This is a genomic window from Saccharopolyspora aridisoli (genome assembly GCF_004348445.1).
GTDB lineage: Bacteria > Actinomycetota > Actinomycetes > Mycobacteriales > Pseudonocardiaceae > Saccharopolyspora > Saccharopolyspora aridisoli.
In genome coordinates this window covers 227,089-282,212 of record NZ_SMKV01000003.1, presented here as the reverse complement: position 1 = coordinate 282,212, position 55,124 = coordinate 227,089, and the positions used below count along the sequence as shown (strand labels likewise).

53 protein-coding genes are annotated in these 55,124 nt (G+C 70.1%); 21 read left to right on the top strand and 32 right to left on the bottom strand.

Going from position 1 to position 55,124, the window contains the following annotated elements; all coding sequences use genetic code 11:
* Positions 1-161: 161 nt before the first annotated feature.
* A complete protein-coding gene (locus E1161_RS27015) occupies positions 162-335 on the bottom strand; it encodes a hypothetical protein (protein WP_165939674.1) in 174 nt (57 codons plus the stop codon).
* A 147-nt stretch (positions 336-482) separates the two neighbouring features.
* Here E1161_RS27015 and E1161_RS28290 point away from each other — a divergent pair, with 147 nt between their 5' ends.
* Positions 483-605, top strand: coding sequence for a hypothetical protein (locus E1161_RS28290; protein ID WP_268951363.1), 123 nt, complete (start codon positions 483-485; stop codon positions 603-605).
* Positions 606-668: 63 nt separating this feature from the next.
* Here the strand turns inward: E1161_RS28290 and E1161_RS04090 are convergent, their stop codons facing one another.
* Both E1161_RS04090 and E1161_RS04085 read right to left on the bottom strand, forming a co-directional pair.
* Positions 669-2,201, bottom strand: a complete 1,533-nt coding sequence (locus tag E1161_RS04090) for a leucyl aminopeptidase family protein (protein WP_408011938.1) — start codon at positions 2,199-2,201, stop codon at positions 669-671.
* Between the two features lie 244 nt (positions 2,202-2,445).
* Positions 2,446-2,613, bottom strand: coding sequence for a DUF3117 domain-containing protein (locus tag E1161_RS04085; RefSeq protein ID WP_009949794.1), 168 nt, complete (start codon positions 2,611-2,613; stop codon positions 2,446-2,448).
* Between the two features lie 375 nt (positions 2,614-2,988).
* Between E1161_RS04085 and E1161_RS04080 the strand changes: the two genes are divergently transcribed.
* Positions 2,989-3,771, top strand: a complete 783-nt coding sequence (locus tag E1161_RS04080) for an enoyl-CoA hydratase-related protein (RefSeq protein ID WP_132619669.1) — start codon at positions 2,989-2,991, stop codon at positions 3,769-3,771.
* Positions 3,772-3,898: 127 nt separating this feature from the next.
* Here E1161_RS04080 and E1161_RS04075 read toward each other — a convergent pair whose 3' ends face one another.
* Genes E1161_RS04075 through E1161_RS04065 form a run of 3 tightly spaced genes read right to left on the bottom strand, consistent with a single transcriptional unit; the run spans position 3,899 to position 5,211 of the window.
* Positions 3,899-4,477 (bottom strand): DNA-3-methyladenine glycosylase I, encoded by a 579-nt coding sequence (locus E1161_RS04075; protein ID WP_132619667.1) that lies wholly within the window; start codon positions 4,475-4,477, stop codon positions 3,899-3,901.
* Complete coding sequence (locus E1161_RS04070) at positions 4,470-4,826, bottom strand: DivIVA domain-containing protein (protein ID WP_132619665.1); 357 nt, start codon at positions 4,824-4,826, stop codon at positions 4,470-4,472. Before E1161_RS04070 ends, E1161_RS04075 begins: the two co-directional genes overlap by 8 nt.
* Before the next feature lie 55 nt (positions 4,827-4,881).
* Positions 4,882-5,211, bottom strand: coding sequence for a PadR family transcriptional regulator (locus E1161_RS04065; protein ID WP_132619663.1), 330 nt, complete (start codon positions 5,209-5,211; stop codon positions 4,882-4,884).
* Positions 5,212-5,440: 229 nt separating this feature from the next.
* Between E1161_RS04065 and E1161_RS04060 the strand changes: the two genes are divergently transcribed.
* Positions 5,441-5,794 (top strand): hypothetical protein, encoded by a 354-nt coding sequence (locus E1161_RS04060; protein WP_132619661.1) that lies wholly within the window; start codon positions 5,441-5,443, stop codon positions 5,792-5,794.
* Between the two features lie 6 nt (positions 5,795-5,800).
* Here the strand turns inward: E1161_RS04060 and E1161_RS04055 are convergent, their stop codons facing one another.
* Together E1161_RS04055 and E1161_RS04050 are read right to left on the bottom strand one after the other, a co-directional pair.
* On the bottom strand, positions 5,801-6,343 hold the full coding sequence (locus tag E1161_RS04055) for an LOG family protein (RefSeq protein WP_132619659.1): 543 nt from the start codon (positions 6,341-6,343) through the stop codon (positions 5,801-5,803).
* Positions 6,340-7,125: an LOG family protein gene (locus tag E1161_RS04050; protein WP_132619657.1), complete on the bottom strand. Its 786-nt coding sequence runs from the start codon at positions 7,123-7,125 to the stop codon at positions 6,340-6,342. Before E1161_RS04050 ends, E1161_RS04055 begins: the two co-directional genes overlap by 4 nt.
* A 234-nt stretch (positions 7,126-7,359) precedes the next feature.
* Between E1161_RS04050 and E1161_RS04045 the strand changes: the two genes are divergently transcribed.
* Complete coding sequence (locus E1161_RS04045) at positions 7,360-8,289, top strand: slipin family protein (RefSeq protein ID WP_132619655.1); 930 nt, start codon at positions 7,360-7,362, stop codon at positions 8,287-8,289.
* Positions 8,290-8,342: 53 nt separating this feature from the next.
* Here E1161_RS04045 and dapE read toward each other — a convergent pair whose 3' ends face one another.
* Positions 8,343-9,419: a succinyl-diaminopimelate desuccinylase gene (gene dapE, locus E1161_RS04040; protein WP_132619653.1), complete on the bottom strand. Its 1,077-nt coding sequence runs from the start codon at positions 9,417-9,419 to the stop codon at positions 8,343-8,345.
* Between the two features lie 128 nt (positions 9,420-9,547).
* On the opposite strand from dapE, the gene E1161_RS04035 reads away from it, so the two are divergent.
* The 7 genes from E1161_RS04035 (at position 9,548) to E1161_RS04005 (ending at position 15,243) form a co-directional block, all read left to right on the top strand.
* Positions 9,548-9,841 carry a hypothetical protein gene (locus E1161_RS04035; RefSeq protein ID WP_132619651.1) on the top strand — a complete coding sequence of 98 codons (294 nt, stop codon included), beginning with the start codon at positions 9,548-9,550 and terminating at the stop codon, positions 9,839-9,841.
* 5 nt (positions 9,842-9,846) lie between these two features.
* Positions 9,847-11,583: an alpha/beta hydrolase gene (locus E1161_RS04030; RefSeq protein WP_132619649.1), complete on the top strand. Its 1,737-nt coding sequence runs from the start codon at positions 9,847-9,849 to the stop codon at positions 11,581-11,583.
* Complete coding sequence (locus E1161_RS04025; RefSeq protein WP_132619647.1) at positions 11,580-12,092, top strand: LppA family lipoprotein; 513 nt, start codon at positions 11,580-11,582, stop codon at positions 12,090-12,092. The genes E1161_RS04030 and E1161_RS04025 overlap by 4 nt, the downstream gene beginning before the upstream one ends.
* Positions 12,093-12,096: 4 nt before the next feature.
* Positions 12,097-12,432, top strand: a complete 336-nt coding sequence (locus E1161_RS04020) for a hypothetical protein (RefSeq protein WP_132619645.1) — start codon at positions 12,097-12,099, stop codon at positions 12,430-12,432.
* A 94-nt stretch (positions 12,433-12,526) separates the two neighbouring features.
* A complete protein-coding gene (locus E1161_RS04015; protein WP_235874763.1) occupies positions 12,527-12,976 on the top strand; it encodes an LppA family lipoprotein in 450 nt (149 codons plus the stop codon).
* 53 nt (positions 12,977-13,029) lie between these two features.
* A complete protein-coding gene (dapD, locus tag E1161_RS04010) occupies positions 13,030-14,016 on the top strand; it encodes a 2,3,4,5-tetrahydropyridine-2,6-dicarboxylate N-succinyltransferase (protein WP_132619643.1) in 987 nt (328 codons plus the stop codon).
* A gap of 303 nt (positions 14,017-14,319) precedes the next feature.
* Positions 14,320-15,243, top strand: coding sequence for a CHAD domain-containing protein (locus E1161_RS04005; RefSeq protein WP_132619641.1), 924 nt, complete (start codon positions 14,320-14,322; stop codon positions 15,241-15,243).
* 48 nt (positions 15,244-15,291) lie between these two features.
* Here the strand turns inward: E1161_RS04005 and dapC are convergent, their stop codons facing one another.
* The 7 genes from dapC to typA all read right to left on the bottom strand — a co-directional run bounded on the left by dapC (position 15,292) and on the right by typA (position 23,274).
* On the bottom strand, positions 15,292-16,437 hold the full coding sequence (gene dapC, locus E1161_RS04000) for a succinyldiaminopimelate transaminase (protein WP_132619639.1): 1,146 nt from the start codon (positions 16,435-16,437) through the stop codon (positions 15,292-15,294).
* Entirely contained in the window at positions 16,434-16,754 is a 321-nt protein-coding gene (gene fdxA / locus E1161_RS03995) for a ferredoxin (RefSeq protein ID WP_132619637.1), read from the bottom strand. The genes dapC and fdxA overlap by 4 nt, the downstream gene beginning before the upstream one ends.
* Before the next feature lie 140 nt (positions 16,755-16,894).
* Entirely contained in the window at positions 16,895-17,653 is a 759-nt protein-coding gene (locus tag E1161_RS03990) for a hypothetical protein (protein WP_132619635.1), read from the bottom strand.
* A gap of 123 nt (positions 17,654-17,776) precedes the next feature.
* Entirely contained in the window at positions 17,777-18,124 is a 348-nt protein-coding gene (locus E1161_RS03985; protein WP_132619735.1) for a hypothetical protein, read from the bottom strand.
* 11 nt (positions 18,125-18,135) lie between these two features.
* Positions 18,136-19,047, bottom strand: a complete 912-nt coding sequence (gene mshB / locus E1161_RS03980; protein WP_132619633.1) for an N-acetyl-1-D-myo-inositol-2-amino-2-deoxy-alpha-D-glucopyranoside deacetylase — start codon at positions 19,045-19,047, stop codon at positions 18,136-18,138.
* Positions 19,048-19,300: 253 nt separating this feature from the next.
* Positions 19,301-21,052 carry an ABC transporter family substrate-binding protein gene (locus E1161_RS03975; RefSeq protein WP_165939673.1) on the bottom strand — a complete coding sequence of 584 codons (1,752 nt, stop codon included), beginning with the start codon at positions 21,050-21,052 and terminating at the stop codon, positions 19,301-19,303.
* Positions 21,053-21,360: 308 nt separating this feature from the next.
* A complete protein-coding gene (gene typA, locus E1161_RS03970; protein WP_132619631.1) occupies positions 21,361-23,274 on the bottom strand; it encodes a translational GTPase TypA in 1,914 nt (637 codons plus the stop codon).
* 354 nt (positions 23,275-23,628) lie between these two features.
* On the opposite strand from typA, the gene E1161_RS27010 reads away from it, so the two are divergent.
* Positions 23,629-23,784: a hypothetical protein gene (locus E1161_RS27010; RefSeq protein WP_165939672.1), complete on the top strand. Its 156-nt coding sequence runs from the start codon at positions 23,629-23,631 to the stop codon at positions 23,782-23,784.
* A gap of 43 nt (positions 23,785-23,827) precedes the next feature.
* Here E1161_RS27010 and E1161_RS03965 read toward each other — a convergent pair whose 3' ends face one another.
* Positions 23,828-24,139: a YciI family protein gene (locus E1161_RS03965; RefSeq protein ID WP_132619629.1), complete on the bottom strand. Its 312-nt coding sequence runs from the start codon at positions 24,137-24,139 to the stop codon at positions 23,828-23,830.
* A gap of 301 nt (positions 24,140-24,440) precedes the next feature.
* Between E1161_RS03965 and E1161_RS03960 the strand changes: the two genes are divergently transcribed.
* Entirely contained in the window at positions 24,441-24,704 is a 264-nt protein-coding gene (locus tag E1161_RS03960) for a hypothetical protein (protein ID WP_132619627.1), read from the top strand.
* Here E1161_RS03960 and E1161_RS03955 read toward each other — a convergent pair.
* Genes E1161_RS03955 through E1161_RS03945 form a run of 3 tightly spaced genes read right to left on the bottom strand, consistent with a single transcriptional unit; the run spans position 24,701 to position 27,552 of the window.
* On the bottom strand, positions 24,701-25,531 hold the full coding sequence (locus E1161_RS03955; protein WP_235874762.1) for an NUDIX domain-containing protein: 831 nt from the start codon (positions 25,529-25,531) through the stop codon (positions 24,701-24,703). The genes E1161_RS03960 and E1161_RS03955 overlap by 4 nt on opposite strands.
* Before the next feature lie 21 nt (positions 25,532-25,552).
* Entirely contained in the window at positions 25,553-26,872 is a 1,320-nt protein-coding gene (locus tag E1161_RS03950) for a sensor histidine kinase (RefSeq protein WP_132619625.1), read from the bottom strand.
* On the bottom strand, positions 26,869-27,552 hold the full coding sequence (locus E1161_RS03945; RefSeq protein ID WP_132619623.1) for a response regulator transcription factor: 684 nt from the start codon (positions 27,550-27,552) through the stop codon (positions 26,869-26,871). The genes E1161_RS03950 and E1161_RS03945 overlap by 4 nt, the downstream gene beginning before the upstream one ends.
* Positions 27,553-27,695: 143 nt before the next feature.
* Here E1161_RS03945 and E1161_RS03940 point away from each other — a divergent pair, with 143 nt between their 5' ends.
* On the top strand, positions 27,696-27,989 hold the full coding sequence (locus tag E1161_RS03940) for a 4a-hydroxytetrahydrobiopterin dehydratase (RefSeq protein WP_132619621.1): 294 nt from the start codon (positions 27,696-27,698) through the stop codon (positions 27,987-27,989).
* A 193-nt stretch (positions 27,990-28,182) separates the two neighbouring features.
* On the opposite strand, the gene E1161_RS03935 is transcribed toward E1161_RS03940, so the two are convergent.
* Complete coding sequence (locus E1161_RS03935; protein ID WP_132619619.1) at positions 28,183-29,130, bottom strand: FAD-dependent oxidoreductase; 948 nt, start codon at positions 29,128-29,130, stop codon at positions 28,183-28,185.
* A gap of 321 nt (positions 29,131-29,451) precedes the next feature.
* On the opposite strand from E1161_RS03935, the gene E1161_RS03930 reads away from it, so the two are divergent.
* Positions 29,452-30,087 carry a CHASE3 domain-containing protein gene (locus E1161_RS03930; protein WP_132619617.1) on the top strand — a complete coding sequence of 212 codons (636 nt, stop codon included), beginning with the start codon at positions 29,452-29,454 and terminating at the stop codon, positions 30,085-30,087.
* A gap of 1,420 nt (positions 30,088-31,507) precedes the next feature.
* Here the strand turns inward: E1161_RS03930 and ychF are convergent.
* Complete coding sequence (gene ychF, locus E1161_RS03925) at positions 31,508-32,587, bottom strand: redox-regulated ATPase YchF (RefSeq protein WP_132619615.1); 1,080 nt, start codon at positions 32,585-32,587, stop codon at positions 31,508-31,510.
* 139 nt (positions 32,588-32,726) lie between these two features.
* On the opposite strand from ychF, the gene E1161_RS03920 reads away from it, so the two are divergent.
* Both E1161_RS03920 and E1161_RS03915 read left to right on the top strand, forming a co-directional pair.
* Positions 32,727-34,142: an AlkA N-terminal domain-containing protein gene (locus tag E1161_RS03920; protein ID WP_328591207.1), complete on the top strand. Its 1,416-nt coding sequence runs from the start codon at positions 32,727-32,729 to the stop codon at positions 34,140-34,142.
* 31 nt (positions 34,143-34,173) lie between these two features.
* Positions 34,174-34,701: a methylated-DNA--[protein]-cysteine S-methyltransferase gene (locus E1161_RS03915; RefSeq protein WP_132619611.1), complete on the top strand. Its 528-nt coding sequence runs from the start codon at positions 34,174-34,176 to the stop codon at positions 34,699-34,701.
* Positions 34,702-34,864: 163 nt separating this feature from the next.
* Here the strand turns inward: E1161_RS03915 and E1161_RS03910 are convergent, their stop codons facing one another.
* Together E1161_RS03910 and E1161_RS03905 are read right to left on the bottom strand one after the other, a co-directional pair.
* Positions 34,865-37,822, bottom strand: coding sequence for an AAA family ATPase (locus tag E1161_RS03910; RefSeq protein WP_132619609.1), 2,958 nt, complete (start codon positions 37,820-37,822; stop codon positions 34,865-34,867).
* Positions 37,819-39,003, bottom strand: a complete 1,185-nt coding sequence (locus E1161_RS03905; protein ID WP_132619607.1) for an exonuclease SbcCD subunit D — start codon at positions 39,001-39,003, stop codon at positions 37,819-37,821. Before E1161_RS03905 ends, E1161_RS03910 begins: the two co-directional genes overlap by 4 nt.
* 207 nt (positions 39,004-39,210) lie before the next feature.
* Between E1161_RS03905 and E1161_RS03900 the strand changes: the two genes are divergently transcribed.
* Positions 39,211-40,146, top strand: a complete 936-nt coding sequence (locus E1161_RS03900; RefSeq protein WP_132619605.1) for a DNA recombination protein RmuC — start codon at positions 39,211-39,213, stop codon at positions 40,144-40,146.
* Between the two features lie 79 nt (positions 40,147-40,225).
* Here the strand turns inward: E1161_RS03900 and E1161_RS03895 are convergent, their stop codons facing one another.
* The 3 genes from E1161_RS03895 to E1161_RS03885 all read right to left on the bottom strand — a co-directional run bounded on the left by E1161_RS03895 (position 40,226) and on the right by E1161_RS03885 (position 44,365).
* Entirely contained in the window at positions 40,226-41,149 is a 924-nt protein-coding gene (locus E1161_RS03895) for an alpha/beta hydrolase (RefSeq protein ID WP_132619603.1), read from the bottom strand.
* A 262-nt stretch (positions 41,150-41,411) separates the two neighbouring features.
* Positions 41,412-42,944, bottom strand: a complete 1,533-nt coding sequence (locus E1161_RS03890) for an FGGY-family carbohydrate kinase (protein WP_132619601.1) — start codon at positions 42,942-42,944, stop codon at positions 41,412-41,414.
* A complete protein-coding gene (locus E1161_RS03885) occupies positions 42,941-44,365 on the bottom strand; it encodes an L-fucose/L-arabinose isomerase family protein (RefSeq protein ID WP_132619599.1) in 1,425 nt (474 codons plus the stop codon). Before E1161_RS03885 ends, E1161_RS03890 begins: the two co-directional genes overlap by 4 nt.
* Positions 44,366-44,558: 193 nt before the next feature.
* Between E1161_RS03885 and E1161_RS03880 the strand changes: the two genes are divergently transcribed.
* Entirely contained in the window at positions 44,559-45,551 is a 993-nt protein-coding gene (locus tag E1161_RS03880) for a LacI family DNA-binding transcriptional regulator (RefSeq protein ID WP_132619597.1), read from the top strand.
* Between the two features lie 154 nt (positions 45,552-45,705).
* Here E1161_RS03880 and E1161_RS28500 read toward each other — a convergent pair whose 3' ends face one another.
* From E1161_RS28500 to E1161_RS03860, 4 genes are all read right to left on the bottom strand, one after another.
* Positions 45,706-48,024: a glycoside hydrolase family 172 protein gene (locus tag E1161_RS28500; RefSeq protein ID WP_132619595.1), complete on the bottom strand. Its 2,319-nt coding sequence runs from the start codon at positions 48,022-48,024 to the stop codon at positions 45,706-45,708.
* Between the two features lie 439 nt (positions 48,025-48,463).
* Positions 48,464-49,471: a substrate-binding domain-containing protein gene (locus E1161_RS03870; RefSeq protein WP_132619593.1), complete on the bottom strand. Its 1,008-nt coding sequence runs from the start codon at positions 49,469-49,471 to the stop codon at positions 48,464-48,466.
* A gap of 24 nt (positions 49,472-49,495) precedes the next feature.
* The gene (locus tag E1161_RS03865; RefSeq protein WP_408011937.1) at positions 49,496-50,536 is read right to left on the bottom strand and encodes an ABC transporter permease; all 1,041 of its coding nucleotides are present in this window, start codon (positions 50,534-50,536) and stop codon (positions 49,496-49,498) included.
* The gene (locus tag E1161_RS03860) at positions 50,533-52,119 is read right to left on the bottom strand and encodes a sugar ABC transporter ATP-binding protein (protein WP_132619727.1); all 1,587 of its coding nucleotides are present in this window, start codon (positions 52,117-52,119) and stop codon (positions 50,533-50,535) included. The genes E1161_RS03865 and E1161_RS03860 overlap by 4 nt, the downstream gene beginning before the upstream one ends.
* A gap of 240 nt (positions 52,120-52,359) precedes the next feature.
* Between E1161_RS03860 and E1161_RS03855 the strand changes: the two genes are divergently transcribed.
* Entirely contained in the window at positions 52,360-53,214 is an 855-nt protein-coding gene (locus E1161_RS03855; RefSeq protein ID WP_132619591.1) for a DUF6542 domain-containing protein, read from the top strand.
* A 64-nt stretch (positions 53,215-53,278) separates the two neighbouring features.
* Here E1161_RS03855 and E1161_RS03850 read toward each other — a convergent pair whose 3' ends face one another.
* Positions 53,279-54,307, bottom strand: a complete 1,029-nt coding sequence (locus tag E1161_RS03850) for a 4-hydroxy-3-methylbut-2-enyl diphosphate reductase (protein ID WP_132619589.1) — start codon at positions 54,305-54,307, stop codon at positions 53,279-53,281.
* A gap of 162 nt (positions 54,308-54,469) precedes the next feature.
* Here E1161_RS03850 and E1161_RS03845 point away from each other — a divergent pair, with 162 nt between their 5' ends.
* Entirely contained in the window at positions 54,470-54,928 is a 459-nt protein-coding gene (locus E1161_RS03845; RefSeq protein WP_132619587.1) for a lipid droplet-associated protein, read from the top strand.
* Positions 54,929-55,124 lie beyond the last annotated feature (196 nt).

Sequence of the window (55,124 nt, the reverse complement as noted above, 5' to 3'; positions counted from 1 at the left end):
CTCCCCAGCAGCCACCCCCAAACCGGCCGAACGCCCCCTCTCCCCGGGAGAACGCCCCCCGTACGACACAGACGCCACCTGATCCCCGGTTCACCACCGGAACGCTGGTGACGGGTGGTCAGCGTCCTGCGGCAGCGCAGCACCCCAGTCACCACCCCGGATCACGGCGGTACTCCGTCCACCGCCCACGTGGCGGCCGACGGTGGTGCCGAGCCGCACGCCGCCGGTCTCTCCACCAGGTAGGCGGTCGTGACGGCGGCGAGCCCGGCGGCGGCCGCGCCCTGCACCAGCCGGAGCTCGACCATCAGCGGCAACGAGCACACCCACGGCAGCACGAGTCCGAGGACTCCGGTGATGGCAGCGTCGTGATCATGGTGTGGCGGCGGCCGATCGCCTCGGGCGGCGTGCCCAGCGGGTTCGCCGAGACCGCCAGTCCGAGCGTCGCCGCCGACACCAGCCGCGGCCGCGCCCGGGGTTAGGCCGTGCTCGTCCGCCAGCTGAGGCAGCACCGGCTGCAGCGCGTGGAGCAGGGCGAACAGGGCCAGCGCGCCGAGCAGCAGCGCGAGACGAGCCTCCGCGAACGTCCAGCCGACACCACGGTGTGAACGTTGAGCACCAGCCGATCACCGACGCCCGCGAGCGTGCCGGTCATCATCGGTGGCGCGCGCTCAGGCCAGCGAAGCGGCCAGCTCGGCGAGGGTGCGGGCGGCGAAGCCGGTACCGCCGACGGTCACCTCGGAGTAGTCCTTGTCCGCCCGCGCGGGACCGGCGATGTCCAGGTGCGCCCAGCGGGCACCACTGGTGAACTCGCGCAGGAACAGCGCGGCGGTGATGCCACCGGGACCCGTCGGGGTCTGCTTGACGTCGGAGAGCGAGCCCTCGACGGCGTCGGCGTGGTCCTCCAACAGCGGCATACGCCACCAGGTCTCGCCGACCCGGGCGCCGGCCTCGGTGATCCGCTCGGCCAGCTCGTCATCGGTGGCCAGCAGGCCGCCGGTGCGCAGCCCGAGCGCGACCTTCATCGCCCCGGTCAGCGTCGCGACGTCCACCAGCAGATCGGGCTGGAGCTTGTCGACGGCGTAGGCCATGGCATCGGCCAGCACCATCCGCCCCTCGGCATCGGTGTTGCCGACCTCGGTGGTCTTCCCGCCGTAGTGCCGCACGACGTCGCCGGGCCGGTACGCGGTCCCGGAGACGTGGTTCTCGGCGGAGGGCACCAGGCCGGTCACCTTCACCGGCAGGCCGAGCCGGGCGATCGCCAGCAGCGCGCCGATGACCGCAGCGCCACCCGACATGTCGGTGCGCATCAGGTGCATGCCTTCGGCGGGCTTGAGCGAGATGCCGCCGGTGTCGAAGGTGATGCCCTTGCCGACCAGCACCAGGTGCGGTCCGGTCGCGTCCTGCGGCCGGTAGTCGAGCTGAAGCAGTCGCGGCGGGCGCGACGAACCACCGCCGACCGCGAGGATGCCGCCGAAACCGTTGTCGGCCAGCCACTTCTCGTCCCGCACGGTCGCGGTCAGGTTCGGGACCGGACCCGCGAGCTCAGCGGCCAGCCCGGTGAACCAGGCGGGGTCCTTGACGTTGGAAGGGGCGTTGGCCAGGTCACGGGCCAACGCGGTGGCCGCCGCCAGTTCACGCGCGTGGCGCACCGATTCGCGCAGCGCAGCGACGTCGGCGCCCGCCGGCGCGACCAGCAGGACCTTGCGCAGGCGCGGCGGCGCGGGATCGGCGGTCACCTTGAACCGGTAACCGCCGAGCGCCAGGCCGAGGGTCAGTTCGCCGACCAGTTCGTCGCCGGTGTCGTCGGGCAGCTGGACCTGCAGGTAGTCGGCATCGGACGCCTCACCGAGATCGCCGGGCTCGGCGTCGGCGTCGACAGCGTTGGAGAGGCGGTCGCGCACCGAGCGGGCCAGCGCCGCACCGGCGGTGCGCCACTTCGCCGGCTCGCCGGAACCCACGCCGACGACCCAGCCGGTGCCGCCGGAGCGCAGCGGGAACGCCTTCGCGTCACCGGCCGACGCGGAAGCGCCGATCGCGGTGAGCACCTCGGCGTCCACAGAGAACGGTTCGGCCGCAGCGGCCAGGTCCGGGCCGGACTCGCCGTCGAAGACCGCCGTCGCGCCAGGAACTCCGTCCCGCCACCGCTGCACCACGTCCACTTCGACCAGAGCGGTCGGGATCACGGGCAGCTCGGGCTCCACCCCGCGGGCGGGCTGGGCGGAACGGAACACGGAGGAACCGGGCACGAGAAGACCTTCCTGCACGGGCCGGGCCGTGCGGACTCGAACTGGTGCCGACGAGAGCCCCGGCACCGCGCTCGGCACCGGGGCCCGACAGCGGCGAAGCGTTCTCGCCACTCGTCGACGTGATCATGAGTTGTCGCCTCGGCCGGGAGGCGCCGTGACCGGGTCCGGCCGGCAGCGCGTCCCGAACCGCTTGGCGGCCTCAGCCGGTGGCCGACTCCAGGGCGTCGCCCAGGTTCTTGGCCTCCTCGACCGACATCTCGACGACGAGCCGCCCACCACCCTCAAGCGGAACGCGCATCACAATGCCGCGTCCCTCCTTAGTCACCTCGAGGGGACCGTCACCGGTCCGGGGCTTCATGGCCGCCATAGCGTGCTCCCTCCGTGAAATCTTCCCCCGCTGGTCGCCACAACCAGTTCGGGTCCACGCCCATTCTCCCCCATCCCGAGGCATGGACGAAACCGAACCGATCAACTCGTGTCGCCCGTGCGCTGGTCGAATATCGCCGACGGCTGGCAGACTCACCGTTCGTGTGGGGTGTTTCGACGCCGTTCGGCACATCGCGGGAAGCCGCCGCGATCACCGTGAGGAGTCGTCTCGCTCCGGCGTGTCACCGATCTCGCGGCGGCCATCCCGCCGACCAGCGGGGACACCGTCCACCCGGGACGGCGCGCCGGCCGCGCGGTCCACAGTGGAAGTGCTCGCGCGACCCGCCACAACGGACGTCAAGGCAAGGAGCTTGGAGTGACCGACGTACTGCTGACCGAGGACACCGCGGGTGTGCGGCTGCTCACGTTGAACCGCCCTGAGTCGTTCAACTCGCTCAACATCGAGCTCAAGCAGGCGCTGCTGACGGCCCTGCGCGAGGCCGCGGCGGACGACTCGGTCCGAGCCCTGGTGATCACCGGCTCGGGCAAGGCGTTCTGCGCGGGCCAGGACCTCAAGGAGCACATCGAGCTCCTCTCCACCGGCGACCCGAGCCCGCTGAAGACCGTCGAAGAGCACTACAACCCGATCACCAAGGCGCTGGCGACCATGCCCAAGCCCGTGATCGCCGCCGTGAACGGCACCGCTGCGGGAGCGGGCGCGTCGCTGGCCTACGCCAGCGACCTGCGGATCGCCGCCACCGGCTCGAAGTTCCTGATGGCCTTCGCCAACGTCGGCCTGTCGACCGACTCCGGCGCGTCCTGGACGCTGCCGCGGCTGATCGGCTACGGCCGGGCGATGGAGATGCTGCTGCTGGCGCAACCGGTGCCCGCCGACGAGGCGCTGCGCATCGGCATGGTCAACCAGGTCGTGGACGACGCGCTGACCGTCGCGATGGAGCTGGCGACCCGGATGGCAGCGGGCCCGACCTTCGCCTACGCGCGCATCAAGGAGGCCGTCCAGGCCGCCTCCGCGGAGGCCCTCGACGAAGCCCTGGCCGTCGAGGCGGGCGCCCAGAACGAAGCCGGCCTCACCGCCGACCACAAGGAAGCGGTCGCCGCCTTCGTCGAGAAGCGGACCCCGAACTTCACCGGCCGCTGACCCGCCGTACCCCGGTGGTGACGCTTTTCCACTGAAGTCCGGGACCTGACTCCCATTGAAATCGGGTTCCAGATTTCCATTGATATCGTTTCCCCGACTTCCATTGAAATCGCGTCACCACCGGGGGTCAGGCCCGCCAGCAGTCCCTGAGGTGATCGTCGACCATGCCCGTGGCCTGCATGAGGGCGTAGCAGGTGGTGGGGCCGACGAAGACGAAGCCGCGGCGCTTGAGCTCCTTGGCCATCGACTGGGACTCGTCGGTGATGCCCGGGACGTCGCCGAGCTTGACCGGGCGCTCGGAGTCCGGACGCGGCGGCGGGGCGGACGACCAGAGGAGGTCGTCCAGCGGCCGGTCGAGCTCCAGGACGGCGCGCGCGTTGTGGATGGCAGCGTCGATCTTGGTCCGGTTGCGGACGATGGAGGCGTCGCCCAGCAGCCGCTGCCGATCGTCCTCGCCGAACCGGGCGACGGCGGCCGGGTCGAAGCCCGCGAACGCCTCCCGGAACGCGGGGCGCTTGCGCAGGATCGTCAGCCAGGACAGGCCGGACTGGAACGACTCCAAGGTGATCCGCTCGTAGAGCTCCGGTTCACCGCGCAGCGGGACGCCCCACTCCTGGTCGTGGTAAGCGGCGTAGTCCGGCTGCCCGGCGCCCCACGGGCACCGCGCGCGGCCGTCCTCGCCGACGACCGCCGCGCCGTCACTCATCACCGTCACCGCCGTCGGTCACCGCGTTGCGGGCCTTGTCCAGCTCCTGCCCGGCGGCGTCGAGCTGACGCTCCAGGACCGCGACCCGGCCGTGCAGCTCGTCGAGCTCGCCGGCCAGGCGTTCCAGCACCCAGTCGACCTCGGCGACCTTGTAGCCCCGCAGGACCTGCTGGAACCGGACCGCGCGCACGTCGGAGCCCTCGACGTCGGCTGCGGGCAGTCGGGTGGGCGTGGAGCCGGGCGGCAATGGCGCGAGCTGCTCACCGCGCCCGAAGACCAGCGAAGCCAGCAGGTACACCACGGCCGCGACCGCCAGCACCACGAACAGGTAGATGAGCGCACTAGCCACGAACCAATCGTGGCACGGCCCACCGACCGTCCGTCAGACAGCCGGGAACCGAGCGTCAGGTCTTGGCCGGAGCGGTCAGGACGCCTTCTATGGCGTGGGTGAACTCCCGCCAGGCGCGACGCTCCGCCTGGAGAGTTTGAGATCCCGCCTGGGTGAGCCGGTACGTGCGCCGCTGGCGTCCGCCGACGGTGCTCCAGGAGCTCTGCACGAATCCGGCTCGCTCGAGCCTGCGCAGCGCCGGGTAGACCGTGCCGGTGGGCAGGTCGAGGGCGCCACCACTGCGATCCTGCAAAGCCTCGATGATCGCGTAACCGTGCAACGCCTTGCCGTCGAGGGTGGCCAGGAGCAGGGCGTCCAAGTGGCCGCGGAGCGCATCAGCCTTCACAGGTAGTGACTCTACGGATATTTCGCTGCACTGTCACCGCCTCCACACAAGAGGACCAAGGTCCTTTCGCGATCAGGACCGGCATGATGTGAATCACAACGAAGTGAGTCGGCCGTTCGGGTGGCATGTACCCGAACGGAGGCTCCGAACGGTGGACCCCGAGCACACTCGGAGATCGAGAAACGGAGACCCGCTCTCCCCCGGCCGATCCGATCAGGAGCCGATACCCGTGGCCGACCGCGAAGCCGAACCGACCAACGGCGCCGGCCTGCTCGCCCGGAGTGCCCCGAACGACCAGGACGATTCCGAGCTCGCAGCCCAGCTGTCCGCCCTGGACCAGGTCCGCGTCTACCTGAACTCGCTCGTCGAAGTCCTCGACGAGCACCCCGAGTCGAGCCTGGACCTGGACGAGGCGAAGTGGCGGCTCGCCGAGCTCGTCGACGAGCTGGCCACCGAGCGGCCCAGCGCTCCCCGCGTCCAGTCGTTCTGGATACGGCTCGCGCCGGTGCTCGGCGAGGTCCGCCCGGACATCCCGCTGCCGGCGCTCACCCACCTGATCCGCACGGCGGTCGGCGCGGCCTGAACGCGCTCAGCCGACCAGGGCGTCCAGCGCCTCGTCGACGTCGGCGGTCACGGTCAGCACGTCCAGCGAGCTCTGCGAGGCGAAACCGGTCCGCACCAGCCCGTGGAGCCAGTCCAGCAGGCCCTGGAAGTGCCCGTCGGGGTCCAGCAGCACCACCGGCTTGCTGTGCATGCCCAGGTAGCGAGCTGTCCAGATCTCGAATAGCTCTTCGCAGGTCCCGATGCCGCCGGGCAGCGTCAGGAACGCGTTCGCGTGGGCGTCCATCAGGCCCTTGCGCTCACGCATGGTGTCCACGACCAGCAGCTCGTCGGAGTCGGTGTCCCCGACCTCGAGGTCGACCAAGGCGCGCGGGATGACGCCGATGGTGCGGCCACCGTCGGCGCGGACCGCGCGGGCGACCTCACCCATCATCGAGACCTTGCCGCCACCGGAGACCAGGGTCCAGCCGCGCTTGGCGATCTTCTGGCCGACCTCGGCGGCCAGGTCCAGGTAGTGCTGCGGCACCGGCCCGGACGCGCAGTAGACGCAGACCGAAACGTCGTTGCTCAATGCGCCGCCTCCCACGCCCCGTACGCCTCCTGCACGATCGACACCGCGTCGTCGATGTCATCGGTGACGTGCAGCAGCGACATGTCCTGCTCGCCGATCTTGCCGCCTTCGAGCATCCGGTCGCGGATCCAGTCGTACAGGCCCTGCCAGTAGTCGCTGCCGAACAGCACCACCGGGAACTTCGTGACCTTCTTGGTCTGCACCAGGGTCAGCGCCTCGAACAGCTCGTCCATGGTGCCGAAACCACCTGGCAGGCAGATGAACGCCTGCGCGTACTTCATGAACATCGTCTTGCGGACGAAGAAGTACCGGAAGTTGACACCCAGGTCGACCCACGGGTTCAGGCCCTGCTCGAAGGGCAGCTCGATGCCCAGGCCGATCGACAGGCCACCGGCCTCCGAGGCGCCGCGGTTGACGGCCTCCATCGTGCCGGGTCCGCCGCCGGTGATGGCCGCGCAGCCGATGCCCGCGAGCGCCCGGCCCAGCTCCACGCCGGCGGCGTACTCGGGGTGCTCCCGCGGTGTGCGGGCGGAACCGAAGACGGTGACCGCGCGCGGAACCTCCGACAGCGCGCCGAAGCCCTCGACGAACTCGGCCTGGATGCGCAGAACCCGCCACGGGTCGGTGTGCACCCAGTCGGAAGGACCTCTGGAGTCCAGCAGGCGCTGGTCGGTGGTGGTCGGCTCGCTCAACCTCGAGCGGCGCAGCACCACGGGGCCGCGTTGCTTCTCGTGCGGACGTTCCGCACCGTTGGGTTCACCCCACTGGCCATCGACTGTCATGGCGTCGAGCCTACGCACGCACCGATCGTTCTCCGAACCGCCCCGCCGCTGCACAGCCCGGGTGAAATGCCTGTTCACGGGGGATTCACAGAGCGGTCTCGCGGCGTACGATCGAAAGAAAAGATCTAGCGGCGCCGGCGACGCGAGCCGGGCGCGACACGCAGATCTGCTCCGCGATCTACGCAGGCGTTCGTGCGCCGTCGGGCCGTTCCTCCGCGAGCCCAGGAGCTGGTCATGCTCATCGAACTGCTCATCGCAATCCTCGTGGTCGGTTTGATCGGCGTCGCCTCGAGCGCCAAGGTGGTCAAGCAGTACGAGCGGGGCGTGGTGTTCCGCTTCGGCAGGTTGCAGGAACGCACTCGCGGCCCCGGGATCACCATGATCGTTCCCGGGGTGGACCGGCTGCAGAAGGTCAACCTGCAGATCGTCACGATGCCCGTGCCCGCGCAGGAGGGCATCACGCGCGACAACGTCACGGTCCGGGTGGACGCGGTGGTCTACTTCCGGGTCGAGGACGCGGCGCGCGCCGTGATCAACGTCGAGGACTACCTGTTCGCGGTGGGCCAGGTCGCGCAGACCTCGCTGCGGTCGATCATCGGCAAGAGCGACCTCGACGACCTGCTGTCCAACCGCGAACGGCTCAACCAGGGCCTGGAGCTGATGATCGACAGCCCGGCGCTGGGATGGGGTGTGCACATCGACCGGGTGGAGATCAAGGACGTCTCGCTGCCGGAGTCGATGAAGCGCTCCATCGCTCGTCAGGCCGAAGCCGAGCGCGAGCGCCGCTCGCGGGTGATCTCCGCGGACGGCGAGTACCAGGCCTCCCGCAAGCTCTCCGACGCCGCGCACGTCATGGCCGACACCCCGGCCGCCCTGCAGCTGCGGCTGCTCGAGACGGTCGTGGAGGTGGCGGCCGAGAAGAACTCGACCCTGGTCCTCCCGTTCCCGGTGGAACTCCTGCAGTTCGTCGACCGCCTCCAGCAGCCGACCGGCGAGAAGCACCAAACCCCCACGGAGGAACCAGGAGAGCCCGAAGCTCCCGAACTCACCGAAGCCGAACGCCGAGCCGCCGAACTCCCGCAAGAACCCGCCCCCGCACCGGCCCTCCCCGAGCAACGCGCGACCGAGGAACCAGCCGACACCGAGGTCCTGGGCACCGCCTGATCCCCTCAGTGACCCGAACACCGCGGTAATCCGTCGCCCCAGGTGGGGTTGGGTCAGGAGAGGAAGCGGTGGAGGGTGGTGGCGCAGTGGCGGATCTCGGTGGTGCGGACGTGTTCTCGTCGGGTGTGGGCGAGGGTCGGGTTGCCGGGGCCGAAGTTGACCGCGGGGAGGCCTCGGGCGGCGAAGCGGGCGACGTCGGTCCAGCCGAGCTTGGCGACCGGCTCGGAGTTCGACGCCTCGACCAGCTCCGCGGCGGCCGGGGACGTGAGACCCGGGAGGGCACCCGCTGACAGGTCGGTGACCACGACCTCGTAGCCGGAGAACAGCTCCCGCAGCTCGGCCTCGGCCTGCTCGGCGGACTTGTCGGGAGCGAACCGGTGGTTGACGGTGACCACGCAGGAGTCCGGAACGACGTTGCCCGCGATCCCGCCGGTGATCTTCACGGCCTGCAGCCCCTCGCGGTACTGGAGCCCGTCGATCACCGGGTTGCGCGGCGTGTGGTCCACCAGCCGCTGCAGGATCGGCTGCGCCGCGTGGATGGCGTTCTCCCCCATCCAGGCGCGGGCGGTGTGCGCACGGGTGCCGGTGGTGCGGACCTCGACGCGGATGGTGCCCTGGCAACCCGCCTCGATCGCAGCGTTGGACGGCTCGCACACCACCGCGAGATCGCCGTCGAGCCACTCCGGCAGCTCGCGCTCGATGCGGCCGAGGCCGTTGCGCTCGGCCTCGATCTCCTCGCAGTCGTAGAACACGAAGGTCAGGTCGTGACGCGGTTCGGTGAGCGTGGCCGCGAGGTGCAGCATCACGGCGTCGCCGCTCTTCATGTCGGTGGTACCGCAACCGTGCAGCAGCTCGTCGTCACCGGACCCGGTGCGCCGGGATGGCAGGTTGTCGTTGATCGGCACGGTGTCGAGGTGCCCGGCCAGCACGACGCGGGCATCCCGGTCGAGGTTGGTGCGCGCGAGCACGGCTTCGCCGTTGCGGACCACCTCCAGGTGCGGGGCCTGCGCGCGCAGCGCCTCCTCCACCGCGTCCGCGATGTTCTTCTCCGACCCGGACACGCTGGGGATGTCCACCAGCGCGGCGGTCAGCTCGACGGGGTCCGACGTGAGGTCCAACGAAGCGGTCACGACCGGCAGGCTACCCCGCTGACCTGCGCTGGCCGCATCGGTGGGAACCGGATCGCCGGAACTCCCATCGAACCGATGATCAGCGGGCTAGGCTCCCGCATCGAACTGGTGGGCTAGCGGAGGCTGACATGGGGTTGAGGGCGGAACCGGAAGCGCTGCACCACGCGGGGCGCAGCGCGGACCTCGCCGGTGAGCAGGCGGCGCGGATCGAGCTCGGCGAACCGGCGGCCGACATCGCCGAAGCTCTTCCCGGTGGGAAGAGCGAGGGCGCGGCCACCCGGGTCGCCCAGAGCTGGCAACGCGCGCTCACGACGTGGAGCGACAAGGCGACCGCGCACGGCGAATCGCTCGCCGCGGCCGCGAAGAACTACGAGGACGACGATTCCGACAACGCCCGCGCCATCGACGCGGCAGGGCGGTGAACGGGATGGTCAGCTACGCCGACGTGCGGCGTTGGAACGCCGACCGCCTCGACGCGGTGCACCGCGATCTCGGCAAGCGCCGGGACGACCTGACCAACCTGCAGGACGAGCTCGACGGCGCCCGCAGCCCCGACGGCTGGACCGGCGAGGCCGCCCAGCGCTCCGCCGAGCAGCACAGGCGGCTGCTGGAGGAGATGCGCTTGCTGGTCGCCGAGGTGGCCACGGTCCGGGCGGCGGTCGCCACCGCCGCCGACGACGTCACCGCGCTCAAGCGCCGCGTCGACACCACCGACCACGAGGCCCGGGCCCACGGCTTCCAGATCACCGAGGACGGCGGCGTCCGCGACGTCGCCCCACCCCAGAACGTCCCGGCCGACCAGCTGGAACAGGTCAAGGCCGAACGCACCCGCGTCCGCGACGACCTGGTCGCCGAGATCGAGGAGGTCCTCGACCAGGCCGAAGCCATCGACGCCGAACTCGCCAAGAGCCTCGCCGCCGCGGACGAGGACCGGATCGAACCCGGGAAGGGCACATCACTGGCCGACGCGGCCAAGACCGACGAGCTGGAGGCGCTCGGCGCCTCCGCCGGAAAACCGCCGCACAACACCGCTCAGGCCAACGCCGACTGGTGGAAGTCGCTGTCCGACGAGCAGCGCTCGGCGCTGCGGGAGAACCCGCCCGCGTGGCTGGGCAACCGCGACGGCATCCCGGCGGTCGTGCGCGACGCGGCGAACCGCGCGAACCTCGACGACACCCGGACGCAGCTGCGCAGCCAGCGGAACCGCCTGGCGCAGGGCGGGATCAGCGAGGACGAGCAGGAGGAGGCCGACCGGATCGACGCGAAGCTCAAGGGCCTGGACGCAGTCGAGGACACCATCGCCCGCGATAACCGGCAGCTCCTGGTCCTCGACGCCGGTGGTGAGCGGCTGAAGACCGCCGTTGCCGTGGGCGACGTGGACACCGCCGACCACGTCTCGGTCTTCACCCCCGGGTACACCACCACCGTCGAGGGCAGCCTCAAGGGCGCCGACGCCGAGACCCAGGAACTGGTCGCCGAATCGCAGCGGGAGATGATGCGATCCGGCAAGGAGGGCGAGGTCGCCGGTGTGTTCTGGCTCGGCTACGAGGCCCCGCAGGAGTCCGAGACCACCGACCTGCTGGGCGATTCCGTGGCCAGCTCGAAGTCGGCCGAGGAGGGCGGGGAGGCGCTCAACGAGTTCTACAGGGGCATCAACAGCTCTCGCGAGACCGATCCGCACCTGACCGCGATCGGCCACTCCTACGGCTCCACCACCACCGGCTACGCGCTGCAGAGCGGCGGGCACGGCGTGGACGACGCGATCATCTACGGCTCCCCCGGTGTCGGCACGAACGACATTGAGGACCTGCACGTCCCGGAGGGCCACACCTACCGGCTGGAGGCCGAGGACGACCCGGTCGCCGACTTCGCCCGCTTCGGCGGCGACCCGTCGCACATGGACGGGTTCACCGATCTGTCGACCGAGAAGTCCGACGAGGGCGGGCAGGTCACCGGGCACAGCGATTACCTCGATCCGGACACCACCAGCCAGCACAACATCGCCTCGGTGGTCGGCGGCGTGCCGGAGAACGTGGTGGAGGGGAAGACCAACGGCGTGGGCGACGGGCTGTCCTACGTCCCGCACCAGGTCCAAGAAGGCGCTTCGGCGGTCGAGGACTGGGGCAGCGACCGGGTTTCCGACATCAAGGACCTGTTCTCATGAGGCGATTCGCCACACTGATCCTCAGCGCCGCGCTCCTCTCCGGGTGCGCCGGCGGACCCGACGGGGGAAGCATGGAAGACCAGCTCAACGCACTGCGGCAGCGCCCCAGCATGGAGGAGGTCGCGGCCGACTACGACCAGATGCAGCAGGAGCTGCGGGAACGGCTGGTCGCCGAGATCGGGCTGCCGGAGTTCACCGACGAGGGCAACACCGGTGAGTCGGCGTGCCCGGACTTCGCCGACGTGCGAGGTGCCGAGCAGCGCACCCTGGCCACGTGGATGCAGGAGGGCGGCATCCCGGACGAGCAGTGGGCGCGAGCTCTGCAGATCGCCACCGAGGTGGGTGCTTCTCGCGGGTTCACCGAGCTGCACGTGGTCACCGACCGGCCGGGCGACCACAAGATCGAGCTGCACAACCCCTACGGCGCCCGGTTGCAGCTCGGTGCGGCTGCCAACACGGTCCTGAGCGTGCGGACCGGGTGTCACCTGCTGCAGTCGGCGAAGGGGTGAGGCCGTGAGCGCACCCGGCACGAGCGGCCGCACGGCGGCGGTGGTCTTCGCCGTGCTGGCCACGCTCGCGGCGCTGCCGATCGCGGCCTTCACCGCGTTCATCGGCATCTGGAGCTCGGCCGTGCCCTGCCACCCGGGTGGGCACGGCGGCTGCACGCCCTCCGGGATCGCCACGGCGGTGTCCGTGCTCGTGCTGCTGGCCGGGCCGGCGTTGCTGTGGTTCCGGGTCCGCCGACCGGGCTCGACGGGCACCGCGGTGGTCGTCGGGCTGGTGGGGCTCGTGGCTGGACCGCTGGTCGCGCTGGTGCTGATGACCTTCGTGCTGGACCTGTTCGGCTGAGTGTCGAGCATCACAGGGAGATCACAGGGATGCCGGGTCCGGCCAAGATCGGCGGTCCGGCATCATTCCTCTACGTCCGGATCTACGTCCGACCGTGACGGGGGTACCCGTGCTGGACCCGCGAAGTGCGCTTCAGCAGCGTCCGAGCATCGAGCAGATCAGCGCGCAGTACGAGCAGATGCAGCAGCGCCTGAGAGACCTGCTGGATCGCCTGGTCGGGCCGTTGCGCTGGACGGTGTCGGCTCCTGAGGCGAAGGTGGACTGCTCGGAGTTCGCCGGTGCCGACGCCGAGAGCCGGGTGCTGCAGTCCTGGCGGGCCGCTCAGCCGGTCGCTGACCTGGACTGGCCGAGCGCGGTGTCCATCGTCCGGTCGATCACCGCGGAGTACGGCTTCGGCGAACCGGAGATCATCGTCAACCGCACGGGCGATCACGAGATCACCGGCAACGACTCCTACGGCGCTGTCTACACCTTCGGCACCTCGCGCGCCACGATCCTGGCGGTCACCACCGGATGCCACCTCCCGGGTGTGCTGAAGGACTGAACGCCCCCACCCCGTGCGGGCCGAGCACCGGGTTGCCGATTACCGTTTTGGGCATGAGCGCGAACATCCCCGACCCGCAGACCACGGGTGCCCACGGCGTGGGCCTGGCGACCGTGACCGACGACGGCACGGTTCTCGACACCTGGTTCCCCACCGTCAAGCTGAGCGAGTCGGGCCAGTCCGGCACGACCAAGCTGACCGCGGGCCAGGCCGCCGAGTCCCTCGGCGAGGCCGGTGTCGCGTTGCTCGGGCGGGATGACGCCCGGGGCGTTGATGTCGTCGCGGTCCGCGTCGACATCGCCAAGCTGGCCGACGCTCCGGCCGACGCGCACGACGTCTACCTGCGACTCCACCTCCTCTCGCACCGCCTGGTGCGCCCGCACGGGGTGAGCCTGGACGGCCAGTTCGGCCTGCTCGCCAACGTCGTGTGGACCAACCACGGGCCGTGCCCGGTGGAGGGCTTCGAAGCGACCCGGCTGCGGCTGCGTGCGCGCGGCCCGGTGACGGTCTACAGCATCGACAAGTTCCCGCGCATGGTCGACTACGTGGTCCCCTCCGGCGTGCGCATCGGTGACGCCGACCGCGTCCGGCTGGGCGCGCACCTGGCCAGCGGCACGACCGTGATGCACGAGGGCTTCGTGAACTTCAACGCCGGGACGCTGGGCGCGTCCATGGTGGAGGGCCGCATCTCGGCCGGTGTCGTGGTCGGAGACGGCTCGGACGTCGGCGGCGGCGCGTCGATCATGGGCACGCTGTCCGGCGGCGGCAAGGAGGTCATCTCCATCGGTGAGCGCTGCCTGATCGGCGCCAACGGCGGCATCGGCATCTCGCTGGGCGACGACTGCGTCGTCGAGGCGGGCCTGTACGTCACGGCCGGCACCAAGATCACGCTGCCGGACGGCACGCTTACCAAGGCCTCCGAGGTCTCCGGGAACGACGGCCTGCTGTTCCGCCGCAACTCCACCACCGGCGCGGTCGAGGTCACCACCCGCACCGGGGGCAAGGTGGAGCTCAACGCAGCGCTGCACATCAACGACTGATCGGGTCTTCACTGCCTGCGGTCGTCTCGCTCCGCCGCGCAGGTAGCGGGACCTGAGACGCCTCCTGGCTCCCGGCGCCACCGCGTGCCGGCCGATGCACGGCGTCGCGGTGCCCTCACGAGGCGACGTCCCAGAGCCCGCGGCGGTGCAGGTCGCGAGAGTGGCTTTCGCTCCTCGCGGCTCCGCCGCTCGCGTCGGATCTCGGGAAGGGCCCCTCCCATCGCAGGTGGGAGGGGCCCTTTCCGCTGAGTTTGGTCCGTTCGGAGCAGGCTGTCGGGTGAGTTGTTCGGTCTAGCATGGGGGATGGCTGTTTCCCGGCTCCTCGAGGACGTGCTCTCCGCTGAGCCCGCGGAGGTGGGGCGCGAGGCGTCAATCGCGGCTCACGTCCGCGCCGGGCTGGACGCCCGGTTGCGGGCGCTGCGGGCGCACGACGCCGGGACGCGCGTCGGGGAGGATCCCGAGGAACTGCACCAGATGAGGGTGTCGGTGCGGCGGATGCGCGCGATGCTGCGCTCCGCGCGGCCGTTCCTGGACCGCGACGAGTCCGAACCGCTGCGCGCCGAGCTGGGCTGGCTGGGCAGGGCTCTCGGCCCGGTCCGGGACCTGGACGTCCTGCTGGAACGGCTCCGCTCGGAGTTCACCGGTCTCCCCGAGGCCGAGCGGAGTGCCGCCGAGCAGCTGGTTTCCGGCCTCGACACCGAGTACCTGCGGGCCAGGGACGACATGCTGGCCGCGCTGGACAGCGACCGCTACCAAGACCTGCTGGACCTGCTGGCCCGGGCCACGCGGGAACTTCGCGGCCGGGGCTCCGATGTGGACGCAACGTCGCAGCTCCGCTGCCTCGTGCGGCGTCAGTTCGGCAAGCTGCGCAAGGCCGTCGAACGGCTTCCGGCCGAGCCCGCCGACGCCGAGCTGCACGCGCTGCGCATCGACGGCAAGAAGGTCCGCTACACCGCCGAGCTCGCCGAACCACTGCTCGGTGCCCCGGTGAAGCGGCTGATCAAGGCCATTAAGGGCTTCCAGGACGTCCTCGGCGAGCACCAGGACGCCTGCGTGGCGGAGGAGCGGATCCGGGCGCTGCTGGACGACTTCGGACCACGTCCGGACGCCGGAATCGCCTTCGTCGCGGGACGTCTCGTGGAACGCGAGGAAGTCCGCAGAGCAGAACGCCGCGCCCGGTGGCCGGAGACCTGGAACGCCCTCAGCGGAACCGCAGCCGAGGTGTGAGTCCGCCCGGCGGTTCTGGTCCGAACCGATCGCGCAGAAGAGACGGGATCACGGGGCAGTTCGGGTCAGAACTGCCCGATCAGCGCCCAAGCGCTTCGCCGCGCTGGCGATCCGCTCGTCGGTGGCCGTCATCGCGATGCGGACGTGGCGGGAGCCGTCGGGTCCGTAGAACGTGCCCGGTGCGGCCAGGATCCCTCGCTGCGAGAGCCATTCCACAGTCGCCCAGGCGTCCTCGCCCCGGGTCGACCACAGGTACAGCCCGGCCTCCGAGTGCTCGATGGTGAACCCGGCCGATTCCAGCGCGGGACGCAGCACGGCGCGGCGGGCGGCGTAGAGCTCGCGCTGAACGGCGACGTGCTCGTCATCGCGCAGCGCGGCGGTGACCGCCTCCTGGACCGGGCGCGCAACGATCATCCCGGCGTGCTTGCGCAGCTCCAGCAACCGCGCGACCAGCACCGGATCACCGGTGACGAGCCCAGCTCGGTAGCCGGCCAGGTTCGACGACTTCGACAGCGAGTGCACGGCCAGCAGGCCGTCGCGCGCCGCGCCCACCGAGGGGTGCAGCACGGAGACCGGCTCGGCGTCCCAGCCCAGCGCCAGGTAGCACTCGTCTGAGGCCACCACGGCGCCCATGTCCTGGGCGGCGCGCACCATCCGGCCGAGCTCGTCGGCGGTGAGCACGCGTCCGGTCGGGTTGGACGGCGAGTTCAGCCACAGCAGCCTGGTCCCGGCGGGCGGCAGCTCACCAGGGGCGAGCCGGACGACCTCGGCACCGGCGATCTTCGCGCCGACCTCGTAGGTCGGGTAGGCCAGGTCCGGGATGGCGACGAGGTCGCCGGGCCCCACGCCCAGCAGAGTCGGCAGCCACGCGACCAGCTCCTTGGAGCCGATGGTCGGCAGCACCGCGTCCGGTTCCAGACCGGTGATGCCGTAGCGCCTGCGCAGCGACTCCACGGCCGCCTCGCGCAGGGCCGGTGTGCCGTGCGTGGCCGGGTAGCCCGGCACCTCTGCCACGGCGGCCAGCGCGTCCTGGAGCTTCGCCGGAACCGGGTCGACCGGGGTGCCCACGGACAGATCGACGATGCCGTCCGGGTGGGCGTTGGCGGTCGCCTTGTGCGGTGCCAGCGAGTCCCAGGGGAAGTCAGGGAGCCGTGGCCCGGACGCGGCTGCGCCCGGGCCGGTCACGGAACTCATTCGCCCTGAGGCGGCAGGCTCGTGACGGGCTCGACGTCCTTGTTGACCTTGCCCACCTTCGCAGCGCCACCCGGCGAGCCGAGCTCGTCGAAGAAGTCCACGTTCGCCTTCGTGTAGGCGGCCCACTCGTCCGGCACGTCGTCTTCGTAGTAGATGGCCTCGACCGGGCAGACCGGCTCGCAGGCACCGCAGTCGACGCACTCATCGGGGTGGATGTAGAGCATCCGCCCGCCCTCGTAGATGCAGTCGACAGGGCACTCTTCGATGCATGCCTTGTCGAGCACGTCCACGCAGGGCTCGGCGATCACGTAGGTCACGGTTGCACTCCTGCTCGAAGCGTTGTCCAACGCACGCTCAGGAATCTCCTGGCGCGACTGCTGACAGTATCTCTCGAACCCCCCTGAGCGCGTAACTGGTCCCACAGCTCGGGAGTCCCGACGACTCTACGCCGCGGGCGTTAACGGCGTAAACCATTCTGGAGCAACCACTCCGCCCCCTTCCGGCCGATCCGCTTGAGGGCCGAGCGTTCCCCCAGGTAACCACCGACGACGCCGACCACGGGAAGGTTCCCCAGGAGCTTGTGGTGCACCCGTCCCTGGGGTCTCTTGTCGAGTTCGGAGTCGAACTCCCACACCGCACGTGCCATGCGCCACACCGTGCGCACGACGGCCTTCACGGTCGCTCTGCCGTGCTTGCGCTTCGAGGCGTCGATGTCCTCGGTGAGCTCCTGCGTGCGCGCGTCGTCCGCGGCGGAACCGGCGGCCAGCTCGCGGCTGATCTTCCGCCCAAGCAGCACCTCGGCGATCAGCTGGACCTTGACCGCGGGATCGGTCACCCCGTGCTCGCCCGCGATCGCGCACAGCACCAGGCTCTGCCCGGTGATGCCCAGGGCGTTGCGCATCGGCAGCCGGGACGTGATCGCCCCGCCGAACCGGGGCAGCCCGGCCGCCAGTGCGAGGAACCGGCCGACGCGCAGCGTCCACCAGTGGCAGCGCTCGTCGACGCTCATCGCGTCCCAAGTGGAGCTGCCGGGCAACTGCATCGAGTCGAGCTGCCGCAGCAGCTTGTGGATCGCCCCGTCGCCCAGGGCGTCGATCTCCCGCCCGCGCAGCCGAACCGGGTCGGCCGCGCGCAGCGCGGCGAGCACGGGCGTCGCGGCCCGCACGAACGGCCGCAGCGCGGCGGCGACGCGTTCATCGGTCATCACTTCGGCCATCGGTCCTCCCGGTGCCCATTCTGCCGAACCGAGGCCGACGACCGGGGGCGAGAACGCGGTGTTCGCCCACACGAAGACTGCGGTACTCCCCCGGTGGTGTCGACGAGGCATCCTCGCCCGAGATCACCGCGCGGGTGCGGCGAGGACGATGCCGAGCATCATGGCGCTGGGCAGGGCGCCTCCGGCGATGAGCAGCAGGGTGCGCCAGTCGCTGCCGAGCAGCACCACGTCACCGCCGGGCCCGAACACGCCGAACACCAGCACCACCGCGAACCACAGCACCAGCGGCGCGCCCGCGACGCGGCGGCTGCGGGAGATCCGGCCGGCCTCGGCGACCAGCAGCGGAGTCGTCACGGCAGCCACGGCGGCGGTGATCGGGAACTGCACCGAGCCGATGTAGAGCGGCAGGTACATCAGCTCGAGGATGGCCAGCAGGACCGCGTCGAGCAGCAGGAAGCCGAACAGGGTCATCTCCCGACCCGTCACCGGACCCCCACCGGTTCGGTGCCGCTCACCCCTAGTCCGCCGAACAGGTCCACCTCGCAACCCTCGGACGGGCCGGTGGCCAGCACGTAGTGCTCGGTGGTCAACACCGGGTGCGCCACGCCGTTGGACAGCGCGTAGGAGGCGACGCCGTCGCCGTTGCGCCACTGCTCGACCCAGACCTTGACCTGCGTGCCGTGGGCCCGCAGCGCGCTGATCTTGGCGGGCAGGTGCTCGGCGACGTCGATGACGGTGGTGATCGTCTCGTCGGCGACGCTGGCCAGCTCGTGCGGTTCGGGCAGGTCGAAGGGCAGGTCGTCGGTACGGGCGAGGTCGGCCAGACCCGCGGCCAGCGCATCGCGCGAGGGCACCGCGTAGAACAACCGGTCAACGTCAGGGACGCTCTCGACCGCCGCGCGCGTGATCTCGTGGGCGCGGACGTGGTCCGGGTGCCCGTAGCCGCCGTCCTCGGCGTAGGTGACGACGACCTGCGGCTTGACCTCATCGAGGACCTCCGCCAACGCGGCGACCTGCGGCTCGCGGTCGCCAACGGCGAAGGCGCGCGGATGGGCGTCGGGGCGGGAAGTCGCCTGGCCGGGCTGCTCCCAGAGCATCCCGGAGTCGCGCCACCGGCCGACACCACCCAGGAACCGCTGGTCGGTGACCCGCAGCGCGGCGCAGGCCGAGCGGAGTTCACCGACCCGGTAGCCGCCGAGCTGATCGGCCTGGTCGGACACCAGCCCCTGCAAGCTCTCCGGGATGACCTCGCCTTCCTCGCCGAGGGTGCAGGTCACCACGTGGACCTGCACGCCGCGGGCGGCGTAGCGGGCGATGGTCCCGCCGGTCCACAGGGTCTCGTCGTCTGGATGCGCGTGTACCAGCAGCAACCGCGGTGGGGCCGTCAGCGTCACCGGTCCAGCCTAATCGCCGCAGAACAACAACAACGAAGGCCCCAGCGGCAGGCAAGCACCGGAGGTGCTTCTTCACGAACCCCACCCGAAGCGACCGGCACCGCCGCGGGTTCCGACACGGCCTCTGGGGGGAGGACACCCGCAGCACCGCGTGTCGCATGCTCAAGTCGCGGGATCTCCCGGAGCCAGCAGGCGTGTCAGGTTCCGCTACCCCGCCCGCTGAGCAACACGACCACGGCACTCCCGAGGAGTGCTAATAGCCGTCGTTCTCAGCTGGTGTTCCGAGCCATTGCGCGGCCGTGGAGAACGGCCCGGCGAACCCGTTGCCCGCCTGGACGCCGGTGGCTTCGTTGCTCAGCGCCAGGACCTGGGCCTGCTGGTAGAGCGGCAAGGCGATCGCGTCCCGCCACAGCACCGACTCGACGTTCGCCGACGCCTGCTGGAACGACATCCGGCCGGACAGGGCCGCGTCGATCGTGGGCTGCAGTAGCTCGTCGCAGAAACCGGCCGCGTTGTAGGGCAGCGGCTGCTCGCTGTCCGGGTCCACACCCGGACAGCCGTAGGACGAGGCCATGGTGGCGGCCGGATCGCCGCCGGCCGGGCGCGGCGCCACCGCCATGTCGACGGTGCCCGAGGTGCCCGCCTCGGCGGAGTGCGGATCGGTGGCGAGCATGTCGCGGAAGAGCTGATCACCGGTGGGCGTCACCACGGTGGCCTGGATGCCGTGTGCGCGGAGCTGCTGGGCGGCGGCTTCGGCGATGCTGATGTAGCCCTCGTGCTCGAAGGGCGCGGCGATCACGAGGTTCAGCGGACGTCCGTCGCGGATCCACGAGCCGCCCGTGCGCTGGTACCCGGCCTCGGCCAGCAGCCGCTCGACCTGCGCCGGATCGGGACGCTTCGGCAACGCCCCCGCGGGTTCGGTCGGCGTGTAGCCGTGCTCCGACGGCGCGAGGACCTGCGCGTGCGCCTGCAACTGCTCGCCCGGCCCGCCGCCGGTTCCCGCCTCGATCAGCGCGGGGCGGTCCAGCGCGGCCAGCACGGCCCGCCGGACCTTGACGTCGGCGAGCGCGCGGCTGTCCTGCCGCAGCAGCACCTCCATGGTCGCCGGGCGCGGAACGGTCATCATCTGCACCTGGTCGCCCAGGTCGCGCAGCGTCCGCACCGTCCCGGCGTCGGCGCTGAACAGCGCGAGGTGGCTGTCTCCGCTGCGCAACGCCTCGACCTGGCGGGCCTTGTCGATGGCGCGCAGCACGATCCGGTCGGACTGCGCGGGCGGACCCCAGTAGCGGTCGTTGCGCTCCAGGATGATCTCGCCGCGGTCCAGGTCGATCTGCCGGATCGCGAACGGCCCGCCCGAAGCCGGGTAGCCGTCGTCGAGGACGGTTCCCCAGCCGCGCGGCGCGGCGCGCAGCAGGTGCGCGGGCAGCAGGTTGTTGAACAGCGTCCGCCACCCCGCGAAGGGCTTGCTGAAGGTGACGTCGACGGTCTTGCCGCCCTGCCTGGAGGCGACGTCGTCGATCAGCCGGTAGCCGGCCGGGTCCGCAACCCCGGGCTGCGACCGGAGCTGCTCCCACAGGTAGACGAAGTCCTCGGCGGCGATCGGGGCGCCGTCCGACCAGCTGGCCTGCTGCTTGATCCGGTACCGGACGGTGAACTTCTCCGCGCCCGGGAGGATTTCGGCGGACTCCATCAGGTTGGTGTCCAGCTGCAACGCACCGTCCTGGCCGGGCCGGAACACCGACGGCAGCATCAGGCTGGCGAGCGCCGAGCTCGTCGGCGACACGTCGGCCAGGGTGTGCGGGTTGAACCCGCCTTCGAGCTCGTCGACACCGACGACGACCTCGATCGGCATCGGCTGCGCGGGAGTGCTCGTGCTGGGTGCGCTGGTCGTCGGGCTCGGCGCCACCAGCTGCGGTGGCGGCGCGTCCGTGCAGCCCGCGACCAGGCTGACGACCGTCACCAGCAGGGGAACCGCGCCCAGTGCGCGGCGTCGACCCTGGGTCAAGCCGAACCTCCCCTCACATCGGCCGCCGGAGGATCACCCCGGGCCACGCGCCTCGGGTTCGGACGGCATCATCCGAACGCAGGACGCGCGAGAGCCCTCCATGGTTCCGCAAGCGGTCCGATGATCGTCACCGGGGTCACACCCTCAGACGATCCACAGCAACGACAGGTTCTCCAGTGGTGCTGTGGCGAGCACGCCTCGACGCCGTGCACTGGAGATGCATCAGTCGAGGCGCGCGCGGTCCACATCGCCGCTGGGGGTTCCCCTGCCCGCAACGCCGAGCAAGAGGACCACCGCAGAGGCCAACATCAGGAGTTGTCGCGGGCCTTCTGGCGGGAGCGCTCGCGACCTCGGGTGGTGCTGTCCAAGGTGATCTTCCGGACGCGGATCGCTTCCGGGCCGACCTCGACGCACTCGTCGCCGGAGCAGAACTCCAGGGCCTCTTCAAGCGAGAGGGTGCGCGGCTTGGCCAGCTTCTCCAGCTCATCGGCGGTCGAGGACCGCATGTTGGTGAGCTTCTTCTCCTTGGTGATGTTCACGTCGAGGTCCTCGGCGCGCGGGTTCTCGCCCACGACCATGCCTTCGTAGACCTCGCTGCCGGGCTGCACGAAGAACGAGCCGCGGTCGGCCAGCTGCAGCAGCGCGTAGTTGGTGGCCGGGCCGGAGCGGTCGGCGACCAACGAGCCGCTGTGGCGGGTGCGCAGTTCGCCCACCCACGGGAAGTAGCCCTCGAAGACGTGGTTGGCGATGCCGGTGCCGCGCGTTTCGGTGAGGAACTCGGTGCGGAAACCGATCAGGCCGCGCGAGGGGATCACGTAGATCAGCTTGATGCGGCCGGTGCCGTGCCCGTCCATGGTTTCCATGCGGCCCTTGCGGCCGGCCAGCAGCTGGGTGACGGCGCCGAGGTGCTCCTCGGGGGCGTCGATGGTCAGCCGCTCGAACGGCTCGCACAGCTTGCCGTCGATGGTCTTGGTGACCACCTGCGGCTTGCCGACGGTCAGCTCGAAGCCCTCGCGACGCATGTTCTCGACCAGGATGGCCAGCGCCAGCTCACCGCGGCCCTGGACCTCCCAGGCATCGGGCTTCTCGGTCGGCAGCACCTTCATGCTGACGTTGCCGATCAGCTCGGCGTCCAGGCGGGCCTTGACCTGCCGGGCCGTGATCTTGGACCCACCGTTGCGGCCGGTCAGCGGCGAGGTGTTGACGCCGATGGTCATCGAGATCGCCGGGTCGTCGACGGTGATCCGCGGCAGCGGCTTCGGGTTGTCCGGGTCGGTGAGGGTGTCACCGATGGTGATGTCCGGGACGCCTGCGATGGCCACCAGGTCGCCCGCGGAGGCCTCCTCGGCGGGCACGCGGGTGAGGTTCTCGGTGATCAGCAGCTCGGTGAGGCGGACCTTCTCGACGCTGCCGTCCTCGCGGCACCAGCCGACGGTCTGGCCCTTGCGCATGGTGCCGGAGTGGATCCGGCACAGGCCGATGCGGCCCAGGAACGACGAGGCGTCGAGGTTGGTGACCAGCGCGCTCAGCGGCGAGTCGAAGTCGGCGACGGGCGCGGGCACGTGGTCCAGCAGGACCTTGAACAACGAGTCCAGGTTGTCCTCGGCGGGCAGCTCGCCGTCGACGGGCTGCTCCATCGAGGCGCGGCCGGCGCGGGCGGAGGCGTAGACGACCGGCAGGTCGAGGATGGCCTCCATGTCCAGATCGACCTCGCCGTCGAGCTCGCTGGCGAGCTCCAGCAGGAGGTCGTGGGCCTCTTCGACGACCTCGGCGCAGCGCGCGTCGGGGCGGTCGACCTTGTTGACGACCAAGATCACCGGCAGCTTGGCGGCCAGCGCCTTGCGCAGCACGAAGCGGGTCTGCGGCAGCGGGCCCTCACTGGCGTCCACCAACAGGGTCACGCCATCGACCATCGACAGCGCGCGCTCGACCTCACCACCGAAGTCGGCGTGGCCGGGGGTGTCGACGACGTTGATGGTGACCGGGCCGTCTTCGGTCTGGCGACGGATCGCGGTGTTCTTGGCCAGAATCGTGATGCCCTTCTCACGCTCCAGGTCGTTGGAGTCCATGACGCGGTCGACGAGCTCGGCGCGTTCGGAGAAGGCACCGGACTGGCGCAGCATCGCGTCGACCAGGGTGGTCTTGCCGTGGTCGACGTGCGCGACGATGGCTACGTTGCGCAGATCACTGCGCGTGGGGGCGGCGACGCTGGTGGCGGACACGCGGGTACTCCATGGCTCGGCGCGGAAAGGTCGCGGCGGTTCGTCGATGTGATGCACCGCTGGGCGATGGCACCGGATGCGGATCTCCCCGCATGGCGCCTGCTGACTTCCAGGCACCGGCCGCGGCTCCACTGCGCCGCTGCTGCGGAGCTCATTTCCGGCGGCACCCCGCGGGTTGCGGGGGCGCTACGTCGACACGCGGCCACCTCCAGCGTAGTGCAAGCACATCCGGGACCGACGCGCACGTGCGCAGCGCAACAACCGAGCAGTCGGCGAACATCAAGTTCGCCAGGTCGGGTTAGGTTCACCTACCCTCGGCCTCAACCCCCGTCCCCAGCGCCGGAAAGAAGCACCGTGGGCAAAGGCACCATCAAGGTCAAGAAGAAATGTTGCCATTCGCAACCACCGTGCAAGAGCTGCCCCATCGTGGCTCTGCGCAAACTGCTCAAGGACCAGAAAGCGGCGGAGGTCAAAAAGGCGCAGAAGAAGGCCAAGAAGGACGCGAAGTGACCCGACCGCGGCGCCAGCACCGCGGCTCGGGGGAAGCCGGCCGCTAGCGCTGCGCGACCGTGGTCAGCGGGTCCGCGTAGGCGGCCAGCTCCGGGATCGTGCGCAGGGCCTGGAACTCGACGATCTCGTAGCGGACCAGCTTGTGCAGGGCGAACGGGTCGGTCGCCAGGATGGCCTCCAGCCTGCCGCGGGACATCGCACGAGCGATGATGACCGCTCCGTTGCGCGGGTGCCGGTGACCAGCGGCGATGAAGTCGCCTGCGTCGTAATGCTGGGTGACCCATTCGTAGTGATCTACCAGTTGGGCGTCGATATCCGGTTCTGGCGCGGTGTATTGCAGCAGCACTACAAACATTCTTTCAATGTAACTCCCCCACCTGGCATTTGCCGATCAAATTTGCTCGATAAATCCAGTGAGAACAAGATCGCGATTCAGGAAATCGGACTACCCGACACACACCCCGCGAAACCCCTCACTCACTCAGAGCAACCACTTCACGAAGGTGGGACCCGGGAACGGGTGGAGCCCCTGGAGCCCGTTGTCGAGAGGAGTGCCGCCGTGGCCGCACCCGCATTCGACCCGGAAAGCTGGCTGCCGTCGCTGCGCTGGGTCGAACCGGACTCCTCCGTCCTGCGGCGACCTGCCAGCGGACGCGGTGGGCGAACAAGTGCTGCTCATCGTCGAGTGCCTGTCGAGGTCCAGTCGCCGGACCGACTACATCGACGAGCCTGCTGAGCACGGCAAGGTCGACATCCCGCACTCCACGCGAGTCGACGTCTCCTACGAACGCGCTCGCGTGGAACTGCTGGAACTGGTCGGCGGCGAGTATCGCGACCACCCCAGAGCTCACCGGTCAGCTCTTCCGCGGACCGACCTGCCCTCCCCTGACGCTCGATCCCGCGGAACTCCTCTGAGCTAGCCGAGTAGCTCGCGCAAGGTGTGCAGCAGGACTCGGTCCGTTTCGAGCCAGTCGAGGGCGGGCAGTTCTGCGGCGCTCACCCAGCGGACTTCGCGGTGCTCCACTGCTGTGGGCTGCTGGGCGGGGTCCTTGAGCTCCGCGGTGTGGATGCGGAGCAACATGCCGTTGTCCAGGGGCACATCGGTGCCGAGGCGGCCGGTCGGGCGGACCTCGACGCCGAGCTCTTCGCGGCACTCGCGGACCACGGCCTCGGATTCGTCCTCGCCGGGTTCGACGCGTCCACCCGGCAGCTCCCACTGGCCGGCGTGCGAGGCCGGGTAGCTGCGCTGCTGAGCGAGCAGGCGCCCCTCGTGCACGATCGCGGTCCCCACGACGATCTTCCGCGCCGCCCAGGACTCGGCGAGTTCGCGGACGGCGTGGATGCGGGCGGCCAGCACGTCGAGCACCAACCGGCGACCCACAGCGACGTCGCCGAGCCTGCCCAGCGGGCCGAACGGGCTCGCCCACCGCACCGAATCTGTGAGCAGCGTGCGCGGACCGACCTGGGCCAGGACCGTCTCGTGCCGCAGCCGCGCGAGCGGCCCGGCCACCAGCACCGAGCTCAACCCGTCGGCGTCGGCCCGCACGATGCGGGTGGTCAGCACGAAAGCGAAGAGCCGGAACGCGAGTTCATCGCCGGGCACCAGCAGCGAATCCGGGCTGGTCAGCGACCGGCCGCGAATGCCGAGGGCGGTCAGCCCGGTCTCAGCCGTCCGCGTGTGCCGCAGCGCAGCCCCCACGGTGGCCCGTGGGGCCTCGATCAGACCGGTACTCCGCAGAACCGCCACGCCCAGGGATCTTGCCCGACGTCAGCGCGCGGCCGGCCAGCGGACCTCGATGCGCGCACCGCCCGAGGGTGCCTCGCCGGCGTGCACGGACCCGCCGCGCCTGCGCACCGCCTCGGCCGCCAGCGCCAGCCCGAGCCCGGCACCGCCGGTGCTGCGAGCCCGGTCGGGTTCGACGCGGTAGAACCGGTCGAACACGCGCATCCGGTGCTCAGCCGGGATGCCGGGACCGTCGTCGTCGACCAGCAGCCGCACGCCCATCCCCGGTTCGGCCTGCACCGACACCCGCACCAGCGTCCGGGTGTAACGCAGGGCGTTGCCGATGATGTTCTCCAGCACGGTCGAGACCTCGGCAGGCGAGGCCAGCACGAGCACCGGCCCCTCGGGCACGTCCAGTTCGACGTCGCTGCCGAGCCGCTCGGCCGCCGTGCGCGCGGCCGCAGTCAAGTCCACCGGCCGGGTCGGTTCGACCTCGCGCTCCGCGCGGGCTAGCGCGAGCAGGCTCTCCACCAGCGTGGACAGCCGCTGCGCTTCGAGAGCGATGTCCTGCAGCGTCTCGTGGGCGATGTCCGGGTCGGGGTGCATGACCGCGACCTCGGCCTGGGCGCGGATGGAGGCGACGGGGTTGCGCAGCTCGTGAGCGGCGTCGCCGGTGAACCGGCGCAGCCGTTCGGTGTCGGCGTCGCGGCGGGCGAGCATCGCGTTGAGCTCTTCGGCCAGCGCACGGATCTCGTCGGCGGCCTCGGGCACCGGGAGCCGCTCGCCTTCGGGCAGTCCGGCGGCGGCGCTGCGAATTCGATCGACCGGCCGCAGCGAGCGGTGCACGACAAGCCAGGTCGCGAAGCCGACCAGGGCCGCTGCCAGCACCGATCCGAAGCTGAGCAGCTTCCCGGTGCGCCCGGCGGTGTCGGCGAAGCCGACCAGGCGGGCTTCGGCGGCCACCAACAGGCGCCGGCCGCCGGGGTCGGTGACCGGGACGCCTCGCCAGCGGTGCAGCTCGGCGGGCGCCTCGAAGTCGAGCACGCCACTTCCCGCGCTCAGCTCGGCGATCTGCCACTCGCTCAGGTCCGCGCTGGGCAAGCCGTCGACCGGCTCCCCGTTCTCACCGAGCACGCGCACGTCGGGTCGGCCGACGACGGGCGAACCCGCGGCGACGTGGCTCGCGGTGCCGCCCGCGATGCGCTTCAGGTCCGCGTCGACGGAGTCGATCAGCAGCCAGCTGACGATCCCGGTCCCCGCGTGAGCTACCACTCCGAGACCGATCAACGCGACGGCGGTGGCCACCACGCTGGTGCGGAACTGGATGGTGCGGCGCTGCCACCAGCCGCGCAGCCTCCTTATCATGCTTCGGCGCAGACGCGGTAGCCCTGCCCGCGCACGGTCTGAACCAGTTCGCCGGCACCCACGGCGGTGAGCTTGCGGCGCAGGTAGCCGACGTAGACCTCGACGACGTTGCGGGTGACGAACTGCTCCTCACCCCACACCATGCGCAGCAGGTCGTCCTTGGGCACCACCGATTCGGGGTGGCTGGCGAGCGCGACGAGCAGCCCGAACTCGCGGGGCGAGAGGGTGACCGGTTGGCCGTCCCAGTGCACCTCGCGGTTGCTGCGGTCGATCTCCAGCGCCCCGACCCGCAGGCACGCCTGCTGGCTCGCGTTGTCGCGCCGCCGCAGCAGCGCCCGCACCTGGGCCACGAGCACCAGGAAGGAGAAGGGCTTGACCAAGTAGCCGTCGGCTCCTAGATCGAGCCCGTCGGCCTGGTCGACCTCGCCGCTCTTCGCCGAGATCAACAGCACCGGCGTGGTCACGTCCTGCTCGCGCATCCTCTCCAGCACCCGGTACCCGGACATGCCAGGCAGCATGACGTCGAGCAGCACGACGTCGAAGGCACCGGTCATGGCCAGGCGCAGCGCTTCGGGGCCGTCGGCGGCAACGCTGACCTCCATGCCTTCCGCGGACAGCCCGCGGCGCAGCGCGGTCCGCACTCCCGGCTCGTCGTCGACCACCAGAACCCGAGGCAACATGGTGACAAGCATGCCGACCGCGACCCGCCGCGAGCATCCGGTCTTAGCGCCTTCTCACAGTGATCGGCCGGATTCTCAGCTCGATCTCAGACTGGGCACGCCGCAGGCGGTCGATTAGCTCTGACTCGGGCACCATGAGGGGCATGACCGAACTCCTCACCGACGCGCAGATCTCCGAGGCGCTGGAACACCTGCCGAAGTGGCACCGGGACGGCGACAACATCGTCCGCGTGGTCGACTTCCCCGGGTTCCCGCAGGCCATCCAGGCTGTCATGCGCATCGCCGAGATCGCCGAGAACGAGAACCACCACCCCGACATCGACATCCGCTACAAGACGGTGACGTTCTACCTGTCGACGCACTTCAAGGGCGGCATCACGAGCAACGACACGTCGCTGGCGCAGGAGATCGACAGCGTCGTGGAGCAGTTCGGCTAGGCGTTGTGGAGATGCGGCGGAGCCGCATTCCCCTCGCACCACCTACGCCGCTGGCACTGCAGCGGCTTCGTGGCGAGCACGCCGCGACGCCGTGCATCGGTGGACTTGCACCAGGAGTGGCGCCCGGAGTCCACGAAGCCGCTCAGTTCCCGCCACCCGCACCGCCACGCCCAACGACCCCGCCACCAGGCCCCTAGCCCTCGACGAGGTCGGCGACCTCGAAGGCGCAGCCCCAGGAAAGCCCGACCCCGCTACCGGCGTGGCCGTAGTCGTGGATGATGCGGGCGCCTTCGTAGTGCTCGACGTCGACCCGCACCGAGTCACGGCCCGGCCGCAGCCCGACTGTCTCCTCCAGCACCTCGGCGTCGGCTAGTCGCGGTTCGAGCTGGGCGACGCGGCGACGGATCCGCGCGCTGATCTCGGCACGCGGTGTCCGACGCCAGTCGTGGTCCACGGAGATGCCGCCGAGCACCACGCGATCGCCGTGCGGCATCCACGACGTGAACTCGCCGCCCTCGCTGAGCTCGATGAAGTACTCCTCGATGCCGGGGTTGCGCACCACGACGTGCTGGCCGAGCACCGGGTGCACGCCGGGGTCGCCGACGAGTTCGTGCGCCCCGACGCCGGTGCAGTTGACGACGGTGTCGGATTCGGCGACGGCGTCAGCCAGCGACGGCACGGACGCCAGCAGGATCTCGCCGCCTGCCGCCTGGAACCGGGCGAGGAGGTGGTCGAGGTAGCGGGGCATGTCGATCAGCGGGACCGTTCCCCGGCATCCCCAGACGAAGCCCTCGGGCAGCTCCTGCTCCCCGCACCGATGCAGGTCGGGGATCAGCCTGGTTTCCGGCGGGACGACGTCGCCGAGGTCGAACCGCGCCGCCATCCGGCCGGAGGCCAGGTGCACGCCGGAGTCCTCGTCGCGCGCCAGCGCGGTGAACTCGGCGTGCGAGAGGGTCGCCCAGTACAGGACTCGTTCCGGTGGTTTGAGCCGCGCCGGGCCCCACATCGCCCCGGCGACCGCCGAGGTCGTCTCGCGGGGCCGCTCAGCGGTGCGGATCCGCACTTGCCGACCGGCTTCGGCGAGCACGACCCCGCAGGTCAGGCCGTGCACGCCCGCGCCGATCACGAGTACCGGACTCACCCGTCCGACGCTAGCAGTCCCGTGGTCGGACGGAACCCCGAAAGGTCCCGGGTTCACCCGGCCGCCGGTCAGGCTTCGTAGTCGCGGAGGTGGTCGGCCAGCCGTTCAGCACGTCGGCCAGTCTGCGCCGTTCGCTCCGGGAGACCTCGCCCCTGGGCAGCCGGAAGGCGCGCTCACGGGCTCAGCGGAGGCCGCGTTCGGAGGGGTTCGGTGAGGATCTGGCGAGGGCCTGCAACAGATAGGCGTGGCCGCCTTCCCCGCACCGGCGAGGCATGCGTCGCCTGAGCAGTGTCGTGCGCGCCGGTCTCGCATACTCGTGGGATGGCTCCACGACGGCGAGGACGGTTTTCCCTGCTGGGACGCCTCTACGCGCTCGTCGGAGCACTGATGGTGGTGACCGTGGTGATCACCGGCGGGATGTTCGCCCTCCGTCAGCGGGTCGAGGACTCGACGACGGAACTGATCACCAAGGTCGTGCCCGCGAAGAACGGCACCGCCAACCTGGTCACGACCTACTCCCAGCAGGAGAACCGCGTGCAGGCTTTCCTGCTGACCGATGACCCGGCCTTCCTCCAGGCGTACGCCGCCGACCAGGCCAACGCTGCCCAGTTCCACAGCAGCGTGGCGCGTCGACTCGCCGAAGACCCCGTGGTGCAGGACCTGTTGGGCCAGGTCAGCGCCGCCGCGCAGGAGTGGCGGCAGGACTCCGTCGAGCCGCTGATCGCGCGAAGCCGCAGTCCGGGACCGCTGAACCTCTCGACGCCCGAGAAGCAAGCGGCAGTCGCCCACATCACCGTCGCGCCGCAGCAGAATCTCGATTCAGGTCAGTTAGAAACCCAACCAAGTTCAGTTGCGTATGCCTTTAGCTTCGTCAACACGTACTGGGCAGCCGCAGACCTGTTCGCCGAGACTAAGTACTCGCCCGACCGCCAATGGAATTCAACGCACGAGACGTAGTCATCAGCATTTAGACTGAGGTCAGGTATGAGCGGAATCCCATCCGCCTTGGACTCCACCGTCACCTCACCAAGCGAAGGCTGAGCCTGATTGAGGAAGTCACCAAAGGCCCTGTTGAACTTTTTATCTCGACCGGAACCAAAACCGATACTCTCAGCTAGGAGCCCATAGGCTGCAACCGAGTCAACTGCGGGATTACCACGTGACTCAGCAGTAGCCGAGGCGGTCCCTTGTAACAACTTACCGAAGTCCGACCGCTCAAAGTACGAGGAAATTTCACTAGGCGACTTCTGAGCGTTACCAAGCTCGACCAACAGTTGACGAGCTTCCTCGGGCCCATACCTGTTGACTACCGGAACGACCAGCGACGGTCCCGCGTATACAACGCGTGCATCTAATCTCACGATGGTTTGAATAAGTAGACCCATTCGGCTCAACCACCACTTACCGATGACACTCGCGGGGGTCGCCGCGACAAGCTTGTCGGCGTCGACCAATCCATATCGGTAGCCACTCGTCAGCTGATTAAGAACGCCAGCATTTCCGCTTTCACTGGCGAACACGATCACTAGGCGAACAGGCTTCCGTGTCGACTTCAGCAACTCATCAAGCAAGCTGACAAAATCGGCACTGATCTGGTCCAAGAAATCACCTATAGTGGAAAAGGCTCCTGGGTCATAATTAGCGGGTTGAACCCCGAGGTCCTCTAGGCGATCAATGGAGTTAACAAGCTTTAAGGTTGCGACGGCCAACGAGGGCCAAGCCTCGCGACCCGGCCCCTCCACCCTTACCGGAATTTCGATTGGCGACCGACCGGCGCGCTGCTCATAGTTACTCGCCATTATCTCAGCCATAGATCGTGACGTCTCGGGCCACACAACTAGAGTTCTGGATCCCAGCCCATAAGCACCCTCGCCAGATTCTCGAACGAATGACTTGATCTGCGCGATTTCTTTATCTGTAGGCGGGTCACTTTCGCGATCGTCAACGTTGATCACAAGAATGCGATTGTCATTAACCGGAAGCCCATGCTCCTGCACGGTTGACGCGACGGCTTGTCGCAGCCGATCTGCTGATACCTCGCCTCCAGCTAGACGCGCGGTAGGTCCGTACTGCTCTGGAATCCAGGCTTCCAGATTACTGACCAGTGTCGTCTTTCCCGTGCCCGAATCCGCGAACACCGGCAAAAAGATTCCCCGCGAACGACTTCGGATATGAAGAGCAGCCTTTCGGAAGGCGTCGAGCGTCGCGTCACTAGGCTCGACAAGTAGTTGGGCGATTTTGGTCTCGACCGTCGCGATCAAGGATTCATACCGCGAAGGCAGCCGGAGTTGTCGAAGCAAGTGCGTCGGCGCGTCCTTCAAGACTCCGCGCTGTTGAGCTGCAGCTTCGTTGCTCACTTCTTCTCACTCCCGGCAAACTAGACGTTGAAGCGGAACTCCACGACGTCTCCGTCGGCCATGGTGTAGTCCTTGCCCTCCATGCGGACCTTGCCCGCGGACTTGGCGTCGGCCATGGAGCCCGCGGCGATGAGGTCGTCGTAGGAGACGACCTCGGCCTTGATGAAGCCGCGCTCGAAGTCGGTGTGGATGACGCCTGCGGCCTGCGGGGCGGTCGCGCCCTGCGGGATCGTCCAGGCGCGGGCCTCCTTGGGGCCGGCCGTGAGGTAGGTCTGCAGGCCGAGCGTGTGGAAGCCGGCGCGAGCCAGGGCGTTGAGGCCCGGCTCGTCCTGGCCGATGGACTCCAGCAGCTCCCGCTGCGACTCCTCGTCGAGCTCCATGAGCTCGGCCTCGACCTTGGCGTCCAGGAACACCGCGTCAGCCGGGGCGACCAGCTCGCGCAGCTCCTTCTGCTTGGCCTCGTCGGCCAGCACGCCCTCGTCCGCGTTGAACACGTACAGGAACGGCTTGGTGGTCAGCAGGTTGAGTTCCCGCAGGTCGGGGTCGTCCTTGCCGATGCCGGTGGAGAACAGCGTCTTGCCGTCCTCCAGGATCGTCTGGGCCTTCTTGACGGCTTCCAGCGCAGGACGCTTGTCCTTGTTCGTCCGCGCTTCCTTCTCCATCCGCGGCAGCGCCTTCTCCAGCGTCTGCATGTCGGCGATGATCAGCTCGGTGTTGATCGTCTCGATGTCGCTGGACGGGTCGACGCGGCCGTCGACGTGCACCACGTCGGGGTCGTCGAAGACGCGGATGACCTGGCAGATCGCGTCCGCCTCGCGGATGTTGGCGAGGAACTTGTTGCCCAGGCCCTGCCCCTCCGAGGCACCCTTGACCAGGCCCGCGATGTCGACGAACGACACGGTGGCGGGCACCGTCTTGGCGGAGCCGAACACCTCGGCGAGCTTGTCCAGCCGGGCGTCCGGCAACGGCACCACGCCGACGTTGGGCTCGATGGTGGCGAACGGGTAGTTCGCCGCGAGCGCGTCGTTGCTGGTCAGCGCGTTGAACATGGTGGACTTGCCGACGTTGGGCAGACCGACGATTCCGAGGGTGAGACTCACGTCTTGGGAGTTTAGGCGCTCCGCTCCCGGACCCTCGGGCCCGGTCGTGCCCGCCGTGTCCGATTCCCGCTAGTAACCGCTCCCCCGCGCTGGGAACATCGAGGTCGTGCTGGTGGGAACAGAGGATGCGTTCAGAGCCGTGGCCGCACGTGACGCGCGTTTCGACGGCTGCTTCATCCACGCCGTGCGGTCGACCGGGATCTACTGCCGGCCGTCCTGCCCGGCTCGCACGCCCCAGCGCAGCAACAGCGCGTTCTACCCGACCGCTGCCGCCGCGCAGGCCGCCGGGTACCGGGCGTGCCGCCGCTGCCTGCCCGACGCGGTCCCCGGATCCCCCGAGTGGGATCTGCGGGCTGACCTCGCCGGGCGCGCGATGCGGCTGATCAGCGACGGAGTCGTCGACCGCTGCGGGGTGCAGGGCCTGGCCGACGAGCTCGGCTACTCCGAGCGGCACCTGACCAGGGTGCTCACCTCGGAGCTCGGCGCGGGCCCGCTGGGGCTGGCGCGGGCGAACAGGGCGCATTCCGCGCGGGTGCTGATCGAGACGACCGACATCTCGTTCAGCGACGTGGCGTTCGCGGCCGGCTTCGCGAGCCTGCGGCAGTTCAACGACACCATGCGGGAGATCTTCGGACGCACGCCCACCGAACTGCGCGGGCAGAAGCGCGGTGCGCCCAGCGGGGCGGGGACCGTGCGGCTGCGGCTGCCGTTCCGCGCGCCGTGCGACATCGCAGGTGTGCTGCGGTTCCTGGTCCGCCGGGCGCTGACCGGGATGGAGGAGTCCGGGGACGGCTGCTACTCGCGGTCGCTGCGACTTCCCCACGGCACCGGCATCGCGAAGCTGCGACCTGCGGACAAGCACGTCTCCTGCACGCTGCGGCTGTCCGACCTGCGGGATCTGGGCAGCGCGGTGGCGAGGCTGCGCCGGTTGCTGGACCTCGACGCCGATCCGGTCGCGATCGACGAGGTGCTCGGCTCCGACCCGTTGCTGCGTGAATCCGTCGAGCGCTCCCCCGGGGTTCGCGTGCCGGGGGCGGTGGACGGGCTGGAGATCGTGGTGCGGTCGGTGGTCGGCCAGCAGATCTCGGTCGCCGCCGCGCGCTCGGCCACCGAACGGCTCGTCACGGAGCTCGGTGACGAACTGCCGCACCCCGAAGGCGGGGTGACCAAGCTGTTCCCCACCGCCGAGGTGCTCGCCGAGCACGCGGCCGCAGCGCTGCCCGGACCCCGGCGACGTGCGGAAACGGTGCGGGACGTGGCGGCCGCCGTCGCCGAGGGGCGGCTCGCGCTGCACCCCGGGCGCGACGAGGCGGAGCTGCGCGAAGACCTGGAGCGCATCCGGGGCGTGGGCCCGTGGACGTCGAGCTACGTGGTGATGCGGTTGCTCGGGGCCCCCGATGTGCTCCTTTCCGGTGATCTGGCCTTGAGGCGGGGTGCGGGGCTGCTAGGAATCCCCGGAGAACCCGCCGCTCTGTCCGCGCAGGCCAGGCGGTGGAGCCCGTGGCGCTCCTACGCCGGCGTGCTGTTGTGGGAAGCCGCGAGCAACGGCCGGTGACACGGCAGGAACCCTTCGAACCCTGGGAGAAATCGTGATCAAGTGGTCCACTGTGGAAACACCGGCGGGACCGTTCTGCGCGGTGGTCGACACCGACGGCCTCGTGCTCGCCTCCGGCTGGACGGCCTGGACCGATGACCTGCTGCCGCAGGTCGCGCCGTCGCTGATGTTCGAGGAGCTGGTGCAGGTAGACGACCTCGGCCCCGTGACCAAGGCGATCATCGCCTACCACGAGGGCGATCTGGAGGCCATCGACGACATCCCGGTCAGCCAGCACTCCGGGCCCTACTTGCAGCACGCGTGGAACGTGCTGCGCACCGTCACCCCCGGAAAGCTGTTCAGCTACTCCGAATTCGCCGGTCTCACCGGGAAACCCCGCGCGGTCCGGGCCGCGGCGACGGCGTGCTCGCGCAACGCCGCAGCGCTGTTCGTTCCCTGCCACCGCATCGTCCGCAGCGACGGTTCGGTGGGCGAGTTCCGCTGGGGCTCCGACCGCAAGAAGTGGCTCCTGGAACACGAGCGCCGCAACTCCCAGGAGCTGTCGAAAGGGCAGGCGTAGCCGTTGCTGCAGGTGTGGGACCCAGCTCGCACCGCCGCGGCTTCTCAGCGGTTCTCCGGGGCCGGGCGGGAGTCGCGACGCGTGCATCGGCGCACCTCGGGAGTGGCGCCCGGTTCCAGGCACCGCTGCGGTTCAGCCACCTGGAATTTGGGAGAACGGTGGCCTAACCAGTTCCTGACAGCTCCAGGCTTGATCCGTGGCGGGACTTGCGGACCCTGAGCCGGACGGCGATGCGCTGGCGCATCTCCTCGACGTGGGAGACCAGACCGACGACCCTGCCACCTGCGCGGAGTTCGTCGAGCGTGTCCATGACCAGGTCGAGCGCGTCCGCGTCGAGCGTGCCGAAGCCCTCGTCGATGAACAGCGTGTCCAGCAGCGCGCCACCGGTCTCGGCCGCGACGACGTCAGCCAGGCCCAGCGCCAGTGACAGCGAGGCCAGGAACGATTCGCCGCCGGAGAGCGTCTTGGCCGGACGGACCTTGCCCGAGTAGTCGTCGAGGACGTCCAGGCCCAGGCCGCCGCGCGTGCCGCGAGCACCGGCCGCGTCGGAGTGCACGAACGAGTAGCGGCCGTCGCTCATCCGCTGCAGGCGGCGGGTCGCGGCGACCGCGACCTCCTCCAACCGGGCCGCCAGGACGTAGGCGCGCAGCGACATCTTGCGCGCGTTTTGACCCCGCCCGTTGACGACGTCCGCCAGGGCTTCCAGCTCGGCGTGCTCGGTCATCGCCGGACCCAGCTGCGCCCACGCCGATCGGAGCCGTCCGCCGAGGTCGACGAGCTCGGCGTGCCGCTGCTCGGAGCGGTGGGCCAGCGCCGCCGCGCGCTCAGCGGCCTCGCGGGCCACGGTCGCCGCCTCCGAAGCCCGCTCCAGAGCGACCTCGGTGTCCGTGTCCACGCCGAACAGCTCGGCGCTGGCCAGCGCGTCCCGCGCACCCGCGGCGCGGCGGTCGACCTCGGCCAGCGACTCGTCCAGCTCGGCGAGGCGCTGTTCGTCGCGCTCGGCGGCCAGGGCTTCGTCGACGTTCGCGAAATCCGCCGCGGTGGCGGCTTCGGCGAGCGCGACGCGCGCTTCGGCGAGGCGCTGCTCGGCGTCATCGCGGGCCGTGCGGGCGGCGATGAGCCGTTCCAGCCTGTCGGCGACGTCGAGCAGGTGCGCGCGGCGGCCGGCGATGCTGTCGAAGTCGCCTCGCCCATCTCGCAACCTGGCCTCGCGCTCCTCGATCGCCTTGGCGAGAGCGCTGTTCTCGCTGCGCGATGCGGCGATCCTGGTGCGCAGCGCAGAGATCTGCTCGCCGAGCTCGTCGGTGGCCGACTCCAGCTTGGTCAGCTCGGTTTCCCGCCGGGCGAGGTCGGCGGCGGTCTCGCTCAGCCGGTTCTGCTCGGCGCGCAGCTGCTCCAGCTCGTCGGCCAGTTCGGGCTCGGTGTGCTCACCGAGGCGTTCGCGCAGGTGAGCGATCCGCTGTTCGGCTTGCTGGGCCGCGGTCGTGGCGCGTTCCCGCTCGGTCTGGGCCCGCTGTTCGGTGGTCTGGGCGGCTTCTTCGTCCTCGGCGCGCACCTGGTCGTCGACCGGGCGCTTCGGGGACGGGTGTTCGGCCGAGCCGCAGACCGGGCACGGTTCGCCGTCGGCGAGCCGGGTGGCGAGCTCGGCGGCCATGCCCGCCAGCCGCCGGGAACGCAGGTCCTGCAACCTGTCGCGGGCCTGCTGGTGGGCGTCGACGGCCTGCTGCGCGCGGGTCCTCGCCGACTCCAGTTCCCGCTGCGCGGCGGGGATTTCGCGCGCGGTGGTCAGCAGGGCGGTGACCTCGGTGCCCCGGGCGCGAACGGTTTCCAGACGCACTCCGGCGTGCTTGGCCTCGTCGACGCGCTCGCGGACCTCGGTGATGCGGTCCGGCAGCCCGTCGCGCTGGGCGACGAGTTCGGCCTCGCGCTCCTCGTCCGCCGTGATCGCGGCGGTGAGTTCGGCGAGCGTGCGCTGGTCGGATTCCTGCTGCTGCGCTTCGGGAATCAGCTGCGCCAGGGCACCTGCCCGCTCGCGCTCGGCACCCGCTCGGGTGCGCAGCTCGCCGAGCGGGGTCGCGGGGTCGACCTCGCAGCGGTCGGCCCACGTGGTGACCTCGGCGTGCGCGCGGTCGCGCTCCTGCTCGGCGCGGTCGGCGGCACGGCGCGAGGTGATCACCGGGACCGCGCGGGCGGCGGCGGCGCGCTCGGCCCGCCAGGCGTCGTGCTCGGCCTGCTTGGCGTCGATCTCGGCGAGCGTGGCGTTGGCCTGGCGGACGCGGCGGACCTTCTCCGCGAGTTCGCGGCGCTCGGTCAGCGCCGCTTCGGCCTGGTCGCGTTCGCGGCGGAGCCGGGCGTGCTCGGCGCCGGTGCTCTCCAGGTCGCGCAGCGCCTGCTTCTCGATGTCCTCCAGCCAGTTCTCGTCGCCCACCTCAGAGGTCTGCGGAGCTCCGGACACCTGCGAGATGCGGGCGTTGAGCTCGCGGACCTGCTGCGACTGCGCTTCGACCTCGCGGCGGCGCTCGCGGCGGCGGTCGATGAACCAGCTCTCGACCTGGCCGAACCGCTCGGTGCCGAACAGCCGCTCCAGCAGCTTCTCGCGTTCACCGGTGTCGGCGCGCAGGAACTTCGCGAACTCGCCCTGCGGCAGCATCACGACTTGGAAGAACTGCTCCACGCTCATGCCCAGCAACCGCTGCACCGTCCGGCCGACCTCGTCGATGCGGGTCAGACCCTCCGGCGGCTGCGCGTCCGGCGTCCCGCCGATCCAGGTCAGCGACGCCTTCGCCTGCTGGGTCGTGCAGCCCTCGCCGCGCTTCTTCGGGCGCTGGTACTCCGGGCTGCGTTCCAGCCGCAACCGCTGGCCCTGGATCGTCAGCTCCAGCACGACGCTGGTGCCGACCTCGTCGGCGGCGGTGTCGCAGCGCAGCCGCTTGGCGTCGTTGCGCGCGCCCGGCACGGCGCCGTAGAGGGCGAAGGCGATGGCGTCGAGCAGCGTGGTCTTGCCGGCTCCGGTGTCGCCGTGCAGCAGGAACAGCCCGTCGGCGCCGAGCTGGTCGAAGTCCACGACCTGGTGGTCGCGGTACGGGCCGAAGGCGGTGACCTCCAGGCTGTGCAGCCTCATTCGGCCCCCTCGGCGGTGGTGACCGCGTGCAGCGCCTGGTCGAGCAGCGCGCGCTCGGAATCGTTGGGTTCGGCTCCCCTGCAGTCCTCGACGAACCGGGCGGCCAGCGAGTTGTCGTCGCGGCCCCGGACGATCTCGGCGTAGCGCAGCGGGGCGGTGGCCTTGCCCGCAGCCGGCCGCCACTCCAGGTGCACCGCGTGGGGGAAGCGTTCCTGCAGGCGGCGCATGGCCTCCAGCGGGCGGACCTCGTCGGTCAGCGTCGCGGAGACGTAGCAGTCCTCGACCTCGCTGTGCTCGGGGTCGGCCAGCAGGTCGTCGAGCTCGCCCTCGATGGTGGCCAACCGGCGCGGGACCGGCAGCTCGCGGCGGCGCACCTCGGTGAGCCCGTCGGCGCCGAGGTCGACCAGCCACACCGACTTGTGGTGCCTGGCCTCGGAGAACGAGTAGGCCAGCGGACTTCCCGAGTAGCGCAGGTGCTCGTCGAGGGCCTGCGGCCCGTGCAGGTGGCCGAGCGCGACGTAGTCGACGCCGTCGAACACCGTGCCCGGTACCTGTTCGACGCCGCCGACGGCGATGGTGCGCTCCGACTCGCTGCCCTCGCCTCCGGTGACGAAGGCGTGCGCCAGCACCAGTGACCGAGTCCCTTGTGGACGGTCGGCGAGGTCGGCTCGGATGCGGTTCATCGCCTCGGTGAGAACCGCGGTGTGGCCGCGACCCTCGACCTCGGCGCTCGCGCCGGGCGCGTCGGCGCTGACCTTGAGAGCGTGCTTGGCGGGGTCGGGTTCGAGGTACGGGATGCCGTAGAAGGCGACCGGGCCGTGCTCGTCGTCGATCAGCACCGGCTCGTGCAGCCGGTCGATGCGGGTGCGCAGGTGAAGGCCGCCCGCGGCGGCGAACTCGGCGAACGCGCCGACCCGGGGCGCGGAGTCGTGGTTGCCGGAGGTGATCACCAACTGCGCGCCGGTCTCGCGGATGCGCGAGAGCACGCGCACGCAGGTCTGCACCGCCTCGCCGGAGGGAACCGCCCGGTCGTAGAGATCACCGGCGACCACCACGACGTCGACCTGCTCCTCGGTCACCAGCTCGGCCAGTCCGCCGAGCACGGATTCTTGATCTCCGAGCAGGTCACGGCCGTGGAACGTCCGGCCCACGTGCCAGTCCGAGGTGTGCAGTACCCGCATGGCACCCAAGCTAGCGGCGCCCCGATCAACGCCGCTCGACCCCCCAGGCCACTTCGGCGTGTCGCACACCCCCACCCCGAAGCGTGATCCCGTGATCACCAACCGCACCCGTTCTCGCGGGCAGTTCGAAGTGCCTGCGTGCCGGGGTGATCTTGTCGGCTGCTTGCTGGATGATTGCGGAGTCCGCTCGCTCGGGATGGAGGTCGTGTGGGAACTGGGGTTCTGGTCGGGTTCGTCGTCGTGCTGATCCTGCTGGTCGCGGCGGCGTTGTTGCTGATCTGGCGGCTCTACGGCGACAGCGCGCGCCGCGCCGACGAGGCGATGCGGATGGTCGAGGCCGAGCGGGCCCGCAGCACCGCGCAGCAGGCGGCTCTGCGCCGCTACGAGGTAGCGTTCGCCTCGATCACCGGCCGCGGTGAGCTGGGTGAACAGGTCCTGGTGGAGACGGCGCGGTCGCTGGGACTGCGGGAGGGCATCCACTTCACGCTGCAGACCGACCTGGCAGGCGGCGGCGCGGCACGCCCGGACATGGTGCTCGAAGTCGGCGGTGGACGGCAGGTTCCGGTGGACTCCAAGGCCAGCCTCGCGGTGTGGGCGGAGGCGATGGAGACCGACAACGCCGAGGAGCGCGCCGACGCCCTGCGGGTGCACGTGCGCAACATCCGCTCCCGCGCGAACGAGCTGGCGAGCAAGGGCTATCAGCGCTGGGCTGACGCGATCTACGGCTCGATCATGTTCGTGCCGTCCGACGCCGCCGTCGTCGCGGCGCTGGACACCGACCCGCAGCTGCTGTCGTGGCTGCTGGGCAAGCGGGTCTTCCTGTGCGGCCCCACGGGTTTCGCGGTGCTGGCTGCGGCGGCGATGTTCGCCTCGACCGAACGCACCCTCGCCGAGGACATCGAGCAGGTCCGCAGCCAGGCCGTCCGCTCGCAGCGCGCGGCCTCCAACGCGGTGGACGCGGTCAACCTCTCCAGCACCCACTTGCAGCGCTTCGTCTCAGCCCGGCGGCGGGAGCTCGACGCCCTGGAGACGTTCCGCAACTCGGTCCAGCCCCTCGCCGAGACCGCGGGCTCGGGCGACATCGCGGAGATCCGCCGGGAGGACGACGTGTCCCTCAACGGAGCCGACGTCACCCAGAACTGAGGCCCTCGCCGCTGTGCGGGCAGTTCTGGTCCGAACCGGACATGATCAATACCGCTTCCCACCAAGAACTGCCCGCTGACTACACGTGCGTGCGCACGAAGGCGTCGAGGGTGTCGACGATGAGCGTGGTCTGCGGGCCTTTGCCGAAGCCGTGGTCGAGGCCCTGGTAGGGGTGCATCTCGGCGGTGACGCCACGGCTGCGCAGCGCCGCGGCGAAGTCGAGGCTCTGGTCCAGCGGCACCAGCGAGTCGGCGGTGCCCTGCTGGATCAGGAACGGCGGCTCATCGCCGGAGATGTTGCGGCCGGGGCTGGCCGCGTCGGCGACGTCGGGGCAGTCGACCGGCATGCAGCCGAGCAACCCGGTGATCGCGCGGCGCGCGTAGTCCTGCAGCTGCGGATGCTCGTGCTGCGCCTCGGCGCTGAGATCGCTGGGACCGAACCAGTCGACGACCGCCCGGATCCCGGTGAGCCCACCACCCGGCTCGGCCGGGTCCCCGGCGACCGCCCCGAGCTGCGAGACCAGGTGTCCCCCTGCCGAAGCTCCCCACAGACCCACCCGGTTCCGGTCGAGCCCCCACCGCGAGGAGTTCTCCTGCAACCAGCGCACCGCATCGGCGACGTCGACGAACTGCGCCGGCGACTGCGCGACCCCGGTCAACCGGTAGTCCACCGTGGCCACGGCGTAGCCGCGCTCCAGAAGACGCCGCGCCGCTAGGGATTCCGGAGCGGACGGATCGGTGTCTAGGGCGCGGACGCCCGCGTCCCAGCCGCCGCCGTGCACGTAGACCACAAGCGGCGTCGCGAGGGCCGCGCGCGGCGGGAGGTACAGGTCCAAGCGCAGCGCCCCGGTGTCGCGCTGGGCGTAGACCTGGTGCCGGACCACCTCGTGCGCACCGAGGTCCCGCACCGGCGCAACGGGCGCGAGACCGGCCTCAGGCCGCGAACAGCTGGCAACCACCAGCGCGACCAGCGCCAACCCGGCCGCGAGAACACGCCGTGCCACCGCGACCTCCTACGTCTCACACCCCGTCAACCAGGAGGAGTGAGCTTAACAAGATCGCGCACCCCCCACCCCCAACCGCGAGAACCGCCGCATTCAGAACCCCGGCTACGGCCGCATCCAGGAACCCGATCACGGCGGTGTTCCGGGTCCGCACGCATTCGGAACCGACACCGGGAGCAAGCGGTCGGGACCGAGACCGGCCGGGATCGGGACCGGGGGCCGAGCCGGATTCGGGGCCGGGCCGGGGCGGCTCGGGTTCGGGTCAGGGGGTTTGGTCGGCCGCGTGTTGTTCTGCGGCTAGGAAGTGGGCGATTCGGGTCGTTGAGTCGTAGAGGTCGCGGTAGTGGCGGTAGTAGTTCTCGTAGCGCTCGGTGTTGTCCGGGTTGGGTCGCACGGTGTCCACGACCGGGTTCCAGGCGTCCGGATCCACTGCGGTGCCGGTGCCGACGCCGGCGAGCAGGGCGTTCCCGTAGGCGGCACCGACCGTCTCGGCGGGGATCTGCTGCTCCTTGCCGGTGATGTCGGAGACGATCTGCGTCCACAGCCCGCCCTGCGTGCCACCACCGACCGCGACCAACCGGTGCGCGGAACCACCCGCCTCCCCCATCGCTTCCAGGTTGTGCCGGACGCCGAAGGAGATCCCCTCCAACGCCGCCCGGTACAGCTCGGCACGACCGTGATCCAAGGTCAGCCCGGCGAGCACGCCGCGCGCCGACGGGTCGAAGATCGGCGTGCGCTCACCGGCGAAGTACGGCAGCAGCAACAGCCCCCGCGAGCCCGCCGGGACCGACGCGGCCTCCGAGACGAGTTGCGCGAAGTCGCCGTCGACGAGCCCGCGCAGCCAGTCGGTGACCGCACCGGAGGTCGCCATCCCGGCGGCCAGCGTGTAGGTGTCGGGGAAGGCGCCGCAGGTGCCCCACAGCGCCGGGTGCGGCCTGACCTCGTCGAGGACCTCGACGAAGAACATCGTGGTCCCGTACATCAGCATCACGTCACCTGGAGCGCGCACGCCGACGCTGGTCGCCTCGGCCCACGCGTCGACCGTGCCCGCCGTGACCGGCAGTCCTTCCGGCAGACCGGTTTCGGCCGCTGCCTCCGCCCCGACGCGGCCGACGACCTCGGTCGGCCAGGCCAGCTCCGGCAGAGGCAGGTCCGGCGCGACGCGAGCGGCCCAGTCCGCGGACCAGTCCCGCGCCCGCAGGTCGTAGATCGGGTCGCACTGGCTGGCCGAGTGGTGGTCGAGCACGTACCGCCCCGTCAGCCGGTGCACCAGGTAGGAGCTGCACATCAGCAGCATCTCGGTGCGCCGGTAGACCTCGGGCTCCTGCTTGGCCAGCCACCGGATCTTCGGCCCCACCGCCTGGCTGGACAGCGCCGAACCGCCGCGCCGCAGGACCTCCTCAGCGCCGAGTTCGGCGGTGAGCTCGTCGATCTCGTCGGTGGCGCGGGTGTCGACGCCGTAGAGGATCGCTGGGCGCAGCGGTTCTCCGTTGCCGTCGGCGGGCAGCAGCACCGGTCCGATGCCGCTGACGCCCAACCCCGCGATCTCGCAGCCCTGGGCGGCGGGCAGCAGTTCCCTGGTCAGCTCCAGGAAATCCGCCCACCACACCGATTCCGCGTCGTGCTCCACCCAACCGGGATGCGGGTGCGAGGTCTGGTGCGGTCGGCTCGCACGCGCGATGATCTTGCCCGTGGCGTCGACCAGCACCCCCTTCGAGCTGGAGGTGCCGATGTCGATGCCGAGCAGGACCGCCTGTGAGTGCTGAAGCCGGTCCGCACCGGCTCCAGCACTCACGACCCCGACCCCCGGCTCCACTCGTCCAGGCGGATGTCCAGCTGTTCGGCCACAGCGCGCAGCGCGGCTCGGTGATCACCGGGCACGGCGTGGATGTGGTTCGCCCCGAACTTCGACAGGAACACCTCGCCCGGCGCGTCCAGCCGCGCGAACGCGTGCGGCCACTCCGGTGTGGACTGGTCGACGAGCGCCTTGTTCGTCGCCTCGCCGTAGTCCTCGAACTCGCCGAGCATCAGCTGGAGGCGGTACTCGCCGTCTTCCCTGGTCAGACGGCCGAGGGTCATCTCTCCCGGGGCCGCGATGTGCTGCACCGAGGCTCCACCCGCGGGGAAGAAGAACACCTCCGGGTAGAAGTTGACCTTCGAGAGGTTCTCGGCCGGGTCGTCGCTGCGCGCGGCGTACCAGGTGGCGTGCTGGCCGGAGTTGCACAAGTCCCAGATGTCGCGGTCGGCGTGGTAGTGCCGGACGTCGGCGAACAGCACCGGAGTGCCGGAGATGGCCTTGAACAGCTGCATCGTCAGCGCGCCGTCCATGTCGGCTTCGGTGGCGCACACGTGCGGCTGCTTGGGGCCGTTCCAGTCGTAGGGGTCGTTGAGGAACGCCTCGGTGACGTCCATCGTCGCGAAGTTCTCGGTCAGCTCGGGCTGCGCCTTGATCCCGGAGAAGTCCAGGTTCCGCTCGTCGATGATGTCGCGAATGGCCAGGTAGGAGCGGATCTGTCGTTCGAGGAGCTCAGGGGTCAGCTTGTCACCGTCGTAGTGCACCCCGGCGGCGTGCTGCTCGATCCACTCGCGGGCCTTCTTCGCTTCGGCACCGTCGGCCTGCTCGGCGCGCAGCACCAGCTCGTACTGGTCGATCTCCTCGACGTCGACTCCGAACTTGCGCATCCACTGGTCGGTGTTGGCCACGGCGGTGTTCATGCCCATCGGGCGTCCGCCGAAGCGGCCGAAGGTGGAGCCGTGCAGCGAGCTCACCGCGGCCGACGCCTGCGCGTGCACACCGATCTTGGTTGCCAGGTCGGCGTCGTCAGGGGCTCCCCAGGCACGGGTGTGACTGCGGCCGATCTGGTCCAGCGCGCCACCTGCGGCGAGCATCCCGACCAAGCCGGGCTCGGTGGGGTCGGTGCTGGCCACCAGCACCAGCGGGCTGCGGGTGGCGTCCGCGGCCAGCATCGTGAAGTGCGGGAACGACCAGACCGCGTAGTAGAGGACGGTGACGTCCACGTCGGCCGCCGCGACCTCGCGGGCGACGGAGACGGCCAGGGAGTTGGTGGCGACCAGATCGGCGCCGACGACGACCTCGTGGCCGGCCGCGCGCAGCGAGGCGACCAGAGCGTCCTGTTTGGACTGGATGAACTCGGCGTTGCGGGCGTGCACGTGACCACGCCCGTCCGAGATGCTGACGACACCGATGCGAGCCACAGTTCCTCCAAGTTCGCTTCACAGACGGCGTTGACTGCTGCTGAACCGGCGGTGCGCGGATTCTCGGCCGAATCGCCTGGAAGACCTTGCGAACCAGCGCGAGCAATCGTTTTCTCGGACGCTATTCTGGCGTAATACAGGCTGTCAAGGCGGGTGGCCCACCGTCACTCGCCCAGCGGTGAGGGAGGAAGTCGTGGCGACGATCAGCGACGTGGCGACCCGCGCGGGGGTGTCCACGGCCACCGTCTCCCGGGCGCTCAACGGCAAGGCGACGGTTGATCCGGAACTCGCCGGGAGAGTGCTCGCCGCAGCCGAAGAGCTCGGGTACCGGCCCAACGGCCCCGCCCGCAACCTGCGGAAACAGGAGACCGCAGTGCTCGCGTTGATCATCTCCGACGTGGAGAACCCGTTCTTCACCGCGATCGCACGAGGCGTCGAGGACGTCGCCCACGAGGCCGGGTACTCGCTGGTGCTGTGCAACTCCGACGACGCCCCGGACAAGGAGCGCGAGTACGTCGACGTCGCGCTGCAGGAGCGCGTCGCCGGGGTGCTGCTCTCGCCCACCGGCAGCTCGGGCACGGCCGAGCTGCTGGCCAGGCACAGCACGCCGGTGGTGGCAGTGGACCGGCCGCTTCCGGACCGCGCGAGCGACACGGTGCTGGTCGACAACCGGATGGCGGCCAAGCACGCGACGCTGCACCTGGCCGGGCAGGGCTACAGCCGCATCGGCTGCCTCACCGGTCCCAGCGGGGTGCCCACGGCCGACGACCGGCTGGCCGGCTACCGCGACGGGCTGCGCGCGGTGAAGCTGCCCAGCTCCACCTCGCTGGTGCGGCGGTCGAAGTTCAAGGCCGACGGCGCGCAGCAGGCCGCGCACGCGCTGCTCAGGCAGAACAATCCGCCGGACGCGGTGCTGGTGGGCAACAGCGCGATGGCCGTCGGTGTGCTGGAAGCGTTAGCGGCGCTGAAGCTCAAGCCGGGCCGCGACGTCGGAGTCGTCGCCTTCGACGACGCTCCGTGGACCACGTTGCTCGACCCTCCGCTGTCGGTCGTCGCCCAGCCCGCCTACGACATCGGTGCGCTGGCGGCCCGCCTCCTGCTCGACCGCATCTCGGGCGACCGCGAGGAAACCTCCACCACGACGCTCTCCGCCCACCTGGTCGCGCGCGGCAGCTCCTCCCGCTGACGGCGAACCGACCGGACGAAGAGGACATCGATCACGGGCGGTTGGACCAGGACTGACGTGTTCCAGGAGCGAACGCCGGGCCCGACCGATCCGCCGGTAGCGGAAATCGGTGCCCGGATCTGCGGTGAGATCCGGGCACCGGTTTCGCGAGCGATCAGTTCGAGCTCGGCAGGAGACCGTTGCTCTCACTCGACGGCTCAGTCGTGCCCGAGTCCGGTGGCGTCGAGCCGGTGGACGTCGGTCGGCCCGGCTCCTGCGGCGCCGTCGGAGCCGGTTGTGACGGGGGCTGGGTCGGGGCCGGCGGTGCCGGTGGGAGGGCCGGCGGTACCTCCGGTGGCGGTGGGCCCGCTGGCAGGCTGCGACCGACCGGAGCCCCGTACCAGTAGGCCGTGGAGCTGTAGTCGCCCGGTTCGTCGTTGGCCGGGCCGTGTTCGATGCCCGCGACCAGCCCGTTCCGGAAGGACACCGCGTCGCCCACCATCAGCCGGTAGGCGCCGGTGCAGTCGTACTGGCAGCCGTCCTGGTTCACCTCGTGGCCGGGGTTGCCCGCCTGCGGCATCGAGAACGTCGTGCCGAACCGGAAGTACCAGCCCGACTCGTAGAAGTCCTCGGTCCCGGTCCCGTGCCACGCGGGTTCCTCGGCCCCGTCGACGTAGAACCGCTCGTCGCCCTCCAGGTAGTTGCGCGGGTTGGACGCCGTCTGCCGCGTGGAGTGCGGCAGCACGCTCGCCTTGGTCTCGTTGAGCGGGATCAGGCCGCGCATGGTGTGGGTGACCCCGTAGAACGTTCCCGCCCCGCCGGGGTCGAGGAAGTTCCAGTCCCGACCGGGAACCGTGTTGCCGCGCTTGTGCGTGGCGTGGAAGTGGCCGCTGCCCTCGTCGACGCCGCCGGGCCCGGTGACGACCTCGGCCGTGGCCCCCTCGATCGGGATGCCGCTGCCGTTGACGATCTCCACCTTGGCGCTCTCGTTGAACGGCATCGGCCACCACGCCGTGTACCAGCCGTCCTGTCCGGGATCGACCGAGCTCATCATCGTGCGCACGTCGTACTCGCCGAGCCCGGTGCCGAAGAACTCGCCGATGGGAGCGTCCACAGTGGTCTCGCCGTCGAAGGTGACGCGCAGGCGCGCGGAGGTCAGCACCTCGTCGGAGGCCGCGACCTGCTCGGGCGGGATCGTGTACCTCCCGGACAGCCGGGAGCGCTCGAAGACCGGGTTGTCGATCTGGTAGCCGTGCGCGCTCTCCTCACCCGGGTGCCCGGGGCCGAGGTCGAGCACGTCGGTGCGGACCCACTCGCCGTTGACCAGGCTCTGCACGTCGTAGCGGAACTCGTTGACGTCCAAGGAGGACGAGACGAACCGGTTGTCGACCTCGACCGAGGACTCACCGGCGGTGATGTGGGCGGGCACGTCGATCGACTGCACTCCCCACTGGCCGGGAGCGGCCGCACCGCTGCGCCACTCACCCACCACCTGGCCGTTGACCGCCATGCTCGCGACCTGGTCGGCGACCTGCGGGTCGAACCGCCGGATCACGCGGACGCCCTCGTTGTTCGGGTCCACGCGCATCCGGAACCGGCTGCCGCCGCCCTGACCGAAGGCCATGCCGTCGTCGACGACCTGGGGAGCCGCAACCACCTGCGGCAAGCGCACCCGCAGCTGGTTGATCCGCGCCGGTCCGCTCACCTCGGCGACGGTGTGCACGCCGCCGGGGGCCAGACCGAAGTCGCTGCGCACCGGTGTTCCGCCGGTGGCGTTCTTCGGATCGGCCACGCCGAAGCCCCGCAGCTTCGTCAGCACGTCTGTGGCCGGGTCCGCGGGATCGAAGGTCTCGACACCTTCCGCGTCGGGGAAGGTCCGGTAGTTCACGTGGTAGAAGTCCGGGTTGTTGCGCACGGTGACGCGCATCGATTCGCGGAACGGCATCGGCACCTTGCTGACCACACCGCCTGCGGCGTCGTCGGCGTTGCCCACCAGCGGCCACACGAACGGCGCTCCGACCTTGCCGCTGACCACGTCGGCGAACGGCGCGTCGAGCACCGTGCGGCCGTCGAGCTCGACGACGAGGTTTCCGGTCGCCGTGACGTCGCCCATCGGCTCGCGTGTGCTCCACAGGCCGGAGATCTCACCCGGCCCGGTGTGCTCGGCGATCACGCATCCCCGCGCCGATTCGCGCAGGCAGGAGTAGGTGCCCTCGAATCCGTCGTCGTTGCCGCCGGAGCGGTCGTAGCTGGAGAACTGCAAGGACTGCTCGGCGCCGCGCAGTCGCGGCATCCCGTCGAGGTCTCGGTAGGAGTCCCAGCCGACCTGGCCCTTGCTCGGCGGCGCAGGTTGCTGGGCGTGGGCTCGGACGCTCGCGAACCCGGCGTCGGCGATCACCGCGGCAGCGGCGAGCGAGAAGACACCCAGGTAGGCGGCGAGCCGGCGGTACCGCCGGCGGGCGTCGCTTCGCGACGGTGCGGAGCGTTCTGTCATCGTGCTCGCCCTCCCCTGCGGACAGCGCTGTCCACCGCAGACAGTTCTGCCGCTGATTCCGGTTCCGTGAATCGTGATGCGCTCTAACTCAGTGGTTTCCAACCGACTCGGACCCGGCAAGATCTCAAAGCGCGATCTAGCGCAGCGTAAGAAATGGCCTCCCGGACGGCAACCAAACAACGGGCACGGAATAGTCATCGATACGCGAAATCACTCAATAAGATGGTCTCTGGTGTGTCGTACTCACGACAGCCGCCAACCAGGTGTTTTTAGCTGCCGGGCAGCGGAATTCGGTGTATCGAACCAGTGCTCCGGATTCTCGCGGCACGAAAAGGCCGCAGCACTCGGAACGAGCGCTGCGGCCTGTCCTCGGTCCGGCGCGACGCGGCCCGTTCCGCGCCTCGTTGCTACCCGGAGGAGTTCGCGTCCACTTCGGCTTCTAATCCTGGTTGAGCCGGCCGTACACCTCGGCCGCGTTGTCCTTCGTGATCAGTTCGGTTCCCAGCGTCTGGATCTTGGGCACCTGCTGGCAGTCGACCAGGATCTTCTTGGCCGCCTCGACGGCCTCCGCGCCACCCGTCGGGTAGAGGTTCGTGGCCTGCAGCCGGCCCTCCTCCACCGCCTTGATCCCGCCGGAGGGGATCGGCAGGCCGTCGATGCCCACGAACTTCAGGTCCGGGCGGTTGGCGGCCTGCGCGGCCAGCCAGGCGCCCTCGGCCATCGGATCGTTCTGCGAGTACACGGCCTGGACGTCCGGGTGGGCCTTGAGCAGCGCGTCCATCTTCTGCTGCCCGACCGAGCGCTCCCACTCGCCGTCGGCGGTGGCCACGACCTCGATCTTGGAGCCCGCGATGCCCTGCTTGAAGCCCTCTTCCCGCTCAGCGGCCGGTGTGGAGCCGGAGAGGCCCTTGATCTGCACGATCTTGCCGCCCTGCGGCAGCAGCGCCTTCTTGAAGAACTCGCCCGCCTGCTTGCCGATGGCGACGTTGTCCGCGCCGATGTAGGTCGTGTACGCCTCACCGTCGACCTTGCGGTCCAGCACCACGACGGGGATGCCCTGGTTGTAGGCCTTGCGCACCACATCGGTCAGCGGCGCCGCCTCGTTCGGCGAGATCATCAGCAGGTCGACCTGCTTGGTCATGAAGTTCTCGACGTCGGTGACCTGCTTGGAGTTGTCCTTCGCAGCGTCGGAGAACTGCACCTCCTCGAACTGCGGGACCTTCTGCGCGGCCTTGCGGATGTCGTCGTCCATCCGCACCCGGTACGGCTCGGCGAGGTTCGCCTGGCTCATCCCGATCGTGTACTTGCCGTTGGCGCCCTGGCAGCCCTTCGTCGGGTCCTGGACCTGGACCTGACCGGTGTTCTCGCTGGTCGTCCCGCAACCGGCGGCGGCGAACGCGACCGCGGCGCACGTGATTGCGACCAAGGACTTCGTTGTCTTGCGCATCGTGCTCCCTTCGGTGGATCCGGCTCAGGCCGTGGGGCGCAGGCGCTGCAGCGCCGCCGCCGCGACGATCACCAGACCCTTGATCAGCAGTTGCAGATCGGTGTTGACGCTGTTCAGGCTCAAGATGTTGTTGAGGATGCCGAGCAGCAGCGCACCGGCGATGGTGCCGATCACCGAACCTCGGCCGCCGGCCAGGCTGGTGCCGCCGACGACCACCGCGGCGATCCCGTCGAGTTCGTAGGCGGTTCCGTCGTTGGGGCTGCCCGCGTTGAGCTGACCTGCGTGCACGATGCCGGCCAGCGCAGCGCAGAACCCCGCGATGACGAAAGCGATGATCTTGACCCGGTTCACCGGCACGCCCGAGAGCCGAGCCGCCTTCTCGTTCCCGCCGATCGCGTAGAGGTGCCGGGAGTAGGCGCTGGAGCGCAGGAACAGGATCGCGATCACGGCCACCGCGGCGAAGATCAGCGCCGGTATGGGCACCACGCCGCCGAAGGTCCGCTCCCCCAGCAGCGAGAACAGCATCGGGGCCTGTCCCGGCCCGTCTCCGTAGGAGATCTGCACGGTCTCGCCGCCGGACCACATGCGCGCGAGTCCGCGCGCGATCTGCAATCCGGCCAGGGTGACGATGAACGCCTGCACCCCCAGCAGCGCCACCGCGGCACCCTGCAGGAACCCGAAGGCGATTCCGGCCAGCAGCACGACGACGACCGTGGCCCACACGCCGTACCCGCTGTTGACCAACAGCACGGCGGAACCGACCGCCGCCAGCCCCAGCACCGACCCGACCGACAAGTCGATCCCGCCGATGAGGATCACGAAGGTCAGCCCGATCGCGATGATCCCGATCTCGGAGACCGCGCGCACGATGTTGAACAGGTTGTCGCTGCTCAGGAACAGGATTTCGCCGTCGTTGCGGGGTGAGAAGATCACCGCCGCGATGAACACCGCGACCAGACCGAAGAAACTCTGGAACTTGAACAGGGTCTCGACGGTGTCGGTCCGCTTGGAACGCTGCGCGGGCAGATCTCCGGGCACGGGCCGCTGCTCCGTCTGATTGCTCAATTCGCACCTCCCCCGGTGCTCTGCCCGGTGCCGACCGCCGGCCCCGGTGGATTCCCGTTCCGATCGCCCATCGCGGCTGCCAGCAGGTCGGCCTCCCCCGCATGAGCGGTGTCGAACTCGGCGACGCTGCGCCCGCCACGCAGCACGACCACCCGGTGGCACACCCCCACCAGCTCGGGGAGTTCCGAGGAGGCCAGCAGCACGCCGATGCCACGGCCGGCGATCTCCGAGAGCAACTGGTAGATCTCCGCCTTCGCACCGATGTCCACGCCCCGCGTCGGGTCGTCGAGCAGCAGGAGACGGGGCTCGGTGAGCAGCATGCGCCCGAAGACGACCTTCTGCTGGTTGCCGCCGGAGAGGGTGCCGACCGCGTCGGAGATGCGGTCGAGCTTGACCTTGAGCTGGTCGACGCTGCGCCGGGTCGCACTGAGTTCGGACCTGCGGCGCACCATTCCGGCGACACCCAGCCGGTCCAGCACCGACAGCACGGTGTTGGCGGTCACCGAGTGCCCGAGCACCAGCCCGGAGCTGCGCCGGTCCTCCGGCACGAAGGCGATCCCCGAGCGCAGCGCCTGCCTCGGCCCGGCCGGGCGCACCGGTTTCCCGTCGAGCAAGACCTCCCCTTCCCAGGTCCCGGTCGAGCCCGCGCCGTAGAGCGATTCGAGCAGTTCGGTCCGCCCGGCTCCGAGCAGTCCGCACAGGCCGACGATCTCGCCGCTGCGGACGGTCAGATCGATGCCGTCGGGTTCCCTCCTTCCGACCCGCGCGCGGCGGGGGTGGACGGCGAAGCCCTTGACGCTCAGCAGTTCTCCGCCGATGTCGACGGTCTGCGAGCGGAAGCGGGTCTGCACCGCGTGGCCGACCATCGCCTCGGCGGCTTCCGCGGCGGTCATCGCCTGCGCGTCGAACTCGGCGACCTTGCGGCCGTTGCGCAGCACGGTGGCGCGGTCGGCGACCTGGCCGATCTCATCCATCCGGTGCGAGATGTAGACGATGCCGGTGCCGGTGCGGCGCAGCTCGCCGATGACGCCGAAGAGCCGGTCGACCTCCGTTGTGGACAGTGCCGAGGTCGGCTCGTCCATGATCAGCACCTTGGCTTCCAGCGACAGCGCGCGGGCGATGGTGACGAGCTGCTGCTCACCGACCCGCAGCTCGCCGACAGGGCGGTTCGGGTCGAGTTCGATCCCGGTGCGCCGCAGCAACTCCCGGGTGCGCTCGGACATCGCGCGCCGGTCCACGGTGCCCAACCGGGTGCGCGGTTCGCGTCCCAGGTGGAGGTTCTCGGCGACGCTCAAGGCCGGGACGAGGTCGAGTTCCTGGTGGATCATCGCGACCCCGGCGTGTTGCGCGTCCGCGGGTTTTCCGAACTGGACCGGGTGACCCTCGATGGTGATCCCACCGGCGTGGTCGGTGATGTCGCCGGAGAGGACCTTCATCAAGGTGCTCTTGCCCGCCCCGTTCTCACCGAGCAGAGCGTGCACCTCGCCGCCGCGAACTGCCAGGTCAACCGCGTCGCAGGCGAGCACACCGCCGTAACGCTTGGTGATGCCGGTCATCTCGACCAGCGGTGGCGCCGTGTTCATTCCGACCCCCGTCTCGTCGCTCACGCAGGCGAGAAAACGATTGCTCGGACGCTAAGATGGCCGCACTCCCTGTGTCAAGGCTCACACGTTCGACCGAGCGATACGGCATCCATTCGGCTGCACGATGATCACGTGACGATCACGCCGCGTGGTGTCGAAACCATCACCCGACGTGGGGTGATGCGCCCGTTCCCCTAGAGGGCTCTCGCGGTGGGGTACTGGACCGTTACCGTTGGGATCGTGACCGCGATCCGCGAGAGCCAGAGCGCTTCAACTTCCGGTAATGGCGCGCCCGAATGGGGTGCGCGCTCAGCGTTCAGCACCAACGGGGTGCCGCTGTGGGGCGCCGTGTTGCTGGCTGCCGTCCCGACCGCGATCGGCACCGTGCTGGACACCTTGATCTGGAAACAGCCCGGTTTCATCTTCAAGACCTGCTTCTTCCTCGGTTGTCTGGCTGCGGTGCTGCTGGTGCAGCGGCGAAGTGTGTTCGGTCCGATGGTGCAGCCACCGCTCGTTCTCGGCATCGTGATGCCCCTGCTGGTGCTCATCACCGGATCGGGAAGCGCTTCGGGCGCGGGCTTCATGGGCAAGGCGCTGTCGGTCGCGCGCCCGCTGATCACCAGCTTCCCGATCATGGCCGGAGCCACCGCGGTCGCGCTCGGCATCGGGCTGCTCCGGATGTTCGTCACGCAGAAGGTCGAGACCGACGACGACGACTTCGACCTCGGCGTCGACCCCGACGCCAAGACCAAGAAGGCCAGACCCGTTCCGCCGCCGCGCAGGAAGTCCGCGCGGGACGAGGCACCGCGCAAGCGCCCGGCCTCGGACCGGGAGCGCAAACCCAGCGGCGACCAGCGCAAGCCGCGCGACGACGGCCGCGGTGGCGACCGGCGCGCTGAGCCCCGGGGCACCGGGCCGCGCGAGGCCCAGGGACGCCCGAAGGGCGACTCCCCGCGCCGCGGCGACGTGCCGGGACGTCCTCGCCCCAACGACCCGCGCGCTGGAGGCCCCCGTCCGCCCCGCCAGGGCGGCCCAGGACGGCCTCGCCCGCCGGAACCACCACCGGGGGGCCGCCCCCGGCGTCCCGGCCCGTAGAGAAGCGAAGAAGCCGCCCGGCTCCGAGTCCTGGAGCCGGGCGGCTCTCTCGCGTGAGGTCAGCTCAGCGGACGCTCTTGGGGTTGTCCTTGTTCTCGTCGAGGTCCTTGCGGAGCTCGCGGGGCAGCGCGAAGGTGACCTTCTCGTTGGCGGTCGTGACCTCTTCGACGTCGCCCCAGCCGCGCTCGGCGAGGTGGTCCAGGACCTGCAGCACCAGCACGTCCGGAACCGACGCGCCGCTGGTGACGCCGACCGTGGTCACCCCGTCCAGCCAGGCGTCCTCGATCTGCGAGGCGTAGTCGACCAGGTGCGAGTCCGACGCCCCGGCCTGCAGCGCGACCTCGACCAGCCGCTTGGAGTTCGAGGAGTTCTGCGAACCCACCACGATCACCAGGTCGCACTGCGGGGCCATCACCTTGACCGCCTGCTGGCGGTTCGAGGTGGCGTAGCAGATGTCGTCGCTGGGCGGGGCCTGCAACGTCGGGAACTTCTCGGTGAGCTGGTCCACCCGCTCCATGGTCTCGTCGACGCTGAGGGTGGTCTGCGACAGCCAGACGACCCTGCTCGGGTCGCGGACCTGCACCTTGTCGACGTCCTCGGGCTTGTCCACCAGCTGCACGCGCTCGGGCGCCTCACCGGCGGTGCCCTCGACCTCCTCGTGGCCCTCGTGGCCGATCAGCAGGATGTCGTAGTCGTCGCGCGCGAAGCGGTTGACCTCCTTGTGCACCTTCGTCACCAGCGGGCAGGTGGCGTCGATCGTGCGGAGCTTGCGCTCCTCGGCCTCCTGGTGGACCGCCGGGGACACGCCGTGCGCGGAGAACACCACGAGCGCGCCCTCGGGCACCTCGTCGGTCTCGTCCACGAAGATCACGCCGCGCTCGGTCAGGGTGTCCACGACATGCCGGTTGTGCACGATCTCCTTGCGGACGTAGACCGGCGGGCCGTAGGTCTCCAGCGCCTTCTCGACGGTGATGACTGCGCGGTCGACACCTGCGCAGTACCCGCGGGGCTTGGCCAGCAGGACCCGCTTGGTCCGGCCGGCGTCGTCAACGGGGTCGGGTTCGAGGTCGCGGGCCTCAGGCGTGGTCGTCATGCCGTCAAGGGTACGGATCCGCGCCTGCCCGCTCCGCCTCCGGTCGGTGCGCACCATCACTCCATCGAGGGGTCCACCGCGGTTCCACCCAACGTCGGTCCTCGGTCACATTCCGGCCTTGACCCGATGGTCTGGCGGCCACTTCTGCGGCAGGCTGGGCGCATGTCAGAGTTCCCCCTCCCGGTGCGGGTCGCGGCGGGGCTCGCGGCGACCGCCGTCGAGCAGGCCCGCGCGCTCCCGGCCACCCTCCTCGGCATGCCCGTGACCGTCGCCAGCCAGGCGTTGCAGGCGTCGATGCGGGTGCAGCAGCACATCACAGAACTCGCGATCAAGGGCGATGAGGCGCTGTCGGTCCTGCGCACGCCCGAGGAAGAACCGTCGTGGGCGACCTTCGACGAGGACATCGTCCCGGAACCGGAGGTGGTCACCGAGCACGAGGGCGAGGGGAACGCGCTGCTCGCCGACTACGACGCGTTGAGCCTTCCCCAGCTGCGCGGTCGCCTGCGCTCGTACACCGAAGACGACCTCACCGAACTGCTCGCCCACGAGGAGCGCAACGAACAACGGCCGGAGCACCTGCGGATGCTGAGCAACCGCCTCACCCGCCTGCGCGAGCAGTAGACGAGCGACGAAGTCGCTTCCTCCTCCACCAACTGAGCAGTTGGCACCGTCGGGAGTACTTCGTGCCGAGCACGCCGCGACGCCGCGCATCGACATGCTCATGAGGAGTGCCGCGCGGAGTCCGCGGAGCCGCTCAGGTTCGCCCACCCGCGCCAAGCAGAATGACCAGGAAGCACAAACACCGCGAGAAGAGGAG

Bases quoted from the DNA above. Each gene is read 5' to 3' on its own strand.
- E1161_RS04005 (WP_132619641.1), top strand. From the start codon at position 14,320: ATGGCTGTTTCCCGGCTCCTCGAGGACGTGCTCTCCGCTGAGCCCGCG.
- E1161_RS04030 (WP_132619649.1), top strand. From the start codon at position 9,847: ATGGTCAGCTACGCCGACGTGCGGCGTTGGAACGCCGACCGCCTCGAC.
- E1161_RS03905 (WP_132619607.1), bottom strand. From the start codon at position 39,003: ATGCGGGTACTGCACACCTCGGACTGGCACGTGGGCCGGACGTTCCAC.
- E1161_RS03910 (WP_132619609.1), bottom strand. From the start codon at position 37,822: ATGAGGCTGCACAGCCTGGAGGTCACCGCCTTCGGCCCGTACCGCGAC.
- dapC (WP_132619639.1), bottom strand. From the start codon at position 16,437: ATGAGTTCCGTGACCGGCCCGGGCGCAGCCGCGTCCGGGCCACGGCTC.
- E1161_RS03930 (WP_132619617.1), top strand. From the start codon at position 29,452: ATGGCTCCACGACGGCGAGGACGGTTTTCCCTGCTGGGACGCCTCTAC.
- E1161_RS03950 (WP_132619625.1), bottom strand. From the start codon at position 26,872: ATGATAAGGAGGCTGCGCGGCTGGTGGCAGCGCCGCACCATCCAGTTC.
- E1161_RS04050 (WP_132619657.1), bottom strand. From the start codon at position 7,125: ATGACAGTCGATGGCCAGTGGGGTGAACCCAACGGTGCGGAACGTCCG.
- E1161_RS03985 (WP_132619735.1), bottom strand. From the start codon at position 18,124: ATGACCCTGTTCGGCTTCCTGCTGCTCGACGCGGTCCTGCTGGCCATC.
- E1161_RS03860 (WP_132619727.1), bottom strand. From the start codon at position 52,119: ATGAACACGGCGCCACCGCTGGTCGAGATGACCGGCATCACCAAGCGT.
- E1161_RS03990 (WP_132619635.1), bottom strand. From the start codon at position 17,653: ATGGCCGAAGTGATGACCGATGAACGCGTCGCCGCCGCGCTGCGGCCG.
- E1161_RS04045 (WP_132619655.1), top strand. From the start codon at position 7,360: ATGCTCATCGAACTGCTCATCGCAATCCTCGTGGTCGGTTTGATCGGC.
- E1161_RS04085 (WP_009949794.1), bottom strand. From the start codon at position 2,613: ATGGCGGCCATGAAGCCCCGGACCGGTGACGGTCCCCTCGAGGTGACT.
- E1161_RS03850 (WP_132619589.1), bottom strand. From the start codon at position 54,307: ATGACGACCACGCCTGAGGCCCGCGACCTCGAACCCGACCCCGTTGAC.
- E1161_RS03945 (WP_132619623.1), bottom strand. From the start codon at position 27,552: ATGTTGCCTCGGGTTCTGGTGGTCGACGACGAGCCGGGAGTGCGGACC.
- E1161_RS03940 (WP_132619621.1), top strand. From the start codon at position 27,696: ATGACCGAACTCCTCACCGACGCGCAGATCTCCGAGGCGCTGGAACAC.
- E1161_RS03870 (WP_132619593.1), bottom strand. From the start codon at position 49,471: ATGCGCAAGACAACGAAGTCCTTGGTCGCAATCACGTGCGCCGCGGTC.
- E1161_RS03965 (WP_132619629.1), bottom strand. From the start codon at position 24,139: ATGTTTGTAGTGCTGCTGCAATACACCGCGCCAGAACCGGATATCGAC.
- E1161_RS04035 (WP_132619651.1), top strand. From the start codon at position 9,548: ATGGGGTTGAGGGCGGAACCGGAAGCGCTGCACCACGCGGGGCGCAGC.
- E1161_RS03845 (WP_132619587.1), top strand. From the start codon at position 54,470: ATGTCAGAGTTCCCCCTCCCGGTGCGGGTCGCGGCGGGGCTCGCGGCG.
- dapD (WP_132619643.1), top strand. From the start codon at position 13,030: ATGAGCGCGAACATCCCCGACCCGCAGACCACGGGTGCCCACGGCGTG.
- E1161_RS28500 (WP_132619595.1), bottom strand. From the start codon at position 48,024: ATGACAGAACGCTCCGCACCGTCGCGAAGCGACGCCCGCCGGCGGTAC.
- E1161_RS04075 (WP_132619667.1), bottom strand. From the start codon at position 4,477: ATGAGTGACGGCGCGGCGGTCGTCGGCGAGGACGGCCGCGCGCGGTGC.
- E1161_RS04025 (WP_132619647.1), top strand. From the start codon at position 11,580: ATGAGGCGATTCGCCACACTGATCCTCAGCGCCGCGCTCCTCTCCGGG.